Source organism: Pseudomonas sp. MWU12-2319, assembly GCF_023242525.1.
Taxonomy (GTDB): domain Bacteria; phylum Pseudomonadota; class Gammaproteobacteria; order Pseudomonadales; family Pseudomonadaceae; genus Aquipseudomonas; species Aquipseudomonas gingeri_D.
Window position 1 is genome coordinate 1 of the sequence record NZ_JALJES010000015.1, and the last position, 55,933, is coordinate 55,933.

Consider the following 55,933-nt stretch of genomic DNA (forward strand, 5'->3'; position numbering starts at 1 on the left):
TTGACCGAGCAGGGCCGCAAGGTTCGTGTGGTGTCGATGCCGTGCACCAGCATTTTCGATGCCCAGGATGCCAGCTACAAGCAGAAGGTGCTGCCGCTGCAGATCGGTGCGCGTATCGCCATCGAAGCCGCCCATGCCGACTACTGGTACAAGTACGTGGGCCTGGAAGGTCGTGTGATCGGCATGACCACCTACGGTGAGTCGGCACCTGCGCCAGCCTTGTTCGAAGAGTTCGGCTTCACCCTGGAAAATATCCTGGGTCAGGCTGAAGAGCTGCTGGAAGACTAAGTTCGAGAGTGGGGTTGTCTGCTCCGGCCTCTTCGCGGGCAAGCCCTGCTCCTACAGTTCGCCGTCGAACACAACATCTGTGTACGACACAACACTGTAGGAGCAGGGCTTGCCCGCGAAAGCGTCCTCACAGACACCGCCTCACCCTCTGACCCACAGGCAAGCCCGTTCCCACAAAACCCCTGCTTCGGCACGGGTTGCTTGATATTCAAGCCTCGGCGAGATCCCCATGCCCCAACCGCGTCCTTACAGAGTTGCACTCAACGGCTATGGCCGTATCGGTCGTTGTGTCCTGCGTGCGCTGTTCGAGCGAGGGGATCGGGCCGGTTTTGAAATCGTTGCCCTCAACGATCTGGCCGATATGGCCAGCCTCGAATACCTGACACGTTTCGACTCCACCCACGGCCGCTTTCCTGGCGAAGTGCGGGTCGAGGACGATTGTCTGCATATCAATGGTCACTGCGTGAAAGTTTTCCGCTGTGCCACCCCCGAACACATCGACTGGGCCGCGCTCGACGTCGACCTGGTGCTGGAATGCTCCGGCGCCTACCATACCCGCGAGGACGGCGAGCGCTTCCTCGCCGCCGGCGCGCCCCGGGTGTTGTTCTCCCAGCCGATGGCCAGCGAGACCGATGTCGACGCCACCATCGTCTACGGCGTCAACCAGGACTGCCTGACCGGCGGCGAGCGTCTGGTCTCCAACGCCTCCTGCACCACCAACTGCGGCGTGCCGCTGCTGCGCCTGCTGGACCAGGCCATCGGCCTGGAATACGTGTCCATCACCACCATTCACTCGGCGATGAACGACCAGCCGGTGATCGATGCCTACCACGCCGAAGACCTGCGCCGGACGCGCTCGGCGTTCCAGTCGGTGATCCCGGTGTCCACCGGTCTGGCGCGGGGCATCGAACGCCTGCTGCCGGAACTTGCCGGGCGAATCCAGGCCAAAGCCGTACGGGTGCCGACGGTGAACGTGTCCTGCCTCGACATCACGATGCAGACCGTCAGCGACACCGATGCCGTGGAGGTCAACCGGATCCTGCGCGAGGCCGCCACCAGTGGCCCGCTCAAGGGGCTTCTGGCCTATACCGAGCTGCCCCACGCCAGCTGTGATTTCAACCATGACCCTCATTCGGCGATTGTCGATGCGAGTCAGACCCGCGTTTCCGGCCCGAGGCTGGTCAACGTGCTGGCCTGGTTCGACAACGAATGGGGTTTTGCCAACCGAATGATCGACGTTGCAGAACATTACCTGCACGTTGTCCACCAACAACCGTAAACCAGAGATTGCGACCATGACCGTGTTGAAGATGACCGACCTCGATCTGCAAGGTAAGCGCGTACTGATCCGCGAAGACCTCAACGTCCCCGTCAAGGACGGTGTTGTCACCAGCGATGCGCGTATCCTGGCTTCGCTGCCGACCATCAAGCTGGCCCTGGAAAAAGGCGCGGCGGTCATGATCTGCTCGCACCTGGGCCGTCCGACCGAAGGCGAGTTCTCGGCCGAGAACAGCCTCAAGCCGGTCGCCGACTACCTGAGCAAGGCCCTGGGCCGTGATGTGCCGCTGCTGGCCGATTACCTGAACGGTGTCGAGATCAAGGCCGGCGATATCGTGCTGTTCGAAAACGTGCGCTTCAACAAGGGCGAGAAAAAGAACAGCGACGAGTTGGCCAAGCAATACGCCGCCCTGTGCGACGTGTTTGTGATGGACGCCTTTGGCACCGCGCACCGCGCCGAGGGTTCGACCCACGGCGTGGCCAAGTTCGCCAAGGTGGCCGCTGCTGGTCCGCTGCTGGCCGCCGAACTGGATGCACTGGGCAAGGCCCTGGGCGCCCCGGCCCAGCCGATGGCTGCCATCGTCGCCGGTTCCAAGGTCTCGACCAAACTCGACGTGCTCAACAGCCTGAGCCAGATCTGTAACCAGCTGATTGTCGGTGGCGGCATCGCCAACACTTTCCTGGCCGCAGCCGGTCATCCAGTGGGTAAGTCCCTCTACGAGCCGGACCTGCTCGACACCGCCCGCGCCATCGCCGCCAAGGTCAGCGTGCCGCTGCCGGTGGACGTGGTCGTGGCCAAGGAGTTCGCCGAGAGCGCCGTGGCGACCGTGAAACTGATCGCCGACGTGGCTGCTGACGACATGATCCTGGATATCGGCCCGCAAACCGCCGCGCACTTCGCCGAACTGCTGAAGTCGTCGAAGACCATCCTCTGGAACGGTCCGGTCGGTGTGTTCGAATTCGACCAGTTCGGCAACGGCACCAAGGTCCTGGCCCAGGCCATCGCCGACAGCTCGGCGTTTTCCATTGCCGGTGGTGGCGACACCCTGGCGGCCATCGACAAATACGGTGTTGCCAAGGATATCTCCTACATCTCCACTGGTGGTGGTGCGTTCCTCGAGTTCGTCGAGGGCAAGGTACTGCCGACCGTGGAAGTGCTGGAAGCGCGCGCCAAGGCCTGAGCCCCGAATACGACGCATCGTCCGGGACCCGGGAACGGGGTTGTCCCTGACGGGTCAGATTCACTACGTGCAGTGCTGGCGGCCAGGGGTCGCCAGTCGAGGAATCGGCATGAAAGGCTTTATCGCCCTTGTTTCACTGGCAGCACTGAGTGGTTGCGCGGCTTTCAATGCCACCTTCAACCAGGCGTCGGCTCCGGCGGACAACTGGACGCACTGGACCTGTGACAGTCACGCCGAAGTGCTCTGGCGTTATGTCGACACGACGCAGCAGGCGGTGGATGTGCGCTTGGCCAGCGGTGACCAGGTGTACCGTCTCAAACCCGAGATCGGTGCCGTCGACAGCGGTGTGCTTTACAGCGATAACGTTTTGGCGTTTCACAAAAAAGGTGAGGAAGGCCTGGTTTACTGGGTTGCCACCAACGATTTGATCGGCCGGGCCTGCAAGGCGCAATAACGGCCGAGCGCGGTCCCCTGTAGGAGCGAGCTTGCTCGCGATGGACGTTAATGATAACTCGGGGTACCTGATACCCCGCGGTGCCTGAACCACCATCGCGAGCAAGCTCGCTCCTACAAGGAGCCGGCGTTTGACACTGAATCCGCAGGCCGGGCTGACCCCTGATCTGCAATGACTTGAATAGCAGCCGCCGCTCCGGCAGGCTTGCACGATTAACGACCCTCGACCGGGAGAGACACACACAATGGCACTTATCAGCATGCGCCAGATGTTGGACCACGCAGCCGAATACGGCTACGGCGTTCCAGCCTTCAACGTCAACAACCTTGAGCAGATGCGCGCCATCATGGAAGCCGCTGACAAGACTGACTCCCCGGTGATCGTCCAGGCTTCGGCCGGTGCCCGCAAATACGCCGGTGCCCCGTTCCTGCGTCACCTGATCCTGGCCGCCATCGAAGAATTCCCGCATATCCCGGTGTGCATGCACCAGGACCACGGCACCAGCCCGGACGTCTGCCAGCGCTCCATCCAACTGGGCTTCAGCTCGGTGATGATGGACGGTTCCCTGGGCGAAGACGGCAAGACCCCGACCGACTACGACTACAACGTCCGCGTGACCCAACAGACCGTGGCCATGGCTCACGCCTGTGGTGTTTCGGTTGAAGGCGAGCTGGGTTGCCTGGGTTCGCTGGAAACCGGCATGGCCGGTGAAGAAGACGGTATCGGCGCCGAAGGCGTGCTCGATCACAGCCAGATGCTGACCGATCCGGAAGAAGCCGCAGACTTCGTCAAGAAGACCCAGGTCGACGCCCTGGCCATCGCCATCGGCACCAGCCACGGCGCCTACAAGTTCACCAAGCCGCCTACCGGTGACGTGCTGGCGATCGACCGCATCAAGGAAATCCACAAGCGCATCCCCAACACCCACCTGGTGATGCACGGTTCCTCTTCGGTGCCGCAAGAGTGGCTGGCGATCATCAACCAGTACGGTGGCGACATCAAGGAAACCTACGGCGTACCGGTTGAAGAAATCGTCGAGGGTATCAAGCACGGCGTGCGCAAGGTCAATATCGACACCGACCTGCGCCTGGCGTCCACCGGCGCGATGCGTCGCCTGATGGCCACCAACCCGAGCGAGTTCGACCCGCGCAAATTCTTCGGTGCCACCGTGACCGCCATGCGTGACGTGTGTATCGCCCGTTACGAAGCCTTTGGGACTGCCGGCAACGCTTCGAAGATCAAGCCGATCTCCCTGGAAGCGATGTTCCAGCGCTACCTGAAAGGTGAGTTGAACGCCAAGGTCAACTAAGGTCACTTGGGGTTATAAAAAACCGTCGAAAGACGGTTTTTTATTGTTCGGGTTTTAATCGATTTGATGGGGGATCGGACATAAGGTGTTGTCCGTTGCGACGAACCTATTTCAGACTGCTGTGATCCTTCTCCTGTCCGACCTCCGGGGGGTGGAAAGACTGGCCATGCCAGATGTCTCCCACGCGTACCTCTTCAGCCTGATTGATGGCGATCCAGCGCCAGCCCCGAAGGTGAGTGGGGTGATAGTCTGGCTTGCCTTCCGACTCCATTATTTCACTCACGTAAAAGCCGTGAACACTGGACTCCATGACCAAGGCCCATTTCATATCCACCTCTACATGTCGCTGATAGTCGGTATTGGGAAGTGTTACCTACGGTTTGCTAATCGGTCTACTGTCAATAATGACAGTTTTATAGATGACTTTCGAATGGTGGGTGGTGCTTAAATAATGAAATAGACTTTGCTGTTTGGCAGTTGCTGGGTTGTTGGTTTTGTAAGTGAATGTCTTTATGGAGGATTGCAGAGTATGAAGAAATCAAAAATAGTATAAAAACGGTCAGCTCTGTCTCTTGTGGAACGAGTCGAGCGACTGGAAGTGGTTGTGCCTCAGGGGCTTCCCGGGGCGTTGTTTTACGGGCGTCGAACTCGACAGACTCAGGGGCCCTGACGTAATTCCCTATTGCGCTCGACGATGGCCTGGAGGAGCGTACTGCCGACACCGATGGACTCGCAGTATGTGATCAATGCACTGATGTCCTTTGGAAAGCATTTTCCGTCAAAGCCGGGAGCGTCACGGAACGCGGCCGTATGCATGGGACCTACGCGCGGATCGTCCAACCAGCCTTCGCGTACCGAGTGGTAGCTGACATCTGCGGCGTTGCAAATCGCGCGTAACTCGTTGGCGAATGTTACCTTCAATGCGAAGAAAGCGTTCTCCGCATACTTCACTATCTCTGCTTCCGTGCTGGTCATGAAACGGAAGCGAGTGGCGGGACCCAGACGTGGAAGAAAGAGGTCAGCGATGTCAGCACAGTCCTGTGGCGAGCCACCCAGGATCATGAAACCATGTGTAACCGGATTGAAAGGTGATGGATAAGCAGCGGGCGTCCAATATTCCGACTCACCCATGTATTCAGGTGAAAACACGATGCGTTTATGGGTTGTTTTTCGGAGTCGCTCCGTCGTGCCGGGAGACACCGTTGACTTGATCAGGATCAACGGTGTCTCCGCCTGGGCAACGGCGTACTCAACCTGCGAGACATCACATGAGCCGTTGAAACTCTGCGGCGTTGGAACGCAGATGATCGACAGTTCACACTGACTGATTTTGCAATTGTCCTGGCCAAGCCCTTTGGGTGGGTCATAGATCACGGCATCAGGAAAAATCTTCTGCATGCCCTGGCCAACCGTTCCGTATCCAACGATGACGACATTCTCCATTTGGCCCACCTCCGGGAATTGTGCTTGTACAGTGACGTCTGTTGTATAGCGTTGCCCTGTAGAGTATGTCTTTGCCGGCGCCAGCCCCGAAGGTTTCATATCCGTTTCTACATATCGCCGATGAAGTGTTGCCTGTGGTTTGCAAATCGGTCTACTGTCAATAATGACAGTGTTGTAGATGATTTTCGAATAGTGAGTGGTGCTTTAAATAATAAAATGGAATTTTAACAGGTAGGGGGGCAATCTGTTGTTTGGCAGTGACTGGGTCTTTGGTTTTGTAAGGGGATGGCTTTATGGAAGATTGCAGAATATGAGAAGTCGAAAATAATATAAAAAACTGTCAGTTCTGACAGTAGCCAGAGATGTTCGAACAGGGCACCTTCAGGGCTCATTTACTGTAAGGGAGTGTACGGTCATGAGCTCAAAAGGCAAGAAGGTAAAAAAAGCAGAGGTGGGTTTTAAAGGTCCGGCTAAGGCTACGCTCGCGCCGGAGGTGAAACCCGGTTTCAAGGGCGCGGCTGAGGCCACGCTCAAGCCGGAGGTGGCACCAAAAGGTCAGGCCAAGCCTTAGTCGCCATACTGGGCAAGGCTGCGAGCGATAAGCTCAAGCCTGATATAAAAGGGCGGCGGAATGATTGATTATCCGCCGCCTTCCCCATGGCTATCCGCGTTTACGCCGGCCGTATGGCCGCGCCTTCCAGCAGCGCATCCACCACCGCCCGGGCCATTTCCACGGAGCGGACCATAGAGCCGATCAGGCCGCGCTCAATACCACTGGCGTCAGTGATTTCATCGGATATTTCTTCCGCTCCAATCAGCAATAGCGAAACATGCCGCAATGCTTCTTCGGCAGTGATACCGGGGCGGACGGCAAACAGTGGGTGATTTTCTCCGTCGAGACAGCCGAAAGTTTTCAGGCCGGTGGAGGGCAGGCTTTCCAGCAGGGGACGCTTGCTGTCGCGCATCACTTGCAGCAAGGCTTCGTTGGTTTCCTTGAGGATCGCGGTGATGCGCTGGCGGGTGTAGTTGATGGGTGGATCGGGGACGAGCTTTTTCATGATTCGTGACTTCCTGTGGATAACAAGAAGCTGCCGGCTCTCACTTCCACGCAAGAAGGTGGCAGCTGTACGCAGGTGTGGAAGACCGGGCCACAGAAAACCCCGGCGCACCCGAAGGTACCCCGCGCACAGCCGCCATGACACGAATGAACAGTCGAATTCGTATTTGAGCGCCTGTGCACTTTTCTGGGCTTCGGACTTCCACATCCGACCACTGATAAGCAGTGGTGAACGAAGACTAGACGCGAAGAATTCAAAGGCGCAAGCCGCTCAGGGGCGATTACGATTTTCCAGGAAATGGCCTGCAAATGACAGTGTAAAATTCTGACAGGCCATCCCAGGTTATGTATCGCGCTGGTATGGGCCTCAACAGCAGGACACTAACCGTCGTGGCGGTCCTCAAACACGGCTACACCAGCCGAGATCGAATCGTTGAGTAGGGGAGGTGCAAAGCCATCGGAAACTGGCGCATTTTTCTCGACAACGATGCGTTGATTGCCAGCTAATTGGTGGCCTTGCACTATGCATGCTGCACCACGATAGTTTTAAGGATTCCCTATACTTTTACCAGTTTAAATTTCTGATTTGCCGATGCCTTATAGGGCCACTGGAGAATTCTGGTCCTGTCCGCCATGCCAGAGCCTTCCACATCCAACACGTGGCCGGTAGATATACTTTCGATGAAGTATACGTCAGTAGTGCCCGAGCTCTTAAAAAGCCAGTAATATGACGATTTTAACGTGGCTGACCGTTGTGTAGCGTATACGTCTGAATAGTCTATCGCTTCGATCTCGAGGACGGGATAATATTGATTAATAATTAGGTGCGCGTCGACACGGGACTCATAGCGAATACGCCATTTTGATTGGGGTTCGTTATTGTCATGATATAGATTGACACGGTGGGGGGTTGCGCTACCTGAACCTGGTTCTGGTTCCATGTTGACAACATTGATGTTAGTTAAGTGTGTGTAAATTTTATAGACGCCTTCTGGAATTATTACCTTCGCACCAGGGACGTCGCTGAGTACTTGTTTAGGGGCTTCACCGTCAGCGGGGTTGGTTTTATCTTGCATGATAAATCTCCTTGGTATGTCGCTTAGCATGGCTTGGCGCGCTCTGGATGAGCGCACCGTCCGAAGGGGCGCACGTAGACTCAAATGCCAGGGAAAACACACTCCTGAGGGGGCGTTGCTGAATATTTTGAGCAGGCTTTGCACGCCGGTCTACTGTCAGAACTGACAGGTTTATAGACGGTTTTCGAATAGTGAGTAGCCTCTTAAAACATAAAGCAGCGTTTTAATTAATCTGTGAGTTGTGAATGTGGTAAGCAGACAATCTCCAATGCCGTTCAGTTAAGGACGTGGGGTATTGAAAACGCCACGGTCCTGTAGGAGCAGGGCTTGCCCGCGAAGCTTTTTGCGCTCTCAAAAACGCCTTCGCTGGCAAGCCAGGCTCTTACAGGATCGTGCCGGTCTCACAGTTTAACTGGCTGACATTGTTCCTTCCGCCGCTGTATCGACGCTCGTCGGCCGTATGGCCGCGCCTTCCAGCAGCGCATCCACTACCGCCCGGGCCATTTCCACGGAGCGGACCATGGAGCCGATCAGGCCGCGCTCAATACCACTGGCGTCAGTGATTTCATCGGATATTTCTTCCGCTCCAATCAGCAATAGCGAAACATGCCGCAATGCTTCTTCGGCAGTGATACCGGGGCGGACGGCAAACAGTGGGTGATTTTCTCCGTCGAGACAGCCGAAAGTTTTCAGGCCGGTGGAGGGCAGGCTTTCCAGCAGGGGACGCTTGCTGTCGCGCATCACTTGCAGCAAGGCCTCGTTGGTTTCCTTGAGGATTGCGGTGATGCGTTGGCGGGTGTAGTTGATGGGTGGATCGGGGACGAGCTTTTTCATGGTCGTTATCCGTTGAGATACCAAGATTGAAAAAGCTGCCAGTCTCGCTTCCACACGAGAGGGTGGCAGCTGTGCGCAGGTGTGGAAGACCGGGGGATCTCAACGGAAAAGACCCGGCGCACCCGAAGGCGCCCCGCGCACAGCCACCATTAAAGAGGGGCATTTGTGCGCCATTGAAATCACTTCCGGACTTCCACATCCGACCACTGATAAGCAGTGGTGAACGAAGACTAGACGCGAAGAATTCAAGGGTGCAAGCCCCTCAGGGGCGATTACGATTTTCTAGGAAGTGGCCTGCAAATGACAGCGTAAAGTTCTGACAGGCCAACCCTGTTGTTTACTTGAGTGCGTTCAATTTGTGAGGGCTCAGAGCTTGTCGGATCACCGCCCCGCCGCGAAGAGGCCCTGAGATCGCTAAAAGCTTCGCGGGCAAGTTCCGCTCCCACAGTTAGAAGGCGTTCGGCTCAAGTAAGCGGCATGACTGACGGGCGCCAATCCATGTGCTCTGGGCGAAAAGCAGGAGGCTATTATCGGAAGGCACTGGGCGTTACTGGGAATTTGTACCAGCGAGAAAAAGCCCGGACTGGTCGGGCTTGAAGGTTATGCGTGAGCTGCTTCGCGCTCAGGGACCAGGCGGACCTCTACACGTTGACCAAGTGCACGGGCAGCGCTGGCCAGGGTTGCCAATGTCATACCTGCGTCATTCTGATCAAGTGCGCGATCAACAGCCGTACGGCTGGTGTGCATCCTCTCAGCAAGAGATTTCTTGCTGACGCGTTGCAGTTTCATGATCTCTGCAATCTGCCAGGAAATGACGCGCTTGAGGGCGGCAGCGGAGACTTCTTCTGCAAGGCCTTGCTCGGCGAGAAAGTCGTCAAAGTCAGATCCGATGTGTTTGTTCATATGCGGTGCCTCATAGTCTTGCTTTGCGTTGTTTGGCGGTTGCCATATCCGACGCCGGTGTTTTTTGGCTTTTCTTGATGAAGCCATGCAGTAGGACCATATCCGATCCTACGACTGTAAAGAGAACCCTTGCGTTGGTGTCGCCGAGGTCTATCCTGACTTCCCAGAGATCCTTATCTAGCTTGCGAACCACCGGCATGCCGATTGGCCAGCCAAGCTGGACAGTCTTGATATCTGTACCTATCAGTCGGCGGTGCTCTCTGGGAAGATCGGTCAACCATTCGCGCACGGGTTCGTTACCAGCTTCCGTGCGGAAGAAACGTACGTTGAGTACGGGTGCGATATCTGTCATGGAGGTAGTGTACCTAAATAGGTGCATAGCGCAAGGCTTCACAAGAATTTGGTTGTGCCTGCATCACTGGCATTCCATCCACACTGGATGCCTGATGAGGTGAGCAGCATGACTGACGAACCTCAGCCCTTCACATGATCAATATCCAACTTGTAGAAAGTCACCATCCCGCCCTCGCTGGTGTAGCCGGTATTGTCCTGCACATAGACCCCGGCCTTGAAATACAGCGGCTTTTCACGCCAGGTGCTGCTGATCTGGGTGTACCAGGACGCATCGGCGGCCTGCACGCTCAGGTAGCCGCCACGACTCAGGTGAATCACATAAGTGAAGGCTTTATCCAACGGCACATTGTCGGCAATCTCGATCACCCGGCTTTTCTTGTCGTCGGGGTGGTTGCGGATCTTGACCACGATGATCCCGCTCTTGCGGCTGTCCTTGTACTGGTACTCGACCTTGAGCATCGGCTGGGTGCTGTTGTACGCATGGATCTGGCCGATGACGATCTTGCCCGACGAGGGCACCTGGTTCACCGCCAGGGTTGCGCGCAGGTAGTTGTTGGACTCGCTGTACAACCAGTTGCGCAGCCGGCCGTCGGGCCAGGTCTCGCGCAATTCGCTGCGCGGGTAGATGGCGTTTTCGGTCTTGGAACCGGTGACCGGCGACCAGAAGAACAAGGTGCCGCTGTCGGAGTGAAAGTACTGATCCTTGAAGCCCTGCACCAGCTTGGGCGTATCGATCGTCGCCGGCGGGGTACCGACGGGAACGCTGAGGTTCCAGGTGGTCAGGTCGATCATGTCTGTTCCTTCCTTGTAAGCCGTTTACGCGCGGACCGCGATTCAGCCTGGGAAAATTCAGACAAACCGCTTGGGGCCGCGCTTTCGGCGTCCTTTATAACGGCTGAAGAATAGTTTGTTAACGCCGAACCGGCGAACGGTTGACGCCAATCCGTCGACGAAACCCGCCAGCGCGGCCCGCTATAGAAGGATCGTGTTGGGCTTTTATTAAGAAGCGATATAAACACCTGTTATTTATGACAGTTGTTTTTCACAGGGCGACTTCCCACGATGAACGTTCCATCGCTAACAAAAAAAGGGTCTCACTATGGACGAAGAGGAAGCACAGAACGAGCCTGAATATCTGAAGTACTTCAAGCGCAAACAAAAGATCAACCTGCGCGGCAGGCTGCACGGCGGGACGGTGGAGTCCGAGCGCGGCGAGCTGTGCAGCATCGACTGGACGCACCGAACACTGACCTATCACGGCGAATTCGGCTTATACAATACGGTGCGTTTCGACGAAATCTACGAAATTGAACCAATTGCGGAATATAGGACCTCATAACACTGACCGGCCGTATTAACGGTCGTCACCGTGGTATGACGCGGTCTTGCAGGCCCGAGGCGTTTTCCGGGCCGCGTCCTGAAGGTGATAAACGACCGTTAGTCGGGAGATTGTGGCCATGTCTGGATGATGGCCTATTGCTCACTACGCTTTGCACAATCCCGGTCTAGAGTAGTCCTTAGGTTTAGCCCGGTTTCCTAGATTTCCGGTGGAGTTCCCCGAACAAGAGAAGCAGCATGGATTGCGTGCAACAGATACCCGGTGATGGTAGTTCCGTCCTTCTGGTCGTCGATGATTACCCTGAAAATCTGATCAGCATGCGTGCCTTGCTGGAACGTCAGGATTGGCAGGTGGTCACTGCCGCCTCAGGCATTGAGGCACTGACGTTGCTGCTTGAGCATGAGATTGACCTGGTGCTGCTGGATGTACAGATGCCCGGGATGGACGGTTTTGAAGTGGCCCGCCTGATGCGCGGCAGCCAGCGCACCCGTCTGACCCCGATTATTTTCCTCACCGCCAACGAGCAGTCCCCGGACGCTGTGATCAAGGGCTATGCCAGTGGCGCGGTGGATTACCTGTTCAAGCCCTTCAACCCCGATATCCTCAGGCCCAAGGTCCAGGCGTTGCTGGAGCAGCAGCGCAACCGCCGGGCCCTGCAATGCCTGAGCCGCGACCTGGAAGCGGCCCGGGCGTTCAATGCCTCGGTGCTGGAGAATGCCGCCGAAGGCATTCTGGTGGTCAACGAAGACGGCACGATCCGCTTCGCCAACCCGGCCATTTCGCGCTTGCTCAATCTGTCGCTGGACGCCCTGGCCGGCCAGCCGTTCCTGGATTTCCTGCAGAACCCGCACTTTCCCAACTGGCACAGCTCATTGCTGTACGAGGAGTACCGCAAGGGCGAAACCTATCGCCTGCATGATGCGTATTTGCGCACCAGCCAGGACCAGATGCTGCCGGTGGCCTTGTCCTGCGCGCCGCTGCCCGCCGACCAGAAGGCCATGGTGGTGACGGTGCTGGACATGTCGGTGGTGCGGCACTTGCACCAGCAACTGGAGTTCCAGGCGGTCACCGACCCGTTGACCGGCTTGCTCAACCGCCGGGGGTTCTACCAGACGGCGGAAAATACCCTGCGCCGCAGCGACAGCGCGGAAAAGTCCCTGGTGCTGATGTACCTGGATCTCGACGGCTTCAAACGGGTCAACGATTCCCTGGGGCACGAAGCCGGCGACCGAGTGCTGCGCTGGGTCTCGGAACAGTTGAAGTCCTGCCTCAATCCCTTCGATATTCTTGCGCGCATGGGCGGTGATGAGTTCACCACCCTGCTCAATCTGGAGCACCCGGAGCAGGCGGCGAAAATCGCCGAGCGGTTGATCGAGCGGGTTTCCATTCGCCAGCAAATCGACGGCATGGAAATGACGCTCGGCGTCAGCATCGGCATTGCCACTTACCCCGATTGCGGGGCCAATCTCGATGGCCTGCTGCGGGCGGCGGACATCGCCATGTATGAGGCCAAGCGCGCCGGCCGCCAGCAGTATCGCTACTACGACCACGAGATGAATGGGCGGGCCCGCTCGCGCCTGATGCTCGAGGAAAGTGTCCGTTCGGCGATCGAGGGCAAGGAATTCAAGATGGTCTACCAGCCCCAGGTGTCCCTGGAAGATGGCCGCCTGCGGGGGTTCGAGGCGTTGCTGCGCTGGCACCATCCGAGTGTCGGTGATGTGCCGCCGGGGTTGTTCCTGCCTTTATTGGAAGAAGTACGGCTGATCAGCCGGCTGGGCAGTTGGATCTATCGCCAGGCGGCCACTCAGCGGCATGCCTGGAGTGGCGTGTTTGCCGATGACCTGGTGCTGAGCGTCAGCCTGAGCGCCACGCAGTTCTGTATGCCGAACCTGGCGGACGAGTTGCAGGAGGTGCTGGAGCGCCATGACCTGCGGGCGCACCAGCTGGAAGTCGAGGTGACGGAGGCGGCGCTGATGCAGGACTACGAGGCTTCGCGCAAGCAACTGCGGCGGATCCGCGCCCAGGGTGTGCGCGTGGCCCTGGACGATTTCGGTTCGGGACACTGTTCGCTGAACCACCTGCGTGACCTTGAGTTGGACACGCTCAAGCTCGACCGACAGTTGATCGCCAAGATCCTCGACTCACCACGGGATGCGGCCCTGGCCCGCACCGTGATCGACCTGTGCAAGGAATTTGGTCTGCTGGTGATCGCCGAGGGCGTGGAAACCGTGGAGCAATGGCAGTGGCTCAAGGCCAATGGTTGCCCGATGGTCCAGGGCTTCCTGGTGGCCCGGCCGCTGACGGCCAAGGACGCCACCGGCTTCGGCTCGGCGTTTGACTGGAGCGCGTTGTCCGCCTGAATTCGCTACACTGGTTTCTTTTTCGGTGTACGTAAGGCCTGTCATGACTGTGCTGAAATACCTTCAGGCTTATCCCACGTCCTTGCAGGAACAGGTCCGCCAGATGATCGCCCGGGATGCCCTGGGCGACTACCTGAGCCAGCGTTATCCGGAGCGGCATGCGGTGCAGAGCGACAAGGCGTTGTACAGCTATGCCCTGGCGTTGAAGCAGGAACATCTGCGCAATGCGCCGGCCATCGACAAGGTGCTCTTCGATAACCGCCTCGACCTGACCCATCGCGCCCTCGGCCTGCACACGGCGATTTCGCGGGTCCAGGGCGGCAAGCTCAATGCCAAGAAGGAAATCCGCATCGCCTCGCTGTTCAAGGAGGCGGCGCCGCAGTTTCTGAAGATGATCGTGGTGCACGAGTTGGCGCACCTGAAGGAATCCGATCACAACAAGGCCTTCTACCAGCTGTGCGAATACATGCAGCCCGGTTATCACCAGTTGGAGTTCGACCTGCGGGTGTACCTGACCTGGCGCGATCTGCAGGGCAAATCTGCAACTCCGTAGGCGCCGAGTGTGCGCTTGAGTCGAAGCATTGGAAGGTCAACCCTAAGGATTACCGGATGGACGTCAGCAAGACCAAGAGCAGTTTCTACCGCCGTCTGTACGTGGCATGGTTGATCGACAGCGAGATTGCCAGCAGCGTTCCGGCCCTGACCGAAGCCACGGGCATGCCACGGCGCACGGCGCAGGATACGATCGTGGCCCTGGCGGACCTGGACATTGTTTGTGAGTTTGAGCAGGAAGACGGCGCGCGCAATCACGCCGGGCAATACCGGATTCGTAGTTGGGGGGCGATCGACAAGAGTTGGATTGGTCGCAACCTGGTTTCGATCAAGCAGGTGCTGGGTTATCCCTGAGTTTGTGGCGCCTGTGCCGGCCTCTTCGCGGGCAAGCCCTGCTCCTACAAAGTTGGGCCGTACACAAAAGGTGTGTTCGACACATAACTGTAGGAGCAGGGCTTGCCCGCGAAGAGGCCCTGGAGAACACCAAAAACCTCAGCTTTTGCGCATACCGATATGCGGAATATCGTCTTCCAGATACACCTCGCCCACCACCTCGAACCCATAGCTCCCGTAATAATTCTGCAGGTGCGCCTGGGCCGACAGATAGATCGGCACTTGCGGCCAAAGCTTCCCGGCCTGCTTCAACGCCTGGGCCATCAGCTCATGCCCCAACCCCTGGCCGCGAGCCTCGGGGGCGATCACCACCCGCCCGATCACCACGTCACCCCCCTGGGATTCCGGGTCGAGCAGACGCAGGTAAGCCACCAGTCGATCATCGCGCCAGCCCATCAGATGGCAGGTGTCGCCCTCCAGGTCACGCCCATCGACTTCCTGGTAGGGACATTTTTGCTCGACCACGAAGACTTCGGTCCGCAGTTGCAGGATGCTGTACAACTGTTCCTTGCTCAGGTCGCCATGGTATTTGCAGAGCCAGTCGATGGTCATGCTCGCCTCTGGATTCAATAACTTGATAGCGATACTAAGCGCGTTATCCGAGGTCGCCAACCGCGGATTTCTATTGCCCGAGAGGGCCGGAGCTGGAAAGCTCCTTGCAGGGAATCCTGAACCGGTATTTCGGTTCACTGGCGGCTACTTGATATCATTGGCTTTGCTCGCCATCGTCATCTTTGTGTAATCTGCCAAGCCGTGCTTTTGCTCTGGCTCGGATGAGCTAATGTTAGGACCAGGGAGGTAGCCGGTTGCTTTTGGATGTGCTCCTCCGGCTTCGGCTAACTCTGTTGGGCTAAGTGCCCGCTAAGGATCTTTAGCATGCCGCGATTGCATCGAGCTTTTGTTTTGCTTGGATTGCTGCTGCTTTCACAGGGCGCCGCCGCGGACAAGTTACGGTTGGTGGCCGATGGCTGGCCGCCGTTTACCGACGCGACGCTGGTCAACGGTGGCCTGGCCACCGATATCGTCATCACGGCGCTGGCGCGGGCCGGCTATGCCAGCGACTTCGAGCAGGTGCCCTGGGCGCGTGCGCTCAAGGGCGTGGGCGAAGGGCGCTATGACGTGCTGATCAATGCCTGGTACAGCGACGAACGCACCTTGCTGGGGCAGTTCTCGGCCGAGTACCTGGTCAACCGTGTGCTGTTTCTCAAGCGCAAGGAGTCGGCCATCGAGTTCGATAACCTGGGCCAGTTGCATGACCTGCCGATTGCGGTGGTGCGTGACTACGCCTATAGCGCCGATTTTGACGGTGACACCCAGTTGCAGAAGATCCCGGTGCACAACTTTGCCATGGCCGTGCGCATGCTCGCGGCGGACCGCGTGAAGCTGACCCTGGAAGACGAGTATGTGGCGCGTTATTACCTCAAGAGCGAGGCGCCACGGGTGCGCAACGCCGTGGAGTTCCTGCCCAAGCCGCTGAGCGAGAACAGCCTGCATATCCTGGTCAGCCTGAAGAACCCGCAGCATGAGCAGATTGTCGCCGGCTTCGACCGCGAGATCGCGGCGATGAAGGCCGACGGCAGCTATGATCGGCTGCTCAAGCTGCACGGGATGTGACAGGCCTCAGCTTTCTTCCGGATCCTTGATCAGGTGCGCCGCCAAGGTACGCAACGGTCCTAGCTGGCGGCAGATCAACGCCAGCTGGGTCTGCACCAGCCGCTGGATCTCGTCGATCTCGTCCGGCATCTGTTCCAACTCATTGGCCAAGGCTTCCTCGGCATCGCTTTGAATGGCGATGGGGGTCTTGTTCGCCAGGCCCGTGGCGACTTCTTCGATACTCGCCGCCAGCGTCGCGCCGACACCCTCGAGCAGATGATCGCGCACCGCCTCCGGCAACTGATTGTCGCGGTGCGCGCCGAGTCCCGACAGGTAGCTGAGCAAGGTGTGCGAGAGCACCAGGAAGCGGAATCCCACGTCGGCTTCCTTACGGAAGTGCCCCGGCTCCATCAACATGTTGGCCAGGGTGGTCGACAGCGCCGCGTCGGCGTTATGGGCGTTGCGTCGGGCCAGGCGGTAGGCGAGGTCGTCGCTCTTGCCCTGGGCGTACTGGCGCATGATCTGGCGCAGGTACAGGCTGTTGCAGCTCAGGGTATTGGCCAGCACCTTGTTCAGGCGCCGACCTTGCCAGTCCGGCAGGAACAGGAACACCGCCAGGCCTGCGATCAGTGCCCCGAGCAGGGTGTCGAGCAGGCGCGGCAGGAACAGGCCGTAGCCGTCGCCCACCTGGTTGAAACAGAACAGCACCGTCAGGGTCATGGCGGCAGTCGCCAGGGTGTAGCGGGTGGTGCGGTTGATAAAGAACACCACCCCGGCGGCGATGGTGAACAAGGCCTGGATCAACGGGCTCGGGAACAGGTCGAACAAGGCCCAGGCGGCGGTCAGGCCAATGGCCGTGCCGAGGATCCGCTGGCCCAGTTTGCGCCGGGTGGCGCCATAGCTCGGCTGGCAGACGAACAGTGTGGTGAGGATGATCCAGTAGCCCTGGGACGGGTGCACCAGGTGCACCATGCCGTAGCCGATGCTCAGCGCCAGCGGCAGGCGCAGGGCGTGGCGGAACAGCAGCGAAGTCGGGGTCAGTTGGGTGCGCAGGCGCGTCCAGACATCCTTGAAATTACGCGGTGAACGGTCCAGCAGGCTGCTGTCGGTGGCGTCGGCGAGGCTGTCGGGGTTGCTGGCGTCGCTCAACAGGCGGTCGAGGGTGCCGAGGTTGGCCGCCAGGGCCCGCAGCGAACGCAGCAGGCCGCGCCAGGCCGGGTTGCTCTGGATGCGCAGGTGTTCCAGGGAGGCGTGCAGGTCGCCCAGGGCTTCGGCGAAGCTGGCGTCGTAGACGAACGGCTGGCGCAGTTGGATCGACACCGCCAGGGCCTGGCAGGCCTTGCCTTGCTCGCGTAGCAGGCGTTGGCAGCGGAACAGCACGTCGCTGTGGAAGAACGCTTCGGCCAGGGCGTTGTACGGGTAGTGCGAGGAACTGGCGCGCTCGTGGATATCCTGGGCGAGGAAGTACAGCTTCAGGTAGCGGCTGACCTTCGACCCCGGCCGACCATTGCCGACCCGGTGCAGGATGATTTCCTTGGCGCTGTTCAGCGCCGCCACCACCTTGCCGTTCTGCTGGGCCAGCTCCAGGCGCCGGGCCTCGACGTCCAGTTGGCGGATCGGTTCGAACAGCGAGGACTTGAGCTTGAGGTAGTAACCCAGTTCGCGGAACAGTCTGGCCAGGCTCTGTTGCACCGGCTGGTTGGAGAACATCGCCTGCCAGAGCACCGAGAGCACGCCGTACCAGGCCGCGCCGGTCACCAGCAGCATCGGCTCGTGCCAGAGGTTGGCGACTTCGCCGCCGCGCTGGTCGACGCCGATCATGGTGTAGACCGAGAGGATCAGGGTTGCCGAGGCTATCGCGCCATAACGTTCGCCCAGGGCGCCGAGCATGGTCAGGGCAAAGGCCGCCAGGGCCATGGCGCAGACGAAGACCAGGGGATAGGGAAACAGCAACTCGACCGAGAACGCCGCGACACTGAAGCACACCAGCGTCACCGCCAGGGCGTTGAGGCGGCCTTGCCAACTGTCGTCGGTCTCGGCCAGGGCGCTGGCGATGACTCCGAGGAACAACGGGATCAGGAGCTTCATCTCGTTCTGGAACCAGCACAGGGTCATGATGCCGGTCAGGGCGATAAACACCCGAACGCTATAGCTGAATTTGTCCAGCGCCCAGAGACGGCGCAGGGACTGGTTGAACGAGGTGGATGCCATGAAGGTGAGAGAGCCTGCCAAGCGATTGATCTGAATGATGGGTAGACGGGCGGCATTACAATGGCGCCACATCGTCTACAGCAAAATTTGTTCCGTGATCAGCGATTGTCCCAAGGATCAGGCGAATTGCGCCGCCGCATAGCCCGAGGCCCAGGCCCACTGGAAATTGAAGCCGCCCAGGTGGCCGCTGACGTCCAGCACTTCACCGATAAAATACAGCCCCGGGCTTTTCAGCGATTCCATGGTTTTCGACGACACTTCCCGGGTGTCGACACCGCCCAGGGTCACTTCGGCGGTGCGATAACCTTCGGTGCCGGCCGGGACCAGTCGCCAGTCGCCGAGCTTCTGCGCGACCTCGGCCAACTCCGCCGGGGTGTACTGCTTCATCGGTTTGGAGACGAACCAGTGGTCCGCCAGCAGATTGGCCATCTTCTTGGTGAACAACTCGCCCAGCAGGGTTTTCAGTTCGCTGTTGGGCCGTTCGGCCTGCTGCTGTTGCAGCCAGTCCAGCGCGTCGTGGTCCGGCAGCAGGTTGATATGCAGCGTATCGCCGGGATTCCAGAATGAGGAAATCTGCAGGATCGCCGGGCCGCTGAGGCCGCGGTGGGTAAACAGGATATTTTCCCGGAAGCTCTGCTCGTTGCAGCTCACCAGGCAATCCACCGAGGTCCCGGACAGCTCGGTGCAGAGGGCCTTGAGTTGATCGGTAATGGTGAACGGCACCAGCCCGGCGCGGGTCGGTAACACCTGGTGACCGAACTGCTTGGCCACCTGATAACCGAAGCCGGTGGCGCCCAGGGTCGGGATTGACAGGCCGCCGGTGGCGATCACCAGGGATTGGCAGGTGATCTGGCCGAGGGTGGTTTGCAGCAGGTAGCCGCTTTCCAGCTTTTCGATGTGCTGGATGGCGGTGTCCAGGTGCAGGCTGACGCCGGCTTGGTCGCACTCGTCGAGGAGCATGCCGAGGATGTCGCTGGACTTGTTGTCGCAGAACAGCTGGCCGAGTTTTTTCTCGTGATAGGGCACGCCGTGCTTGGCCACCATCGCGATGAAATCCCACTGGGTGTAGCGGGCCAGGGCCGACTTGCAGAAGTGCGGGTTCTGCGAGAGAAAGTTGCCGGGTTCGCTGTACATATTGGTGAAATTGCAGCGACCACCGCCGGACATCAGGATTTTCTTGCCGGCCTTGTTGGCGTGGTCGATCAGCATCACCTGGCGCCCGCGGGCGGCGGCGGTAAAGGCGCACATCAAGCCGGCGGCACCGGCGCCGATGATCACAACTTCAGTAACGGGCACAACGATGTCCTTTTTCAGAGAATCCGCACGCGCAGCGAGCGGCCCTTGATCTTGCCGTCGTTCAGGCGCTGCAAGGCCTGCTTGGCGACGCCGCGCTCCACCGCCACGTAGGCCTGGAAGTCGAAAATCGCGATCTTGCCGACCTGGGCACCGGGAATCCCGGCGTCGCCGGTCAGGGCACCGAGGATGTCGCCCGGACGGACCTTGTCCTTGCGCCCGGCAGCGATGCACAGGGTGCTCATGGCCGGCAGCAGCGGGCTGCCGCCCTGGGACTTGAGGTTGTCGAGCTGGTCCCAGTTCAGCGGCGACTTCTGCACTTCCTCGATGGCCCGCGCGCGCAGGCTTTCGGACGGCGCCACCAGGCTGATCGCCAGGCCGGTCTCGCCCGCCCGACCGGTACGGCCGACGCGGTGGATATGCATCTCCGAATCACGGGCCAGCTCGACGTTGATCACCATGTCCAGGGCATCGATATCCAGGCCACGGGCCGCCACATCGGTGGCCACCAGCACCGAGATACTGCGGTTGGCGAACATCGCCAGGACCTGGTCGCGGTCACGCTGTTCCAGGTCACCGTGCAGGGCCACGGCGGACACGCCCTTGGCGGTCAGGTGGTCGACGGTTTCCTGGACCTGCTGCTTGGTGAAGCAGAACGCCACGCAGGACTCAGGCCGGAAATGGTTGAGCACCTTGACCACGGCTTCCATGCGCTCTTCCGGGGAAATCTCGTAGAAGCGCTGCTCGATCTGGCTGTCGGCATGCATCGCCTCGGCCTTGACCTGCTGCGGGTTGCGCATGAACTTGGAGGCCAGCTGCTTGATGCTCACCGGATAGGTGGCGGAGAACAGCAGGGTCTGCCGACGTTCCGGGAGCTGCGCAATGATTTCCTCGATGGCGTCGTAGAAACCCATGTCGAGCATGCGATCGGCCTCGTCGAGAACCAGGGTGTTGAGGCCGTGCAGGACCAGCGAGCCCTTGCGCAGGTGCTGCTGGATGCGCCCCGGGGTGCCGACGATGATGTGGGTGCCGTGTTCCAGGGAGGCGATCTGCGGCCCGAGGGACACGCCGCCGCAGAGGGTCAGGACCTTGATGTTGTCTTCGGCGCGGGCCAGGCGGCGGATTTCCTTGGCGACCTGGTCGGCCAGCTCGCGAGTGGGGCAGATCACCAGCGCCTGGCAACCGAAGAAGCGCGGGTTGATCGGGTTCAGCAGGCCGATGCCGAAGGCGGCGGTCTTGCCGCTGCCGGTCTTGGCCTGGGCGATCAGGTCCATGCCCTTGAGGATCACCGGCAAGCTTTGCGCCTGGATCGGCGTCATCTGGGCATAACCGAGGGAGTCGAGGTTAGCCAGCATGGCGGCGGACAGTGGCAAAGAGTTAAACGCGGTGGCGATGGTGGTCACGGGACTGGCCTGCAAAACAAAATGTCGCGCAGTGTATCAGTCCCGACTGGCGGCGCTGCAAATTCTGGACGAAAAGTAGCCAAATACTGCCCGTACATCTTCTTTGCCAGTAGGCGCAGAGCCTATGACCGCCGCAGAACCTGTAGGAGCTGGGCTTGCCCGCGAAGCTTTTAGCGATCTCACGGCCCCTTCACTGCGGTGGGGCGTCCCGACAAGCCCTGCTCCTACAGGATCCGTGGTGTTTTCAATGTCCCATTAGTGCTCGATATGCTGCTCCTGAACCACCCTGGCCCGCCGCCCGTCCTGGGGTGAAAGCTGCAGGAAAATCGTCGCCGCCAGCATCGCCATGATGCCCACGGTGAGGAAGGTCAGCTGGAACGCACCGAGCACCGTCTCCACGCCATCGTTGCCGACCGCGGCGGTAAAGCCGCCGAGCAGGGCGCCGGCGCAGGCCACCCCGAGGCTCAGGGACAATTGCGCCACCACCGACAGCAGGCTGTTGCCGCTGCTGGCGGACTTGTCGTCGAGATCGATCAGGGTCACGGTGTTCATCGCCGTGAACTGCAGCGAGTTGATCGCCCCGGCAATCGCCAGCATGACCAGCAACAAGGGGTAAGGCGTTTGCTCGGTGACCAGGCCCATGACCGCGAGCATGATGCCCAGGGCCAGGGTGTTGCCGGTGAGCACGATGCGATAACCCAGGCGCTCGATCAGCGGCCGTGCGATCGACTTGGCGAACATCGCCGCCGCCGCCAGGGGCAGCATGCTCATCCCGGCCTGGGACGGCGAATAACCCAGGGCCACTTGCAGCAGCAACGGCACCAGGAACGGCAGGGCGCCGCTGCCCAGGCGGGCGAACAGGTTGCCGAGGATGCCCACGGCAAAGGTCCGGGTCTTGAACAAGGACGGCGCGAACAACGGATTATCGATATGCCCGGCCCGCAGCCAATACGCCGCCAGGCAGGCGAGGCCTGCGAACAGCAGCAACATCACCCGCAGGTGCGGCAGTTGCAGCTCGCCCAGGCCCTCCATGGCGATGGTGATCAGCAGCATCGCCGCGCCGAACAGCAGGAAGCCGATGCCGTCGAAGCGCGTGCGCTCGCTGCCGCGCAGGTCCGGGATGAACTTCCACACCGCGTAGCAGCCGAGCAGGCCCACCGGCAGGTTGATCAAAAAAATCCAGTGCCAGGTCAGGTACTGCACCATCCAGCCGCCCATGGTCGGGCCGATCAACGGGCCGAGCAGGCCGGGTATGGTGATGAACCCCATGATCCGCACCAGCTCCGAACGCGGGTAGGCCCGCAGCACCACCAGCCGGCCGACCGGTAGCATCAGCGAACCGCCGAGGCCCTGGATGATCCGCGCGCCCACCAGCATGTTCAGCGAGCTCGACAGGGCGCAGAGCAGGGAGCCGATACTGAACAGCAGGATCGCGCTGAAGAAGATGCGTTTGGTGCCGAAGCGGTCGGAAACCCATCCCGAGGCCGGGATCAGCAGGGCCACGGTGAGCATGTAGGCGATCACCACGCCCTGCATGCGCAGGGGGTTTTCCGCCAGGTCGAGGGCCATGGCGGGCAGTGCGGTGTTGAGGATGGTTCCGTCGAGGGACTGCATGAAGAAGGCAATGGCTACCACCCACGGTAGCCAGCGAGCGGTCGTTACGTCGAGTGGGGCACGATCAGGCATGGGCGGCTCTGTTTGTTAGCTGGCTACGTAGTTGCAGTATGCCTGATCGGTCAGGAACGGTGTAGGCGTGTGCTCGTTGCCGGAGATCTTGAACACACCCGCCACCTGCAGGAGCCGGCTTGCTGGCGATGAACGATGACGCGGTGTGCCTGATGGACCGCGTCGCCTGGATCGCCAGCAAGCCGGCTCCTACAGGACGCGATGCTATCCGTGCGACAGCAGAAACCCCAGCAAAGCCTGATGCACCGCGTTGGCGGCCTGGCGTGATTCCAGGTCGAGCAAATGGCCGGTGTCTTCGGCGACGGAGAAACTGCTGCGGGGGATATATTCCTGGAACACCCGCGCACCTGCGGCCGGGGTGTAGATGTCCTTGGCGCCATTGATGAAATGCACCGGGCTCTGGATCGCGGACAAGGCCCGCAGGTAATTACCGTCGCCGAGCTGCAGCACCTGGTCGATATGAAAGCGCGCCTGGCGGTATTCGGTGCTGGGCATCGAGGACAGGTGCTGGTGGTTGGTGGCCTTGAGGCGTGGTGGCAGGAAGTGGCCGACGGTGTCGTTGAGCAGGTGGCCGATGGCGGATTTGTCGTCCACCGCGATCAGTTCGTGGACGCGCTGCACATACGCCCGCATCGGTGGATTCAGGTCGGGCGCCAGGGCCATCACCACCGAGCTTTCGATGGTCGGCGGGTGCCGGGTGAGGGCCAGCAGGGTGGAAATGCCGCCCCATGAGGCGGACACCAGGTGATTGACCTCGAAGCGCTGCACCAGGGCCAGGAGGATCTCCACCTCGTCGTCCTTGGTCACCAACCCCGGATCGGGATTGTAGGGTTGTGAGCGCCCGGCAAAGGGCAGGTCGAACAGCACCACGTTGAAGTGGTCGGCCAGGCACTTGCCGGTACGGGTGAAAGAGCTGGTGGTGGCCAGGGCACCGTTGACCAGCAGTACCGTCTTGCGCCGGGGATCGTCGCCGATACGTTCGACATGGATGTTGAAGTGCCGGTACAGGTTGTTGATGACAAAGCTTCCATGATTCATATCAAGCTCCAGCAAAGCACTTTCGGGGGATGAAAGAGGTGCGGCATTGAGTAAGGAAATCGCGGGTCGAGTCTGGTTTCTCTGGGTGTTGCCGTATGAGGGTGGCGTTTTGATAGTGTGAAAAAAACAGAGGGATATATAGCGCGCCGGGCGGCGTCAGGGCAACTGACTGAACGGATAGGTATGCGGGTGTTTCGGTCAGAGATCTTGTGACCGCCGCGGACCTGTAGGAGCAGGGCTTGCCCGCGAATAGGCCCTTGAGAGCGCTAAAAGCTTCGCGGGCAAGCCCTGCTCCTACAGGTTTTGCGGTGTCCGTGAGAGCGGACTCCAGGTTTACAGGGTCAGGGTCAACTTGCTGATCAACGCCCCCGGCAGCAGGTTCGACGCGGTCTGTCGCTGGTCGTAGGTGCTCGCCGACAGCAGCAGCTCGCGTTCCTGGGTCAGGGCTTCCAACTGGCTGCCCAACAGGCTGTAGACACTGTCATCGAAGCGCATGGTGCTGACCGGCGCCTGGATCTCGCCGTTCTCCACCCAGAAGGTGGCGAAGCGGGTCATGCCGGTCATCCGCGCCGCCGGTTGGTCCGAGTAGTTCAGGTACCACAGGTTGCTGATATACAAGCCGGTGCCCAGTCGCTTGAGAATATCGGCCTGGGCCAGTTGCCCGGCGCGCATCTGCAAGGCACCGGGATACTCGCCGCCGCTGGCACCGTTGGTGGTCAGCCCGTACTCGGCGGCACTGCGGGAGTTGATCAACTGCTGGTCCGCCGCGCCCGCGGCCACCAACGACACATCGGCACGCGGATAGCCTTCGTTGGAAAACGCCGGGCTCAACGAACCGCTGATCTGCTCGCTGAGCCAGACGCTGGGACTGAAGCTGGCTTCACCCGCGTAAAGCTTCTGCAGCGGACTGTGCTTGCTACCAATGGCCTGGGCCGAGAAACCGCCCCAACTGAGCATGCCCATGACTTCTTCCAGCGCCGCCGGTGCCAGGTAGGCGCGATACTCGCCCGGCGCCAGGGTGCGCAACGGTCGGCCGAGAAACTCGAGTTGCTCACGGGCCTGCTGGAAGCGCCGGGCAAAGCCGTCGCTGTTCCAGTCATGGCCGGCGTAGCTGGCTTTCACCGCCTGGCCGTTTTCGTGGAACAGGCTCCAGTCGAAGTTGAAACTATTGGCCTGGTGCCAGCCAAAGGCCCCGTCGGAACTGGCAAAGCCCCGGCTGATGGGACCGGCGGCGTAGAACCCGACCAGGTCCAGGCCGACCGAGGCGCGGCTGATTTCCTCCAGTACTCGCGCCGTCTCCGGCAACGGATGGCTCTGCACGTTCTGGCTTTGCCAGGCGTTGTGGTTGAGCAGCAGGTACGGGTCCGCCGGCAACAGCGGGAGGATTTCGCGCAGTTGTTGCAGACCGTCCGCCAGGCGCTGACGGTCCGGCTCAGGTTCGCCGGAGAGGGTGATCTGCAAGTCGGCGTGGCGACCGTCGTCGATCAGCTTGAAGCTCAAGCTGGCCTGTTGCACCTGCCCGGCCTGGCGCACCCGGCCGTGATTGAAACGGATAAAGTCCGACGACTCGGCGGCATAACCCAGGGTGAAACGTTCCGTGGCGTGCAGTTGTTTCTGCAAACCCTCGACCAGCGCGCGGAAGTGTTCGACCTGACTCAGTGAAGTACTCATCAGGCATCTCCTCCAAACACATCGACATTACTGAAGACGCAGGCGGGCGAGGCATGCCCGACGCGGATCACCTGGTTCGGCTCGCCCTTGCCGCAATTCGGCGTGCCCAGGACCTGGAAGGTCTCGGCGTTGCCGACGGCGCTGAGATTGCGCCAGAACTGTGCGGAAATTGCCCGGTAGTTGGGATTCTTCACCACGCCCTTGAGCTCGCCATTTTCGATCAGCTGGCCCCACTCGCAGCCGAACTGGAATTTGTTGCGGGCATCGTCGATGGACCAGGAACGGTTGGTGGACATCAGGATGCCTTTCTCGATACCGCCGACCAGTTGGGCGAAGGACTGGTCGCCCGGTTCGATATTGAGGTTGGCCATGCGGTCGATGGGCGCGCGGTTCCAGCTGCAGGCGCGGCTGTTGGCGACGCCGTCGAGGCCGGAGCGGAACTGCGACAGCGCGCCGCCCAATGGACGCAGCAGGCGGCCTTCGCGAATCAGGAATTCCTTGTGGGCTGGGGTGCCGTCGTCGTCATGGCCGTAGCTGGCCAGTTGTTGCGCGATGGTCGGATCGAAGGTCACGTTGAGCAGCGCCGAGCCATATTGCAGGCTGCCGAAGTCGCTGGCCTTGACGAAGCTGGTGCCGGCGTAATTGCGCTCGTCGCCGAGGATGCGGTCCAGCTCCAGCGGGTGGCCGATGGATTCGTGGATCTGCAGGATCATCTGGTCCGGGGTCAGCAGCAGGTCGCGCGGGCCTTGCGGGGTATTGGGCGCCAGTAGCAATTGCAGGGCCTGGTCGGCTATCCGGGTGCCGGCGCCGATCAGTCCGGAGCGGCCGATGACATCGGCGCTGCCTTGCTGGCCGAAGTTTTCCCGGCCCAGGGTGCGGGTCTGGCTGTCCGCGCCGTCGTAGGCGGTGACGCTCAGGCCCGGGTAGACGAAGCGCAGGGCCTGGCGCAGTTCGGCGCCGGCGTTGTTGAGGTAGATCTGTTCGACCTGGGTCAGGCCGAGACTGACTTCCCAGTTGACCAGCCGCTCATCCTTGGGCACGGCGGCGGATTCGGCGCCGAGCAGGGCGTAGCAGTCGCTCAGGGACGGGAAGGGCTGGTCGAGCTGGGGCGAGCGGTAATCGGCGCGGTCGCTGGACACGGCCTGTTGGCGCAGGTCGAGCAGGGCGTGGGGGGCCATCAGGCGGGCGTAGTTTTCGGCACGTTCGAGGGCGCTTTGCAGGCCGGCCTGGGACAGGTCGTTGGTCGCGGCATAGGCTTCGACGCCGTTGACGCGGACGGTCAGCATCGCGCCTTCGTCGAGGCGCAGGCTTGGGGGTTCCGCGACGTTCTTGCGCACCGACAGGTATTGGCCGGATTCGCGCACGTAACGCAGCGAGAAGAATTCAGCGCCCGTGCGCAAGCCGGCGAACCGTTGCTTGAGCTGGGGGTGGAAGTCGAACATGGGGAACCTCCTTGTGCGGGGTGTTCGGGAGGGCCTCTTCGCGGGCAAGCCCTGCTTCTACAGGGTAGTGTCGTACACAAGTGCCGTGAACGACGAAAAACTGTAGGAGCAGGGCTTGCCCGCGAAGCTCTTGAGGCTGTTGACCTTAGAGCGGGCAGCCCTTGGCGCGCAGGATCGCGTCGAAGCGGTCCGGGTCCAGGGTGCCGGCTTCAATCGCCGCCAGCGTCGCCTTTTCCCGCGCCAGCAGGTCGTGGCAGCGGATCAGCAACTCCGGCAGTTCGGAGCGGGCCGCGGCGACAACGCCGTCACCGTCGCCGATCATCAGGTCGCCCGGGGTCACCAGCATGCCGGCACAGGAAATCGGTACGTTGATCTCGCCACCGCCGTCGGTGCTCGGGCCACGGTGCACGCCGCCGATGGCGTAGGCCGGCAGTTCGCCGGTCTGCCATTCGTCGAGGTCGCGCAGGGCGCCGTTGATCACCACGCCGACGATACCGGCCTTGAGGGCCATGGCGCGCATGATGCCGCCGAACACGGCGCGGGTCAGGTCGGCGCTGCCGTCGATCACCAGCACATCGCCCGGACGGGCCATCTGCATGGCCTTGAGGATCATCAGGTTGTCGCCCGGGCGCACGCGTACGGTCAGGGCATTGCCGAGCATCGGGGTGTTGCCGTGGAACGGTCGCAGGCCCAGCCCACCGACGTTACGACCGAGGCAGTCGCTGACCGCGGCGGCCGGGATTTTGCTGAATTCCGTCAGCCACTTGGGGTCCATGGGCTCGGGGTTGGGATTGATCAGGTAGCCGGTGGGCCATTTGCTCGAAGATACGACATCAAACATGGGAAAGCCTCGTGGCCAGCAATGTGGCGGTGTGTCGAATTGGGGCGGGGGTGAAACGTTTGCGCGCCATTAGATTAGGCCTGCGCGGTGGGTAGGAGCAAGGGTAGGGCGGTGTGGGGATTGTTTACGTTGTGTGGTGGGAGATTGATGTTACCTGAACTGACGCATTCGCGGGCAAGCCCTGCTCCTACAAGGTGGTGGCGTACACAAATTCTGTGAACGACAAAAAACTGTAGGAGCAGGGCTTGCCCGCGAAGCTTTTCAGGGATTACTGCGCAGTGCGGCTCACTTCACGCAGCGGCTTGCCGCGTACCGGCGCCTCACCCGCCACATAGTAGTCGGCCTTGCTGCGCGGCAGTGGCTGGCGGCCACGGATCTTGTCGGCGATTTTCTCGGCGATCATGATCGTCGGCGCGTTCAGGTTGCCGGTGGTGATGATCGGCATGATCGACGCGTCGACCACCCGCAGGCCTTGCATGCCATGCACGCGACCCTGGCTATCGACCACCGCCATCTCGTCGGTGCCCATCTTGCACGAGCAGGACGGGTGGAAGGCGGTCTCGGCGTGCTCGCGGACAAACTGGTCCAGTTGCTCGTCGGTCTGCACCTCGATCCCCGGGCTGATTTCACGCCCACGGTAAATATCCAGGGCCGGCTGTTGCATGATTTCCCGGGTCAGGCGGATGCCGTCGCGGAATTCCTGCCAGTCCTGCTCGGTGGCCATGTAGTTGAACAGGATGCTCGGGTGCTGGCGCGGGTCCTTGGACTTGGCCTGCACCCGACCGCGGCTCGGCGAACGCATGGAACCCATGTGCGCCTGGAAGCCGTGCTCTTTCACGCCGTTGCTGCCGTTGTAGTTAATCGCCACCGGCAGGAAGTGGTACTGGATATTCGGCCACTCGAATTCCGGGCGGGTGCGAATGAAACCGCCGGCTTCGAACTGGTTGCTGGCGCCGATGCCGGTGCCGTTGAACAGCCATTCGGCACCGATGGCCGGCTGGTTCCACCACAGTAGCGACGGGTACAGCGAGACTGGCTGGGTGCAGGCGTATTGCAGGTACAGCTCCAGGTGGTCCTGGAGGTTTTCACCGACGCCGGGCAGGTCGTGGACCACCGGGATATCCAGGCTTTGCAGGAGCTTGGCCGGGCCGACGCCGGAGCGCTGGAGGATCTGCGGCGAGGCGATGGCGCCGCTGCACAGCAGGACTTCCTTGCGGGCGCGGACTTCGACCGGTTCTTCGGCCGAACCCAGCAGGTAACGCACGCCGACCGCACGCTTGTCTTCGAACAGAATCTTGTCGGTCAGGGCGTGGGTGACGATGGTCAGGGTCGAGCGCTGCTTGGCCGTGTCCAGGTAACCACGGGCGGTGCTGGCGCGACGGCCCTTGGGCGTGACGGTGCGGTCCATCGGACCGAAACCTTCCTGCTGGTAGCCGTTGAGGTCGACGGTACGCGGGTAACCGGCCTGCACGCCGGCTTCGACCATGGCGTGGAACAGCGGGTTGTTGCCGGCCTTGGGCGTGGTCACGCTGACCGGGCCTTCGCCGCCGTGATAGTCGTTGGGACCGATGTCACGGGTTTCGGCCTTGCGGAAATACGGCAGGCAGTCGAGGTAGGCCCAGTCTTCCAGGCCGGGCAGCTTGGCCCAGCCGTCGTAGTCCAGGGCGTTGCCACGGATGTAGCACATGCCGTTGATCAGCGAGGAGCCGCCGAGGCCCTTGCCGCGACCGCATTCCATCCGGCGACCGTCCATATGCGGTTCCGGATCGGTTTCGTAGGCCCAGTTGTAGCGCCGGCCTTGCAGCGGGAAGGCCAGGGCGGCGGGCATCTGGGTGCGAAAGTCGAAGCGGTAGTCGGGGCCGCCGGCTTCGAGCAGCAGGACGGTGACACCGGCGTCTTCGGTCAGGCGGGTGGCCAGGGTGTTACCGGCGGAGCCGGCACCGATGATGATGTAATCGAATTCTTGGGACATGAAATGCAGCCCTCGTTGAAGTGGGTCGGGCTTGTCGGGTCGCCGCATCGCCGCGAAGACGGCCTTACGGGCAATACAAGACTCGGGTCTTAGAACACCGAGGCGTAGTCACCCAACTCGACCTGTACCGATTTGATCCGGGTGAAGTTGTTCAGCGAGCTGATGCCGTTTTCACGGCCGACCCCCGACTGCTTGTAGCCGCCGACCGGCATCTTGGCGTCGGACTCGCCCCAGGCGTTGATCCAGCAGATACCGGCTTCCAGTTGATGAATCACGCGGTGGGCGCGGTTCAGGTCGCGGGTCACCACCCCGGCGGCCAGGCCGAAGTCGGTGTCGTTGGCGCGGCGGATCACTTCTTCTTCGGTTTCGTAGCTGAGGATGCTCATCACCGGGCCAAAGATTTCTTCGCGGACGATGGTCATGTCATCGCTGCAATCGGTGAACACGGTCGGCGCGACAAAGGCGCCCTTGGCGAACTCACCGGCGCTCAGGCGTTCGCCGCCGCACAGCAGGCGCGCGCCTTCTTCCTTGCCCTTGGCGATGTAGCCCAGCACGCTTTCCATATGGGCGAAGCTGACCAGCGGGCCGAAGTTGGTGTTCTCGTCTTCCGGGTTACCGACGCGAATCCGCGCCACACGCTCGACGATCTTGGCTTCGAACGCAGCTTTCAGATGGCTCGGCACAAACACGCGGGTGCCGTTGGTGCAGACCTGGCCGGAGCTGTAGAAGTTGGCCATCATCGCGGTGTCGGCGGCGCGATCGAGGTCAGCGTCGTCGAAAATGATCAGCGGCGACTTGCCGCCCAGTTCCATGGTCACGTCCTTGAGCGACGAGCTGGAAGCGCTGGCCATGACTTTCTTGCCGGTGTCGGTGCCGCCGGTGAAGGAGACTTTTTCGATACGCGGGTGCTCGGTCATCCAGGTGCCGACTTCACGGCCGCTGCCGGTCAGTACGTTGAACACGCCGTCCGGTACGCCGGCCGCGGTGTAGATCTCGGCCAGTTTCAGGGTGGTCAGCGAAGTGACTTCACTTGGCTTGAAGATCATTGCGTTGCCGGCGGCCAGGGCCGGGGCGGATTTCCACAGGGCGATCTGGATCGGGTAGTTCCATGCACCGATACCGGCCACCACGCCCAGCGGCTCGCGACGGGTGTAGACGAACGAGGTGGTGCGCAGCGGAATCTGCTCGCCCTCGATGGCGGGCACCAGGCCTGCGTAGTACTCCAGCACATCGGCACCGGTGACGATGTCGACATAACGGGTTTCCGAGTAAGCCTTGCCGGTGTCGAGGGTTTCCAGGGCGGCCAGTTCGTCGTTGCGCTCACGGAGGATGTCGACGGCGCGACGCAGGATGCGCGAACGCTCCATGGCGGTCATCGCGGCCCAGATTTTCTGGCCCTTCTCGGCACTGACCACGGCCCGCTCGACGTCTTCCTTGGTCGCGCGTTGCACTTTGGCGAGAACTTCACCGTTAGCCGGGTTGATGGCATCGAAAGTGGCATCGCCGCTGGCGTCGGAGTAACCGCCGTCGATGTAGAGTTTTTGCAGTTCGAAACGGGCCATAGTGTCCTCGCAAGTGCATAAGTGGTTGGCGTTAACCGCCAGGTACGCCAGTAAGGCTCTGGCAACACCGGTCGGCAGTCGTTCAGGGGCCGAGCGTTTCCCGGTGCTCTAGCGCTCCTGCTTAGCCAGTTGGAAATCCATGTATTCGTAAGCGATCCGTTGCGCCTGCGCGGTGTCGAAAGCGTCTCCCGATAACGCGCCGCGCAACCACAAACCGTCGATCAGCGCGGCCAGCCCGCGTGCGGCGCTGCGGGCTGCGGGCAGCGGCAGGACGCGGCGGAACTGGCAACACAGGTTCGAATACAGACGGTGATCGTTGATCCGCTGCAACCTGTGCAAAGACGGGTGGTGCATGCTGGTGGCCCAGAAGGCCAACCAGGTTTTCATGGCCGGGCCATTGACCTGGCTGGCATCGAAGTTGCCTTCGATAATCACCCGCAGATGGGCCTGCGGGCTGTCGTCTGTCAGTGCCAGGCGACGCGCGGCGACGTTCTCGATCAGGACATTCATCAGGTAGCGCATCGTGGCGGCGATCAGGCCATTCTTGTCCTGAAAATAGTGGCTGATGATGCCATTCGAAACCCCGGCCAAGCGGGCGATCAGCGCAATGCTGGCATCCGCCATCCCGACCTGGTCGACCGCCGTCAACGTCGCGGCGATCAATTGCTGACGGCGTATGGGTTGCATACCGACCTTGGGCATCGTGCACCTCTCCTCAGACCTGTTGGTAGCCAGGAAGCGGCTACCGGCATGGGGACCAGTCTATTTTGTTTTGATTGAACGTTCAATTAACAAAAAACCGAGGTTACGACAAATCACCGTTATCCGGTGGCTCTTCCCCTGCGGTCAGCGGTAAAACGACATTCCGAAAACAAAGACGCCGCGATGCGCTCGCGGCGTTTTTGCATCGGTCTCAACCGAGGTTCTTGCCCAACAGCGCGTGGTACAACTCGCTGTCGCCGAGAATCCCCACCACCTTGTTGTTGTCGTGCAGCACCAGCTTGTGGCCGGTCTGGTAGCGGATCTGCAAGGCATCGCGCATACCGATGTTCGAATCCACCAGGGTCGGCGTACGCCCCAGGCCTTCCACCGCTTGCCCCTGCACCCAGCTTTGCAGGTTCAGGACGGAACCGTTCTGGCGGGCACCCTTGACGGTGTTGCCTTCGGCCAGGTCGATCCACGAATCGCCGCCCGGGTCGAGGCACACCGAACCGTTGACCCGCTTGCAGTTGTCCAGGGTGCGCATCAGGCTGCGCCCGCACAGCACATTGAGCGGATTGGTGTGGGCGACGAAGGTACGCACATATTCGTCCGCCGGGTTGAGCACGATGTCTTCCGGCTTGCTGTACTGGATGATCCGGCCGTCTTTCATGATGGCGATACGGCTGCCCAGCTTCAGGGCTTCATCCAGGTCGTGGCTGACGAACACGATGGTCTTTTGCAGCTTGCGTTGCAGGTCCAGCAGTTCGTCCTGCAAGCCTTGGCGGATCAGCGGGTCGAGGGCCGAAAAGGGTTCGTCCATCAACAGAATATCGGCGTCCATCGCCAGGGCGCGGGCCAGGCCCACGCGTTGTTGCATACCGCCGGACAGTTCGTCGGGCTTCTTGTTGCGCCATTGTTCCAGGCCGACCAGTTGCAGCTTCTCGTCCACCAGTTGGCGGCGTTCCTTTTCAGGACGACCCTGCATTTCCAGGCCGAAGCTGATGTTCTCGCGCACCGTCAGCCAGGGCATCAGGGCGAACTTCTGGAACACCATGGCGATGCGCTTGGTGCGCATCATCTTCAGTTCCGCGTCGGTGCAGTTGGCGATGTCGATCTGCCGGCCTTCATGCTCGACGAACAAGTGGCCACGGCTGACCGTGTTCAAGCCGTTGATGCAGCGCAGCAGGCTGGACTTGCCGGAGCCGGACAGCCCCATCAGCACGCAGATCTCGCCTTTCTCGATTTCCAGGCTGGCGTTTTCCACACCGACGATCTGGCCGGTCTTTTTCAGGATCTCTTCACGCTTGAGGCCTTTGTCCAGCAACGCGAGGGCCTCTCGCGGGTTCTTGGAGAAGATGACGTCTACCTTGTCGAAGCGAATGATGCTCATGCGTCACCCCTTACCTGTGCGTCGGGTTGTTTGCAGATACGGTCGAGCATGATTGCCAGCAATACGATCGCCAGGCCGGCTTCGAAGCCGAGGGCGATATCAGCGGTGTTCAGTGCGTTGACCACGGGTTTGCCCAAGCCATCGGCACCCACCAGCGCGGCGATCACCACCATCGACAACGACAGCATGATGCACTGGGTGACACCGGCGGCGATGCTCGGCATGGCGTGGGGCAGTTCAATCCGTGAGAGCAGTTGACGACGCGAGCAGCCGAAGGCCTTGCCGGCGTCCATCAGTTCTTGCGGTACATCCTGGATACCCAGGTAGGTCAGGCGGATGGGCGCGGCAATCGCGAACACCACCGTGGAGATCAGACCGGGGACGACACCCAGACCGAACAGGGTCAGGGTTGGAATGAGGTACACGAAGGTCGGTACGGTCTGCATCAGGTCGAGGACCGGACGCATCAGGGTGTAGAACATCGGCTTGTGCGCGGCAACAATGCCCAGCGGCACGCCGATCACCACGCAGACCAGGGTGGCGAACATCACCTGGGCCAGGGTTTCCATGGTTTCCTGCCAGTACCCCAGGTTGAGGATCAGCAGGAAGGAGGCGATCACGAAGGCGGTCAGCCCCCATTTGCGCTGGATCAGGTGGGCGATCGCCGCGATCAGCGCGATCAATGCCAGCGGATTGAACCAGGCCAGCGCGAAGGTCACGCCGTGGATCATCGCTTCCAGCGTCGAGGCGATGAAATCGAAGTAGTTGGCACCGTGCTTCGTCAACCATTCGACGAACGCCGCGATGTACTGGCCCAGGGGGATTTTATGTTCAGTCAGCATGGTATTGAACGTCCACATGCGGGGAAATAAATGCCAGTCCAGGCGGGCGAACCCGCCCGGACGTGGCGGTTATTGCGCGAGCTTGGCTTTCACGGCTTCCAGGCCTGGTTTACCGTCAATGGTGGTCACGCCCGCCAGCCAGGTGGTCAACACCTGTGGGTTCTTCTTCAGCCACGCCTTGGCAGCGGCTTCAGGCTTCATCTTGTCGTCGAGGATGTTGCCCATCAGCGAGCTTTCCATGTCGACGGTGAACTCGAGGTTCTTCAGCAGTTGGCCGACGTTGCTGCATTCCTGGGTGTAGCCCTTGCGGGTGTTGGTCAGGACGGTCGCGGCGCCGAAGTCAGGGCCGAAGTACTCATCACCACCGGTGAGGTATTCGATCTTGAAGCGCTTGTTCATCGGGTGCGGCGCCCAGCCCAGGAAGACCACGGCGGTGTCGCGTTTCTGCGCACGGTCGACCTGCGAGAGCATGCCGGCTTCGCTGGACTCGACGACCTTGAAGCCGGCGTCTTTCAGGCCGAAGGCGTTCTTGTCGATCATGCTCTGGATCAGGCGGTTGCCGTCGTTGCCCGGCTCGATGCCGTAGATCTTGCCGTCCAGTTCCTTCTTGAACTTGGCGATATCGGCGAAGTCATGCAGGCCCTTGTCGTACAGCGCTTGAGGGACGGCGAGGGTGTACTTGGCGCCCTTGAGGTTGGTGCGCACGGTTTCCACGGTGCCGGCATCACGGTAGGCCTTGATGTCGTTTTCCATGGTCGGCATCCAGTTGCCGAGGAACACGTCCATGTTCTTGCCGTCGGCCAGGGACTTGTAGGTCACCGGCACGGAAATCATCGTGGTCTTGGTTTTGTAGCCCAGGGCGTCGAGTACCACGCTGGTGGTGGCGGTGGTGGCGGTGATGTCCGTCCAACCGACATCCGAGAAGTTAACGGTACTGCACTGTGCTGGCTCTGCGGCTTGGGCCAGCATCGGCAGACTCAGCATGGCGGCCAACAACAACGACGGGGAACCTTTCATGGGGTGGACTCCTGGATGTTTATTTTTGGCAGTGGTCCGACTGGACGATCGCGCTTAGTTATTTTGTGTTGCGGTTGTAGGCGCTGAGGACGGCTCTACCCCGGTGCCTTGCAATCGAGTCGAGACTGATCATGTACCAGCCTAAATCTGTCGCCTACAGGGTGCGTCGTATCCAGTACAGGGAGGGTCGCTTCCAGTGTCGGTGAGGTCGTTTACAGCTTTTTTCCGGCCTTTTTTCCCCTCTGCGCCGCAAAAAAACGCCGAAAATTACCTGTGCGCGGACGCTGGCGTTGCTGGGCATGGGTGCGTCGGTGTGAGACGTCGTGTGGGCTTTCAAAAGGCTGATGATGCTTTATCCCGGCGGATTGCGATGCTTGAGCGTAGCAGCTTCGCCACCGGACGCTCAGGCGTCTGGAACAGGCACTCAGAGGACTTCGCAACAATGGCAATCAGCGTGTTTGACCTGTTCAAGATCGGCATCGGCCCTTCCAGCTCCCATACCGTGGGGCCTATGCGCGCTGCGGCGTTGTTCGTCCAGGGGCTGCGTGAGCGTGGCGAACTGGAGCAGGTGACGCGGGTTGAAGTGCAGCTTTACGGTTCGCTGTCGGCCACCGGCATCGGTCATGGCAGCGACAACGCGGTGATCATGGGCCTGATGGGCGAATGGCCGGATGCGATCGATCCGTCGCAGATCGGCCTGCGCATCGCCACCTTGCGGGAAACCGACACCTTGCTGCTGGATAACCGCCTGGCGATTCCGTTTGTCTGGGCGCGGGACATGCGCCTGATCGACGAGAACCTGGCCTTTCACCCCAATGCCATGACCCTGGTCGCTTTCGGCGAAGAAGGTAAAGAACTGCATCGCGATACCTACTACTCGGTGGGCGGCGGTTTTGTCGTCGACCAGGCCCAGGCGGAAAGCGGCGTGGCGGACATGGACCGCACGGTGCTGCCGTATGATTTTTCCAGCGCGGTGGAATTGCTCGAGTTGTGTCAGCGACATGGCCTGAGCGTTGCCGAACTGATGCTGGCCAATGAAAAGGTCTGGCGGGGTGAGGACGAGATTCGCAGTGGCCTGATGAAACTCTGGCGGGCGATGCAGGATTGTGTGGAGCAGGGGCTCAAGCACGAAGGCATCCTGCCTGGCGGTTTGAATGTGCGCCGGCGCGCGGCCAAGTTGCACCGCAGCCTGCAGGAACTGAACAAGCCCAATGTGATCGGCTCGACCTTGAGTGCGATGGAGTGGGTGAACCTGTTCGCCCTGGCGGTCAACGAAGAGAACGCGGCGGGCGGGCGCATGGTCACGGCGCCGACCAACGGCGCGGCGGGGATTATCCCGGCGGTGCTGCATTACTTCATGAAGTTCAGCGAGGTGGTGACCGAGGCCAATGTCGTCGACTATTTCCTCGCGGCGGCGGCGGTGGGCATCCTGTGCAAGAAGAACGCCTCGATCTCGGGAGCCGAGGTCGGTTGCCAGGGTGAAGTGGGTTCGGCTTGCGCCATGGCGGCGGCGGGGTTGGCGCAGGTGCTTGGGGCGACGCCGGAGCAGTTGTGCAACGCGGCGGAAATCGGTCTGGAACACAATCTGGGGCTGACTTGCGATCCTGTCGGCGGGTTGGTGCAGGTGCCGTGCATCGAGCGTAATGCGATTGCGGCGGTGAAAGCGATCAATGCGGCGCAGATGGCCTTGCGTGGTGATGGTCAGCACTTTATTTCCCTGGACCGGGTGATCCGCACCATGCGCGATACCGGGGCCGATATGCATGACAAATATAAAGAGACTTCGCGGGGTGGGTTGGCGGTCAGTGCCGTGGAGTGCTGATCCAGGGGATGTAGTGATTGTGCCGGCCCTTTCGCGGCGGTGCGGCGATCCGACAAGCCCTGCTCCTACAGGGTGGTGGCGTACACAAGTTCTGTGAACGACGAAAAACTGTAGGAGCAGGGCTTGCCCGCGAAGACGTCAGCCCAGGCAACATAGAATAAAACCTGTGCACAAATCGCCCATTCACCCCAAGGCGCGCCACCTTTTGGCGCGTCGCAAACAGGTAACTGGTAGCCCTTCGCAACACCCGCTTTTCACCCCGTTACCGCCGGTCGACCGTGCTTGCGGTGACACTCCTTCCCGGCGCCGCTCAGCGCCCGGAACACAAGTGCTACCGAAGTGCTCAAGCCCCTTGAGCCGGGCGCTTACAGACCTTTCCCACGCCTTATAACCCGCACTCGTGGCAAGGGCTATATAGACACACCGCGACGTCGTTTTCAGGAGTTATTGAATACCCATTCAACTTTCGGCATGGCAATTGCTCTGTCATTGCAAAGCCCCTCTCCGCGAGAGATCGAGGGCCATAACAAGAGCCTCCGCCTGAGGCCATCACCCGCTTTGTGTGAGGAGATTTCGCGATGACGTCGTTCCAGCCCGGGGCTCAACCCCAGAACCGTGCGCCTCAATCCATCGGCTTCCTGCTGCTGGACAATTTCACGCTCATTTCCCTGGCTTCCGCCGTAGAACCCCTGCGGATGGCCAACCAATTGTCCGGCCGCGAGCTGTATCGCTGGACGACCCTGAGCGTCGACGGCGGACAGGTCTGGGCCAGCGACGGCCTGCAGATCACCCCTGATGCCTCCATGCACAAAGCGCCGGCCATGGACACCGTGATTGTCTGCGGCGGCATCGGCATTCAACGCACCGTCACCCGTGAACATGTGTCCTGGTTGCAGAGCCAGGCGCGTCAATCGCGCCGCCTCGGCGCCGTGTGCACCGGCAGTTGGGCCCTGGCCTGCGCCGGGTTGCTCGACGGTTTCGATTGCAGCGTGCACTGGGAATGTCTGGCTTCGATGCAGGAAGCCTTCCCACGCGTGGCCATGAGTACCCGCCTGTTCACCCTCGACCGTAACCGCTTCACCAGCTCCGGCGGCACCGCGCCGCTGGACATGATGTTGCACCTGATCAGCCGTGATCATGGTCGTGAGTTGTCGGCGGCGATTTCGGAGATGTTCGTCTACGAGCGTATCCGTAATGAACAGGATCACCAGCGTGTGCCGCTCAAGCACATGCTCGGCACCAACCAGCCGAAGCTGCAGGAAATCGTCGCGCTGATGGAAGCCAACCTGGAAGAGCCGATCGACCTGGACGAGCTGGCGGTGTATGTCGCCGTGTCCCGTCGACAGCTGGAGCGGTTGTTCCAGAAGTACCTGCATTGTTCGCCGTCGCGCTACTACCTGAAACTGCGCTTGATCCGGGCGCGGCAGTTGCTCAAGCAGACGCCGATGTCGATTATCGAAGTGGCGTCGGTGTGCGGGTTTGTTTCGACGCCGCACTTCTCCAAGTGCTACCGCGAGTACTTCGGTATTCCGCCGCGTGACGAGCGTGTGGGTTCCAACACTACGCAGCAGGTGGCGATGATGCCGATTCCGCAGGCGTTGGTATTGGCGCCGTTGTCCGGGCCGATGTCGGCGTTGAGCCAGGCGCGTAATGAGTCGACGTTTGCCAGCGTGAGGCTCTAAGCCCGGGTCGCCTTCATTCGCGGGCAAGCCCTGCTCCTACAGTTTCGCGGCGTGCGCAGCATTGGCGCACGACGCAGGATTGTAGGAGCAGGGCTTGCCCGCGAAGAGGCCTTCAAGATCGCTGAAAGTTTTGCAAACGATGCAGAAAAATCAGCTTGCGGCAGAAAGCTTACAGGGCGGGTCTGTCAGGGCCGCGTCTGCTGATACCGCGCCAGCGCCGGCAACAACTGCTTGTCTATCGCCTGGCGCACGGCCGGCAAGATCGTCGCGCTGCTGGTGTACATATCCTTGACCATCTTGCGCAGCTCATAGGCCCTGGCGTCGTCCAGGCCGCGTACCGCACATTCGCAGGCTTGCTCGGCGGTGGCACCGCTCGGCACTTGCAGGCCGAGGGACTTGAGCTGGCCCAACAGGTCTTCCTGGTCAATCAAATCCGCGTACATCATGGCGCTGGTCCTTGTTCCGATGTGATCGTGCTTCGATTCTGGTAGCCCTGCGCAGTGTCGGCAAGAGCCGATTGCCCGAGTGGCTCTGATACCTATGAACAGGTCGTTTTCGGCTAACTCGCGGGCAGGGCAAGCGAGCACACTGGATACCAGTAGACCTGTCGACGGTTTGGTCACCCTCGGCGCGGGTCTCTGCGGACACACTCTCTCACCCCGATCCTGTCACGGCTTGATCGGGGTTTTTTTTGCCTTGGAAGGTCAGTCTGCTTCCGATGAAAGGCAGCCGCTGTTGGCTGGTGAACTGTTAAGCTATACGTGTATAGCAATTCTTATGAGGGAGTACACAACATGCTCGCCATCCGTCTGCCCGTGGAGATCGAGAGCCGTCTGCAAGCTTTGGCGACCGCGACCGGTCGCACCAAGACATTTTATGCCCGAGAAGCGATCCTCGAACACCTTGATCATCTTGAGGATATCTACCTGGCCGAGCAACGCTTGGCGGATGTTCGGTCTGGCCGAAGTCAAACCGTAACGCTGGAAGAGTTGGAGCGGCAGTATGGCGTGGAAGATTGAGTTTGAATCTTCTGCGGCCAAAGAACTGAGCAAACTCGACCCACAGACGGTACAGCGAATTCTGAAATTTCTCAGAGGGCGCGTGGCGGATCTTGAGGATCCTCGCAGTATTGGCGAGGCCTTGAAGGGTTCCAAGTTGGGAGATTTCTGGAAGTACCGTGTCGGCGACTACCGCATCATCTCGGAGATCCAGGACCAAGTGGTTTGTATCCTGGTCGTGAGGATCGGTAATCGACGTGACGTCTACAAACATTGAAACATTTTCTCAAAAATCCCGGCTCGTACTTGCTTGTACATGGCCGTGTAACGTCTCTATAGTCCCTCCAGTCATTGCCAATTCAATGACTGGACGTCGCGGTCCATTCACGGAGCCATCCAATCACCCTCGCATTGAAGGTGGTTTGTTACCCTTGAAATGGAGCCCTTAATGACGAACTTCCTTGCATTTCAATCCAACACCACCGATACCCCCGTCTTATTCTTCAATCCTGATGCATCCCTGCGCGACCTTTGCGCATTCGCCAGTCGCCGACTGCGTGGTGCCCGCGATCTTTCGCAAACCCTGACCTGTGCCACGATCAATAATCTGGATGAGCAGGATTTCCGGCATGTGCTGGAGGTGATGTATACGTTGCTCGATGAGGGTTGTGATGTGCTGGAAGTGGTGGAGCAGCGGGTGATGAAACAGGCTGATCGGATTCAATAGGTGGATCGCGTTATCGTTCTTCGCGGGCAAGCCCTGCTCCTACAGTCCGGTGTCGTGCGCCAATGCTGCGCACGCCGCGAAACTGTAGGAGCAGGGCTTGCCCGCGAAAGGGCCCTTGAGATCGCCAAAAGATTCGCTGGCAAGCCAGGCTCCTACGGATCGCAACAGGCCTGGGAACGCGATTTTTCAGTTCATCCTGGACTCAGCGCTGCAACACCAATATCCGCGACAACAATTCATCCCTATCGATATAGCAGCCCTGGAAATGCCGGGCCCCTGTGGCCGGGTCGAAGGCATTGCGGGCGTGCAGGGTGCGGCGGTTGTCGAAGCACCACAGTTCACCCGGGTTGAGCCGCCGCATGATCCGAAAGCGCGCTTCACGGGTCATGGCAATAAAGCGCCGATAGGCTGCGTACAGCACCGGCATCTGCTCCACCGACGCCTCGAACGGGCCCCGCAGGAAGTTGGCCATGCGGATCTCGCTGACCTGCCCGGTACTGTCCAGTGCGATAACCGGCGCCCGGCAGCGGTAGTCGCTGTGCCGGTCCTTGTTGCGAAACTCCACCGGGATCTCGCTCAAGGCACGGAACGCCGCCGGGTCTTCCCGGCGCAGCGCGTCGGCAATGGCAAAGCCATCGACGAAAATGCTCTCGCCACCCTCGGCATCATTCACCAGGCAATGCAGAAATTGCAGGCCCGGTTGCAGCTCGCGGGTTGGCAGGTCGCTGTGCAATGGCAGGTTGAAGGCGGTATAGGCGTTGCTGTCGGCGTCGGCCTTGGATTGCACGTTGAACAGCACGCCAAAGTTGGTCTGGCGGATAAACGAGATCAGCTTGGCCACCTCGGTCAGTGAACCAGGCTCGGTCGGTACGCCACGCACCTGGGTCAGGCCGGTGTCGCGCAAGGCCAATAGCCAGTGCAGCAGGGTTTTCGGGTCCTCCTTGAGGGCGGCGAACTCGAATACCGGCAACTCCAGGCTGCTGCTCCACAGCCGGCTTTTCGGCTTGCCGGCCTGGCGCTCGACCCGCGACTCGTCGTCATAGGCGTGCGCCCGCAGCCAGCCCGGGTCGAAGCGGCTGGCATGGCCGTCCTGCCAGTCGATGCACAGGCAGCCAGTGTTGTCGATGCGGATGGTGGCGGGGGCCAGGCCCTCGGGCACATCGACGATTTCCAGCACCTGTTCGCGGGTCACCGTGTACACGCACTGCGGGCACGGGCAGTTGTCCCGTAGCCACACGTGATGGTACGGACTGATACGCCCGTCCGCCCAGTAGACCTCGATACGATCCGGCAGCGGATGCGCGGCGGTCAGGGCACTGATCAGCGGGTAACTGCGGAAATCGGCAAACGCGGCGGCGGTGTTCACGGTGAGCTCCTTTTCGGGGGATTCTTATTTTTTCGCGGGCAATCCAATCACGCGGCCGATGTATTCGGGGGGCGACAGGTCGCTCTGGCCTTCGATGATGGCTTGCAGTTTTTCCAGCACGGCGTCGGTGAAGGGGGCCGAGCGCGGGCCGGCCAGATCGACGTGCAGCAGCATCTGTTCGTTGCCGGCCAGTTCCTTGTCGCCGCCCACCAAGTGCAGGCTGTGGTAGAGGTGCAGGCGCTTGGCGTCGTGGCCGATGATCTGGGTGCGTACTTCGACCTGGGCGCCGAGTTTGACTTCGTGCAGGTAGTTGAGGTGCAGTTCGAGGGTGAACAACGAACTGCCGGTGGCTTCGCGGTTGTCGCTGTCCATGCCCAGGCGCAGCATCAGGGCGTCGGTGGCGTAGCTGAAGATCAGCAGGTAGAAGGCATCGCGCAGATGGCCGTTGTAGTCGACCCAGTCGGGGATGACTTCGGTGGTGTAGGTGGTGAGGGTGGGCATGGTGGGTGTCCGAAGAGGTGAACAGATCACGAATGAGGGGGGGCTGTCAGGCCGTCTTCGCGGGCAAGCCCTGCTCCTACAGTCCAGCGTCGAATGATTTTTTGCGTACGACACAAAACTGTAGGAGCAGGGCTTGCCCGCGAAAGGGTCCGCCCAGACACCGAAAAACTTACTCGCTGAAACTCATGCCATGCTTGGCCTTGGTGGTTTTCACCGCTTCCAGCACCGCCAGCAGGCAGTCGTCACGATAGCGTTCCAGGGCCGAGATGCTGTGTTTGCCCAACTGATCGCTGGTGCCGTCGACCACATCGTCAATCAGCTTCTCGGTCAGTTCCGGTGCAGGCAGGTAGGTCCACGGCAACTGCAACGCCGGGCCGAACTGGGCCATGAAGTGCCGCATACCGGCATCGCCACCGGCCAGGGTGTAGGTCAGGAAGGTGCCCATGAACGACCAGCGCAGACCCGCGCCAAAGCGGATCGCATCGTCGATTTCGCCGGTGGTGGCGACGCCGTCGTTGACCAGATGCAGCGCCTCGCGCCACAGCGCTTCCAGCAGGCGATCGGCGATAAAGCCCGGGACTTCCTTGCGCACGTGCAGTGGGCGCATGCCGAGGGATTCATAGACTTTCATCGCGGCTTGCACGGCTTCGGGGGCGGTGTTCTTGCCGCCGACCACTTCCACCAGCGGCAGCAGGTACACCGGGTTGAACGGGTGACCGACCACGCAGCGCTCCGGATGGGTGGCGCCTTCATAGAATTCGCTGGGCAACAGGCCCGAGGTGCTGGAGCCGATCAAGGCGTTGGGCTTGGCCGCGGCGCTGATCTTGCCGTGCAGTTCGAGTTTCAGCTCAAGACGTTCCGGGGCACTTTCCTGAATGAAGTCGGCGTCTTTCACGCACTCTTCGATAGTGGCGACAAAACGCAGGCGGTCTTGCGAAGCGCCTGGAGCCAGGCCTTGTTTCTCCAAGGCTCCCCAGGCGTTGGCGACGCGCTTGCGCAGGGCCGTTTCGGCACCGGGCGCCGGGTCCCAGGCGATCACATCGAGGCCGTGGGCGAGGGCGCGGGAGACCCAGCCGCTGCCGATGACACCGCTGCCCAGGGCGGCGAAGGTTTTGATTTCGGTGATAAAGCTCATGGCAACTTCCTGCGCAATAGGGTTTTGGCAATACGATCACTTGTAGGAGCAGAGGTGTGTCAGTGGATCAACCGCGCTTGGTCAGCCCCATCTTCACCCGCCCTTCGGCCGGGGTCAGGACGCGGGCGCCCAGGCGGCTGAGGATTTCCGAGGCGCGCTCGACCAACTGGCCGTTGGTCGCCAGCACGCCCTTGTCCAGCCACAGGTTGTCTTCCAGGCCGACCCGCACGTTGCCGCCCAGCAGCACCGCTTGCGCCGCCATCGGCATTTGCATGCGGCCGATGCCGAAACCGGCCCACACCGCGCCCGCCGGCAGGTTGTCGACCATGGCTTTCATGGTGGTGGTGTCCGCCGGAGCGCCCCACGGAATGCCCAGGCACAGTTGGAACAATGGGTCGTCCAGCAGGCCTTCCTTGATCAGTTGCTTGGCAAACCACAGGTGGCCGGTGTCGAAGATTTCCAGCTCGGCTTTCACGCCCAGCTCTTGAATACGTTTGGCGCCAGCGCGCAGTTGCGCCGGGGTGGAGACGTAGATGGTGTCGCCGTCGCCGAAATTCAGGGTGCCGCAGTCCAGGGTGCAGATTTCCGGCAGCAGCGCCTCGACATGGGCCAGGCGGGTCAGCGGACCGACCAGGTCGGTGTTCGGACCGAACTCCATCGGGTTCTCGCCGGCACCGATTTCCAGGTCGCCGCCCATGCCGGCGGTGAGGTTGACGATGATGTCCACGTCCGCCTCGCGGATACGCTCCATCACTTCGCGATACAGGGCCACGTCGCGGCTGAACTTGCCGGTTTCGGGGTTGCGCACGTGGCAATGGACCACGGTGGCACCGGCCTTGGCCGCTTCCACGGCAGCCGCCGCGATCTGTTTGGGCGTGACCGGAACGTGAGGGCTTCTGCCGGTCGTGTCGCCAGCACCGGTGAGTGCGCAGGTGATGATGACGTCGTGGTTCATGGTGCGGGTTCCTTACAGGCGTGGTGGTTCACACCGCAGCCATCAAGGGCTGCGGGTGCGATTTTCGGTGATTTACTTGCTGGTCAATTGCAGGTTTTCAGCGGCCGGCTTGCCATCGAAGGTGGTCACACCCTCCAGCCAGCGGGCCTTGTCCTGTGGGTGATCCTTGAGCCACTGCTTGGCTGACTCCAGCGCGTCCTTGTGGTCGAGCAGCGGTTGCATCATGCGGCTCTCGTCGGCGGCGCTGAAGGTCAGGTTGCTCAGCAGCTTGTTCACGTTCGGGCATTGTTCGGCGTAGGTCGGCGCGGTGACGGTCCAGACGGTGGCCATGCCTTCGTTCGGACCCAGGGCGTTTTCGCTGCCGGTGAGGTAGGTCATCTGCACGTTGACGTTCATCGGGTGCGGCGCCCAGCCGAAGAACACCACGGCTTCCTTGCGCCGCACGGCGCGATCCACCGCCGAGAGCATGGCCGCTTCACTGGACTCCACCAGTTGGAACTTGCCCAGGCCGAACTGGTTCTTGGCGATCATTTCCTTGATCTGGGTGTTGGCGCCCGAGCCGGGCTCGATGCCGTAGATCTTGCCGCCCAGCTCTTTCTCGAACTTGGCGATGTCGGCGAAGGTCTTCAGGCCCTTGTCGGCCAGGTAAGTGGGCACGGCCAGGGTGGCGCGGGCGTCCTTGAGGCTCGGTTCGGCCAGGACCTTGACCTGCTTGGCGTCGACGAACGGGGTGATGGTCTGGGTCATCAGCGGGTTCCAGTAGCCCAGGAACATGTCCAGGCGCTGGTCGCGGATGCCGGCGAAGATGATTTGCTGGGAGGCGCTGGTCTGCTTGACCTGGTAGCCCAGGCCATCGAGCAGCACCTGGGTCATGGCACTGGTGGCCATGACATCGGTCCAGTTGACCACGCCGAGGCGAACGTTCTGGCAGGAGGCTTGGTCCGCGGCCATGACCCCTGTGCTCAGGAGCGCGGTACCGGTGAGTGCGAGCGCACAGCGGCTGATCAGTCGTTTCATGATGGTTTCCTCGGCAGGACGTTATTGTGGGGCCCGGTGTCTTTGTGCGCCGGTGATGCCACGTTACGCAGCCCGGCCTTGCTGAAAACGCACAGCGGCGACCGACTCTTGCACAGCAGCGACCTGTGCTCTTGTGGCCGTCGTGCAACTGGCGTATCACGTCGGGAACGCTACCCGTCTTGCGAGCGCGTTCCATGTCCCAGGATTTCTATTTCTTGTTGATGCCGGGTTTTTCGGCGATGGGTTTTATCTCGGCGATCGAGCCCCTGCGGGTGGCCAATCGCTTTCGCGGCGAGCTGTATCGTTGGCATGTATTGAGTGCCGATGGTGGGGCGGTGCTGGCGAGCAATGGCATGTCGGTCAACGCCGATGCGGCGCTGGAGCCGTTGAAGAAGGGGGCGACGTTATTGGTGGTGGCGGGTTTCGAGCCGCTGAAGTTCGCCACTTCGACGTTGGCGCACTGGTTGCGGCGCCTGGACCATGAAGGCGTGACGTTGGGCGGTATCGACACCGGCAGCGTGGTGCTGGCCGAAGCCGGTCTGCTGGAAGGGCACCGGGTGACCCTGCACTGGGAGGCGCTGGAGGCCTTCAAGGAATCTTATCCACAGCTGGAAGTGACCCAGGAACTGTTCGAGATCGATCGCCGGAGGATCACCTGTGCCGGGGGGACTGCGTCCATCGACATGATGCTCGACCTGATCGGCCAGGCCCACGGCCCGGAACTGGCGATCCAGGTGTCCGAGCAGTTCGTGCTGGGGCGTATCCGCCCGCGCAAGGACCACCAGCGCATGCAGATCGCAACGCGCTACGGCATCAGCAACAAGAAGCTGGTGCATGTGGTCGGGGAGATGGAACAGCATATGGAGCCGCCGTTGAGCACGCTGGAGCTGGCGGAGTCGATCAAGGTCACGCGGCGCCAGTTGGAGCGTTTGTTTCGGCTGTATCTGAAGGACACGCCGAGCAATTTCTACCTGGGCTTGCGGTTGGAGAAGGCGCGGCAGTTGTTGCGCCAGACGGACATGAGCGTGTTGGAGGTGAGCATCGCCAGTGGGTTCGAGTCGCCATCATATTTCACCCGCAGCTACCGGGCGCGATTTGCCCAGTGCCCGCGGGAGGATCGGCGCGGGATCAAGGTGTAGGTGGTGTTGCGCGCAGCACCGGGCATGAAGGCCGAACACCACCCTTGTAGGAACCGGCTTGCTGGCGATGGCGGCCGATAAGGCGATGCAAGACTCCCTGGCCTCATCGCCAGCAAGCCGGCTCCTACAGGGTGGCGGTGTTGAAAGACCCGGCTTACTTTTTCATCAGCGCCGCACAGGCCGTCTTATAGGCTTCATGCTGATATTTGTTCAGCGTGGCCGGCAGGGCGAAGTCGAACTTCTTGTTCTGCGCGTTGATGGTCTGCGGTGACAGCAGCGTCACCTCGCAGTTTTCCAGCAACTGGAAAATCCCTTCGATCTTGAAAGTGGTCGGCCCACCGGCAAACTCACCTTTCTTGCTGCGCTTCTTGATAGCAATCCGCTCGATGCCCGCGTCCTGGACGAACGCCTTGACTTGGGCGGCGAAGGCTTTGACGTTGGCGGCCTCGTCATCCTCGTCCAGGGCGATTTTCTTGATGGCGACGGCCACGTGCGCGAGGGCGCTGCCCTGCAAGGTGGCGATGGCGAAGATGGCTTCGCTGCCTTTGATTTCGATGCCGCAGAGGGTCATTGGAGTCCTTGGAGCGTTGGGGGAGGCGCCATGTTACCCCTTGTAGGAGCGAGCTTGCTCGCGATGGTGGTCAACGATAACGCGGGAAGTCTGATACCCCGTGGTGTCTGGCCATCCATCGCGAGCAAGCTCGCTCCTACAGTGGGGCAGCGGCGATTAGCCGGAGGCGCTCAGTAGTAGACACCCTCCTCACGAAACCTGGCCATCTGCCGGTAATTCCAGCACAGCAGGCAAAGGCACAGCGCAATCAGGCTCACACTGGCGCTGAAGATATAGAAGTCCGCGCGTTTGAAGCTGAATTCGGTCTTCAGGCTGTGAAAGCTCGGAAACCAGTCGGAATAGACGATCTGCACATGATCGCCGATCTGGTACGTCGGGTTCTGTACCCTGGCGTTCAGCGAGTGAATGCCCTGGCCGCGGTGGCCCATTTCGTAGTCGAAGGCGTAGTAGATATCCGCCGGGGAAGCCTCTTTGCGGGTATTGATGACCTGCGTGATGGTGCCGGTCACTTCCCGTGGCGCCGCCTTGATGGCGGCATACAGCAGCCCGCCGCTCTTGGACAGCGCCGCCATGCCAAAGGCCAGGAAAATCAGGAAAAGCAGCAGGACACCTCGGGTAAAGAGGTAGTCATGTTCGGTTTCTCGGGGCGCGTACATTCAAGTTCCTTTTGAATGAGTGGGTTCACTGCCCAGTCTAGTCGCTGTCCGTGGCCCGTGCAGGGCGCGTTAATCCATGGTTTTGCGCAGGTCGAGCATGATCTGGTCGAAGTAGTCGACGCGGATAAGGCCGATCCGCGGGTACTCGAAATCCAGGATCACATACAGCACACAGACCATCACCAGCGCATAACCCAGGCTGTACAGCCAGTTGCGCCTGGCCGTGCCGGCCATGTCGTAACCGATGAACAGGGCGCTGACCAGGGTCAGGGCGACCAGCATCAGGTAGATCACCAGTGGCGGGTGGGTGTCCTGGGCCACGCCACGGGTGGTGGTGATGTCGATCATCGAGTTGAGGGCTTGCAGCAGATTGGAGCCCAGCGCCGGCGTGGGCATCTGCGGCAGCGCGGCGACCGACTGTTTCCAGATCTCCAGCTGCAAGGCATTGCCCCGCGCGTTTTCCAGGCTGGAACGGTCGAGTTCGTTGAGGTCGCGGTAGTAGGCGATGCGTGCGTCCACATAGTCGCGAAACGCCTGGCGCAAGGCCGGTTGGTTGGCCGGCGGCAACAGATCCAGGCGTAACCAGGCGGTGCCCATGGCGTTGGTTTCTTCGACAATCAGATTGCGCCGGGCATCCAGCCGGGTGGCCGCGCCGGAAAAGGTGAAGGCGATCAACAGCGCCAACAGGCCAAAAACCGCGCCTTCGATGGCGCTGGTGCCGGTCCGCGCACCCTCGGGGTCGAGGGCCAGATGGCGGTTGCCGATGCGGCGACCGATTTCAATAAACAGCACAATGGCGAGAAAAATCGCCAAGGCATACAGCGGAATGGCTGAAAGTGAGCGCATATGAAGATCCTGTGATGATCGTCAACGACTCGCCTGTACAGCCAATTCAGGACGGGATGCGCTCCAGTGTAGACAGCCGCCCGGGATTATTCCTGGGCAATCGACTCGAGAAACTCCGACCGTTCGTCGCTCTTGCTCGCCAGGCAGTCGTACTGGTCGATGGTGAACGGCTTGCTCCCGGGTTTGGCCGGCAGCGGCGCAATGGCGCAATCGGCATCCCGCGACTTGATCCAGAGCTGTTGGGCCGCCTGCAGCTTGCCGGTGATATCGGCTGCTTGCGCCTTGTCATTGGCGTATTGCGTCTTGACCCGGTCCAGCAGCGCTTCGAAGTTTTCCTTGAGCAATTGCTCGGCGGTGTTCTTGCTGTAGGTGGCGCACTCCAGGGTCTGCTGGTCGTTTTCGACCGCGTCGCAGGGCGAGTTGTCCGCGTCTTCGGCCGCGTGGGCAGCCAGGCTGACAAGCGCCAAAGCCAGGAAAATCGATTTCATTGCGGCGTCCCGATCCTTGATCAAAAGAGGTGGCAGAGCGATGGAGGGCAATTCTGTCTCAAGCCCGGGCCAAAGAATAGTCGTACATGGACAAGTACTTAAACCTACGGGCCGGAAATGCCCATGGCAACGCCCCTTTGTCGCGGATTGACGCTTTCGGCAATTCCCCTGTCGTTTTTGCACCCGGCTCTCCGGTCCCCTGGGCATATGCTGACCCCAAAGCGCCGGCAGACGATTCGGCGCGTGAATCGCTAATAGGGGACAGCCTGATGAGCCCAGCCGAACTGCACGCCGACAGCATCGTTATCGACGGGCTGATCATTGCCAAGTGGAACCGCGAACTGTTCGAGGACATGCGCAAAGGCGGGCTGACCGCCGCCAACTGCACCGTGTCGGTGTGGGAGGGCTTCCAGGCCACCGTCAACAGCATCGCCTCGAGCCAGAAACTGATCCGCGAGAACAGCGACCTGGTGATGCCGGTGCGCACCACCGCCGATATTCGCAAGGCCAAGGAGCTGGGCAAGACCGGCATCCTCTTCGGCTTCCAGAATGCCCACGCTTTCGAAGACCAGATCGGCTATGTCGAGATCTTCAAGCAGCTGGGCGTCGGCATTGTGCAGATGTGCTACAACACCCAGAACCTGGTGGGCACCGGCTGCTACGAGCGTGACGGCGGTCTGTCGGGCTTCGGTCGCGAGATCGTCGCTGAAATGAACCGCGTCGGCATCATGTGCGACCTGTCCCACGTCGGTTCCAAGACCAGCGAAGAAGTCATCCTCGAATCGAAGAAGCCGGTGACCTATTCCCACTGCCTGCCTTCGGGTCTGAAAGAACATCCGCGCAACAAGTCCGACGCCGAACTGAAGTTCATTGCCGACCATGGTGGTTTTGTCGGCGTGACCATGTTCGCGCCGTTCCTCGCCAAGGGCATCGATTCGACCATCGACGACTACGCCGAGGCCATCGAATACGTGATGAATATCGTCGGCGAAGACGCCATCGGCATCGGCACCGACTTCACCCAGGGCCACGGCCAGGACTTCTTCGAATACCTGACCCACGACAAGGGCTACGCCCGTCGTCTGACCAGCTTCGGCAAGATCATCAACCCGCTGGGCATCCGCACCGTGGGCGAGTTCCCCAACCTCACCGAGACCCTGCTCAAGCGCGGTCACCCTGAGCGCGTGGTGCGAAAAATCATGGGCGAAAACTGGGTCACCGTCCTCAAGGACGTCTGGGGCGAATAACGCCGCGGTCTTTTCCCAACTGACACACACCCTGCGCGCCGGTCGCGCAGGGCGTAAGCGGCCAGCCGCGATCAACGAATTCTGGAGTGTTACCCATGGCTAAAATCGCCCCGCAACTGCCTATCGAAGTCGACAGCGAAACCGGTGTCTGGACGTCCGACGCCCTGCCGATGCTCTACGTGCCACGGCACTTCTTCGTCAACAATCACATGGGCATCGAAGAAGTCCTGGGCGCCGACGCCTACGCCGAGATCCTCTACAAGGCCGGCTACAAGTCCGCCTGGCACTGGTGTGAAAAAGAAGCCGAATGCCATGGCCTGGAAGGCGTCGCGGTGTTCGAGCACTACATGAAGCGTTTGTCGCAACGCGGCTGGGGCCTGTTCAAGATCCAGGACATCGACCTGGACAAAGGCACCGCCAGCGTCAAGCTCGAGCATTCGGCGTTCGTCTATGTCTACGGCAAGGTCGGGCGCAAGGTCGACTATATGTTCACCGGCTGGTTCGCCGGCGCCATGGACCAGATCCTGGCAGCACGCGGCAGCGCGATTCGTACCGTGGCCGAGCAGGTCTACGGTGGCTCCGAAGAAGGTCACGACGACGGCTTGTTCACCGTCAAGCCGTTGTAAGTCGAGGATCGCACCATGGCTTTCGAAGCAATGTTCCAGCCGATCCAGATCGGCAAACTGACCATCCGCAACCGCGTGCTCAGTACCGCCCACGCCGAGGTGTATGCCACCGACGGCGGCATGACCACCGAACGTTATATCCGTTATTACGAAGAGAAGGCCAAGGGCGGCATCGGCCTGGCGATCTGCGGCGGTTCGTCCGTAGTGGCCATCGACAGCCCGCAGGAATGGTGGAGTTCGGTGAACCTGTCCACCGACCGCATCATCCCGCACTTCCAGAACCTGGCCGACGCCATGCACAAGCATGGCGCCAAGATCATGATCCAGATTACCCACATGGGGCGTCGTTCGCGTTGGGACGGCTTCAACTGGCCGACCCTGATGTCGCCCTCGGGCGTGCGTGAGCCGGTGCATCGTGCCACCTGCAAGACCATCGAGCCGGAAGAGATCTGGCGGGTGATCGGCAACTACGCCCAGGCCGCGCGCCGGGCCAAGGAAGGCGGCCTGGATGGCGTCGAACTGTCCGCCGTGCACCAGCATATGATCGACCAGTTCTGGAGCCCGCGGGTCAACAAGCGCACCGACGAATGGGGCGGTACCTTCGAAGGCCGGATGAAGTTCGGCCTGGAAGTGCTCAAGGCCGTGCGCAAGGAAGTCGGCGACGATTTCTGCGTCGGCATGCGTATCTGCGGTGACGAATTCCACCCGGATGGCCTGTCCCACGAGGACATGAAGCAGATCGCCAAGTATTACGATGACACCGGCATGCTCGATTTCCTCGGTGTGGTCGGCTCGGGTTGCGACACCCACAACACCCTGGCCAACGTGATCCCGAACATGAGCTTCCCGCCGGAGCCGTTCCTGCACCTGGCGGCCGGGATCAAGGAAGTGGTCAAGGTTCCGGTGCTGCACGCGCAGAACATCAAGGACCCGAACCAGGCGACCCGCATTCTCGAAGGCGGTTATGTCGATATGGTCGGCATGACCCGCGCGCATATCGCCGACCCGCACCTGATCGCCAAGATCAAGATGGGCCAGATCGACCAGATCAAGCAGTGCGTCGGTGCCAACTACTGCATCGACCGCCAGTACCAGGGCCTGGACGTACTCTGCATCCAGAACGCCGCGACCTCCCGTGAATACATGGGCGTGCCGCATATCATCGAGAAATCCACCGGGGTCAAGCGCAAGGTGGTGATCGTCGGTGCCGGTCCTGCCGGGATGGAAGCCGCTCGTGTGGCCGCCGAACGTGGGCACGATGTGACCCTGTTCGAGAAGAAAGACGCCATCGGCGGGCAGATCACCACGGCTTCGAAAGCGCCGCAGCGTGACCAGATCGCCGGTATCACCCGCTGGTTCCAACTGGAGCTGGCGCGTCTGAAGGTCGACCTGCGTCTGGGTACCGCCGCCGATGCCGCGACTATCCTCGACCTGCGTCCGGATATCGTGGTGCTGGCCGTCGGCGGGCATCCGAACCTGGAACAGAACGAACACTGGGGCGCCGCCGAAGGGCTGGTGGTCAGCAGCTGGGACGTGCTCGATGGCAAGGTCGCACCGGGCAAGAACGTGCTGGTCTACGACACCATCTGCGAGTTCACCGGTATGTCGGTGGCCGACTTCCTCGCCGACAAGGGCAGCCAGGTGGAAATCGTCACCGACGATATCAAGCCGGGCGTGGCGATTGGCGGTACGTCGTTCCCAACCTACTACCGCAGCATGTACCCGAAAGAAGTGATCATGACCGGCGACATGATGCTGGAAAAGGTCTATCGCGAGGGCGACAAGCTGGTGGCGGTGCTGGAGAACGAATACACCGGCGCCAAGGAAGAGCGGGTGGTGGACCAGGTGGTGGTGGAGAACGGCGTGCGTCCGGACGAGGAAATCTACTACGGGCTCAAGGAAGGTTCGCGCAACAAGGGCCAGATCGATGTCGAAGCCCTGTTCGCGATCAAGCCGCAGCCTTCGCTGAGCGAGTCGGGCGACGGTTACTTGCTGTTCCGCATCGGCGACTGTGTGGCCCAGCGCAACACGCACGCGGCGATCTATGACGCGTTGCGTCTGTGCAAGGATTTCTAAGCCAACCTCCTGTAGGAGCCGGCTTGCTGGCGATGAACGATAACGCGGACTGCCTGATGCACCGCGTCACCTGAATCGCCAGCCAGCCGGCTGTTACCAAGCCCCGAGGTCTTTGGGAGCTGCACCATGTTGAACACCCTTCTTCCCATCCTGTTGTTTGCCGCCCTGGGCCTTGCCGTCCTCGGCGCGCTGCGGCGGGTAGCCATGTGGCGTCGCGGTCGACCGTCGAAAGTCGATCTGCTCGGCGGCCTTTTCGCCATGCCCAAGCGCTATATGGTCGACCTGCACCACGTGGTGGCGCGGGACAAATACATTGCCAACACCCACGTTGCCACGGCCGGTGGTGCAGTGGCATCCATCGTCCTGGCGATCCTGGTGCACGGTTTCGGCCTGCATAACCGCATCCTCGGCTATGCCTTGCTGCTGATGTCGGCGGTGATGTTTGTCGGTGCGATCTTTGTTTACCTGCGTCGCCGCAACCCGCCTTCCCGTCTGTCGAAAGGCCCGTGGATGCGCCTGCCGAAAAGCCTGCTGGCGTTCTCGGCGTCGTTCTTCCTGGTGACCCTGCCGGTGGCCGGGATCCTTCCGGAAGATTTCGGCGGCTGGGTACTGGCGCTGATCCTCGGCCTCGGTGTGCTGTGGGGCGTGTCGGAGCTGTTTTTCGGCATGACCTGGGGCGGCCCGATGAAACACGCCTTCGCCGGTGCCCTGCACCTGGCCTGGCACCGCCGCGCCGAACGCTTCGGCGGCGGCCGTTCCACCGGCCTCAAGCCGCTGGACCTGAGCGACCCGAAGGCGCCGCTGGGCGTGGAGAAACCCAAGGACTTCACCTGGAACCAACTGCTGGGCTTCGACGCCTGCGTGCAGTGCGGTAAATGTGAAGCCGCCTGCCCGGCATTCGCCGCCGGCCAGCCGTTGAACCCGAAAAAGCTGATTCAGGACATGGTGGTCGGCCTGGCCGGCGGCACCGACGCGAACTTCGCCGGCAGCCCGTATCCGGGCAAAGCCATCGGCGAGCATTCGGGCAACCCGCACCAGCCGATCGTCAACGGCCTGGTGGACGCCGAGACCCTGTGGTCCTGCACCACCTGCCGCGCCTGCGTCGAGGAATGCCCGATGATGATCGAGCACGTCGATGCCATCGTCGACATGCGCCGTCACCTGACCCTGGAAAAAGGCGCGACCCCGAACAAGGGCGCCGAAGTCCTGGAAAACCTGATCGCCACCGACAACCCCGGCGGTTTCGCCCCGGGCGGTCGGATGAACTGGGCGGCGGACCTGAACCTCAACCTGCTCGGCGAGAAGAAAACCACCGACGTGCTGTTCTGGGTCGGCGACGGTGCCTTCGACATGCGCAACCAGCGCACCCTGCGTGCTTTCGTCAAAGTGCTGAAGGCGGCCAAGGTCGACTTCGCGGTACTCGGCCTGGAAGAGCGCGACAGCGGTGACGTGGCCCGGCGCCTGGGCGACGAGGCAACCTTCCAGCTGTTGGCCAAACGCAATATCCAGACTCTGGCCAAATACAGCTTCAAGCGCATCGTCACCTGCGACCCCCACAGTTTCCATGTGCTGAAAAACGAATACGGTGCTTTCGGCGGCGAGTACCTGGTGCAGCATCACAGCACCTATATGGCCGAACTGATCGGCGCCGGTGCCCTGAACCTCGGGCAGCACAAAGGCAACAGCGTGACCTATCACGATCCGTGCTACCTCGGCCGCTACAACGGCGAGTATGAAGCGCCGCGCGATGTACTGCGGGCCCTGGGGATCGAGGTCAAGGAAATGCAGCGCTCCGGCTTCCGTTCCCGTTGCTGCGGCGGCGGTGGTGGCGCGCCGATCACCGATATTCCCGGCAAGCAGCGGATTCCCGATATGCGCATGGACGACATCCGCGAAACCGGTGCCGAACTGGTGGCGGTCGGTTGCCCGCAATGCACGGCGATGCTCGAAGGCGTGGTCGAACCGCGTCCGCTGATCAAGGATCTGGCCGAGTTGGTGGCCGACGCCCTGCTTGAAGAAGCGGCGCCGAGCAAACCGGCCCCCAAGCGTGAACCCGCGGAGGTGCACTGATGAGCGATATTATCCGCCGCGACCCTCGCGCCGAGTGGATCGCCCGTAACCGCCTGCACCCGTTGCACGCGGCCATGCAACCGCAGCAACAGAGCTGGATGGGGCCTAACGGCCTGGTCCGCAAGAATGTCCATGGCGTCGGCTTTATCGGCCCCAACGGTATCAAGCGCATCGACCGCAGCGGCGCCCAGCAGGGCGGCGCCACCAAGCGTTCGGCCAGCGTCGAAGTGCTGCTGCCACTGCATCAGGTGCCGCAACCGGCGTTTTATATCAGCGTGGTACCGGATATGGTCGGCGGTCGCCTGAGCAGTCACGACCGCGACCTGCTGGGCCTGGCCCATCAGATGGCCGGCAAGGACGGCGCGGTATTGGCCGTGGTCTTTGGCGAGCACAAGGAATCCGCTTTCGAAACCGCCGGCGTCGACCGCCTGCTGGTGCTCGACGGCAATGAGTTCAGCGGTTATTCACCGGAACAACGGGTCCAGGGCCTGCGTGCTGTGGATAACCAGTTCAATCCCCGTCACTGG

The 55,933-nt window shown here is 61.1% G+C and carries 55 protein-coding genes (1 of these 55 cut by a window edge); 22 read left to right on the forward strand and 33 right to left on the reverse strand.

Annotation, left to right across the window (positions count from 1 at the left end):
• The 5 genes from M5C01_RS22795 to fba form a co-directional block, all read left to right on the forward strand.
• A partial coding sequence (locus M5C01_RS22795; protein WP_283094127.1) for a transketolase C-terminal domain-containing protein occupies positions 1-288 on the forward strand: 288 nt, incomplete at its 5' end.
• Positions 289-517: 229 nt separating this feature from the next.
• Positions 518-1,567, forward strand: coding sequence for an erythrose-4-phosphate dehydrogenase (epd, locus tag M5C01_RS22800; RefSeq protein ID WP_152742414.1), 1,050 nt, complete (start codon positions 518-520; stop codon positions 1,565-1,567).
• A 16-nt stretch (positions 1,568-1,583) separates the two neighbouring features.
• Entirely contained in the window at positions 1,584-2,747 is a 1,164-nt protein-coding gene (locus M5C01_RS22805; RefSeq protein ID WP_152742413.1) for a phosphoglycerate kinase, read from the forward strand.
• 109 nt (positions 2,748-2,856) lie between these two features.
• Positions 2,857-3,201, forward strand: coding sequence for an MliC family protein (locus M5C01_RS22810; RefSeq protein ID WP_103499132.1), 345 nt, complete (start codon positions 2,857-2,859; stop codon positions 3,199-3,201).
• Positions 3,202-3,445: 244 nt separating this feature from the next.
• On the forward strand, positions 3,446-4,510 hold the full coding sequence (fba, locus tag M5C01_RS22815; protein ID WP_100942561.1) for a class II fructose-bisphosphate aldolase: 1,065 nt from the start codon (positions 3,446-3,448) through the stop codon (positions 4,508-4,510).
• Between the two features lie 106 nt (positions 4,511-4,616).
• On the opposite strand, the gene M5C01_RS22820 is transcribed toward fba, so the two are convergent.
• A complete protein-coding gene (locus tag M5C01_RS22820; protein ID WP_152742412.1) occupies positions 4,617-4,838 on the reverse strand; it encodes a hypothetical protein in 222 nt (73 codons plus the stop codon).
• Between the two features lie 329 nt (positions 4,839-5,167).
• Entirely contained in the window at positions 5,168-5,953 is a 786-nt protein-coding gene (locus tag M5C01_RS22825; RefSeq protein ID WP_178130060.1) for a UDP-glucose/GDP-mannose dehydrogenase family protein, read from the reverse strand.
• A 415-nt stretch (positions 5,954-6,368) separates the two neighbouring features.
• On the opposite strand from M5C01_RS22825, the gene M5C01_RS22830 reads away from it, so the two are divergent.
• Complete coding sequence (locus tag M5C01_RS22830; protein ID WP_177100708.1) at positions 6,369-6,524, forward strand: hypothetical protein; 156 nt, start codon at positions 6,369-6,371, stop codon at positions 6,522-6,524.
• A 100-nt stretch (positions 6,525-6,624) separates the two neighbouring features.
• On the opposite strand, the gene M5C01_RS22835 is transcribed toward M5C01_RS22830, so the two are convergent.
• The 6 genes from M5C01_RS22835 to M5C01_RS22860 form a co-directional block, all read right to left on the reverse strand.
• The gene (locus M5C01_RS22835; protein ID WP_248764401.1) at positions 6,625-7,011 is read right to left on the reverse strand and encodes a DUF3077 domain-containing protein; all 387 of its coding nucleotides are present in this window, start codon (positions 7,009-7,011) and stop codon (positions 6,625-6,627) included.
• A gap of 556 nt (positions 7,012-7,567) precedes the next feature.
• Positions 7,568-8,086 (reverse strand): RICIN domain-containing protein, encoded by a 519-nt coding sequence (locus M5C01_RS22840; protein ID WP_178129959.1) that lies wholly within the window; start codon positions 8,084-8,086, stop codon positions 7,568-7,570.
• A gap of 408 nt (positions 8,087-8,494) precedes the next feature.
• Complete coding sequence (locus M5C01_RS22845) at positions 8,495-8,920, reverse strand: DUF3077 domain-containing protein (protein WP_152741139.1); 426 nt, start codon at positions 8,918-8,920, stop codon at positions 8,495-8,497.
• 600 nt (positions 8,921-9,520) lie between these two features.
• The gene (locus M5C01_RS22850) at positions 9,521-9,823 is read right to left on the reverse strand and encodes an XRE family transcriptional regulator (RefSeq protein ID WP_152741138.1); all 303 of its coding nucleotides are present in this window, start codon (positions 9,821-9,823) and stop codon (positions 9,521-9,523) included.
• A 10-nt stretch (positions 9,824-9,833) separates the two neighbouring features.
• A complete protein-coding gene (locus tag M5C01_RS22855; protein ID WP_178129958.1) occupies positions 9,834-10,175 on the reverse strand; it encodes a type II toxin-antitoxin system RelE/ParE family toxin in 342 nt (113 codons plus the stop codon).
• A gap of 122 nt (positions 10,176-10,297) precedes the next feature.
• Entirely contained in the window at positions 10,298-10,969 is a 672-nt protein-coding gene (locus M5C01_RS22860; RefSeq protein ID WP_152741136.1) for a polysaccharide lyase family 7 protein, read from the reverse strand.
• 307 nt (positions 10,970-11,276) lie between these two features.
• Between M5C01_RS22860 and M5C01_RS22865 the strand changes: the two genes are divergently transcribed.
• From M5C01_RS22865 to M5C01_RS22880, 4 genes are all read left to right on the forward strand, one after another.
• Complete coding sequence (locus M5C01_RS22865) at positions 11,277-11,516, forward strand: hypothetical protein (protein ID WP_103499125.1); 240 nt, start codon at positions 11,277-11,279, stop codon at positions 11,514-11,516.
• 236 nt (positions 11,517-11,752) lie between these two features.
• Positions 11,753-13,876 (forward strand): EAL domain-containing protein, encoded by a 2,124-nt coding sequence (locus M5C01_RS22870; RefSeq protein ID WP_152741135.1) that lies wholly within the window; start codon positions 11,753-11,755, stop codon positions 13,874-13,876.
• Positions 13,877-13,919: 43 nt separating this feature from the next.
• Entirely contained in the window at positions 13,920-14,429 is a 510-nt protein-coding gene (locus M5C01_RS22875) for a M48 family metallopeptidase (protein ID WP_152741134.1), read from the forward strand.
• 56 nt (positions 14,430-14,485) lie between these two features.
• Positions 14,486-14,782: a winged helix-turn-helix domain-containing protein gene (locus M5C01_RS22880; protein WP_152741133.1), complete on the forward strand. Its 297-nt coding sequence runs from the start codon at positions 14,486-14,488 to the stop codon at positions 14,780-14,782.
• A 138-nt stretch (positions 14,783-14,920) separates the two neighbouring features.
• On the opposite strand, the gene M5C01_RS22885 is transcribed toward M5C01_RS22880, so the two are convergent.
• Entirely contained in the window at positions 14,921-15,373 is a 453-nt protein-coding gene (locus M5C01_RS22885) for a GNAT family N-acetyltransferase (protein WP_152741132.1), read from the reverse strand.
• 324 nt (positions 15,374-15,697) lie between these two features.
• Here M5C01_RS22885 and M5C01_RS22890 point away from each other — a divergent pair, with 324 nt between their 5' ends.
• Entirely contained in the window at positions 15,698-16,435 is a 738-nt protein-coding gene (locus M5C01_RS22890; protein ID WP_152741131.1) for a transporter substrate-binding domain-containing protein, read from the forward strand.
• A 6-nt stretch (positions 16,436-16,441) separates the two neighbouring features.
• On the opposite strand, the gene yccS is transcribed toward M5C01_RS22890, so the two are convergent.
• The 14 genes from yccS to M5C01_RS22960 all read right to left on the reverse strand — a co-directional run bounded on the left by yccS (position 16,442) and on the right by M5C01_RS22960 (position 35,484).
• Entirely contained in the window at positions 16,442-18,625 is a 2,184-nt protein-coding gene (yccS, locus tag M5C01_RS22895; protein WP_152741130.1) for a YccS family putative transporter, read from the reverse strand.
• Positions 18,626-18,742: 117 nt separating this feature from the next.
• Positions 18,743-19,921: an NAD(P)/FAD-dependent oxidoreductase gene (locus M5C01_RS22900; protein WP_177100724.1), complete on the reverse strand. Its 1,179-nt coding sequence runs from the start codon at positions 19,919-19,921 to the stop codon at positions 18,743-18,745.
• A gap of 14 nt (positions 19,922-19,935) precedes the next feature.
• Entirely contained in the window at positions 19,936-21,273 is a 1,338-nt protein-coding gene (gene dbpA, locus M5C01_RS22905; RefSeq protein ID WP_247263367.1) for an ATP-dependent RNA helicase DbpA, read from the reverse strand.
• A 303-nt stretch (positions 21,274-21,576) separates the two neighbouring features.
• Positions 21,577-23,007: a multidrug transporter subunit MdtD gene (mdtD, locus tag M5C01_RS22910; protein WP_152741128.1), complete on the reverse strand. Its 1,431-nt coding sequence runs from the start codon at positions 23,005-23,007 to the stop codon at positions 21,577-21,579.
• A gap of 204 nt (positions 23,008-23,211) precedes the next feature.
• Positions 23,212-24,045 (reverse strand): alpha/beta hydrolase, encoded by an 834-nt coding sequence (locus M5C01_RS22915; protein ID WP_152741127.1) that lies wholly within the window; start codon positions 24,043-24,045, stop codon positions 23,212-23,214.
• A 333-nt stretch (positions 24,046-24,378) separates the two neighbouring features.
• Positions 24,379-25,716 carry a metallopeptidase TldD-related protein gene (locus M5C01_RS22920; RefSeq protein WP_152741126.1) on the reverse strand — a complete coding sequence of 446 codons (1,338 nt, stop codon included), beginning with the start codon at positions 25,714-25,716 and terminating at the stop codon, positions 24,379-24,381.
• Entirely contained in the window at positions 25,716-27,158 is a 1,443-nt protein-coding gene (locus tag M5C01_RS22925; RefSeq protein WP_152741125.1) for a TldD/PmbA family protein, read from the reverse strand. Before M5C01_RS22925 ends, M5C01_RS22920 begins: the two co-directional genes overlap by 1 nt.
• A gap of 145 nt (positions 27,159-27,303) precedes the next feature.
• Positions 27,304-27,999 carry an RraA family protein gene (locus M5C01_RS22930; RefSeq protein ID WP_103498132.1) on the reverse strand — a complete coding sequence of 232 codons (696 nt, stop codon included), beginning with the start codon at positions 27,997-27,999 and terminating at the stop codon, positions 27,304-27,306.
• A 268-nt stretch (positions 28,000-28,267) separates the two neighbouring features.
• Positions 28,268-29,971, reverse strand: coding sequence for a choline dehydrogenase (gene betA, locus M5C01_RS22935; protein ID WP_152741124.1), 1,704 nt, complete (start codon positions 29,969-29,971; stop codon positions 28,268-28,270).
• A gap of 89 nt (positions 29,972-30,060) precedes the next feature.
• Positions 30,061-31,533, reverse strand: coding sequence for a betaine-aldehyde dehydrogenase (gene betB, locus M5C01_RS22940; protein WP_152741123.1), 1,473 nt, complete (start codon positions 31,531-31,533; stop codon positions 30,061-30,063).
• Between the two features lie 108 nt (positions 31,534-31,641).
• A complete protein-coding gene (gene betI / locus M5C01_RS22945) occupies positions 31,642-32,235 on the reverse strand; it encodes a transcriptional regulator BetI (RefSeq protein WP_152741122.1) in 594 nt (197 codons plus the stop codon).
• A gap of 211 nt (positions 32,236-32,446) precedes the next feature.
• Positions 32,447-33,625, reverse strand: coding sequence for a choline ABC transporter ATP-binding protein (gene choV, locus M5C01_RS22950; RefSeq protein WP_152741121.1), 1,179 nt, complete (start codon positions 33,623-33,625; stop codon positions 32,447-32,449).
• Positions 33,622-34,467 carry a choline ABC transporter permease subunit gene (gene choW, locus M5C01_RS22955; RefSeq protein ID WP_103498304.1) on the reverse strand — a complete coding sequence of 282 codons (846 nt, stop codon included), beginning with the start codon at positions 34,465-34,467 and terminating at the stop codon, positions 33,622-33,624. Before choW ends, choV begins: the two co-directional genes overlap by 4 nt.
• 69 nt (positions 34,468-34,536) lie before the next feature.
• Positions 34,537-35,484, reverse strand: coding sequence for a choline ABC transporter substrate-binding protein (locus M5C01_RS22960; protein ID WP_103498301.1), 948 nt, complete (start codon positions 35,482-35,484; stop codon positions 34,537-34,539).
• Positions 35,485-35,926: 442 nt separating this feature from the next.
• Between M5C01_RS22960 and M5C01_RS22965 the strand changes: the two genes are divergently transcribed.
• Together M5C01_RS22965 and M5C01_RS22970 are read left to right on the forward strand one after the other, a co-directional pair.
• Complete coding sequence (locus tag M5C01_RS22965; RefSeq protein WP_152741120.1) at positions 35,927-37,306, forward strand: L-serine ammonia-lyase; 1,380 nt, start codon at positions 35,927-35,929, stop codon at positions 37,304-37,306.
• Between the two features lie 578 nt (positions 37,307-37,884).
• Entirely contained in the window at positions 37,885-38,988 is a 1,104-nt protein-coding gene (locus M5C01_RS22970) for a GlxA family transcriptional regulator (RefSeq protein ID WP_103499851.1), read from the forward strand.
• Positions 38,989-39,173: 185 nt separating this feature from the next.
• Here the strand turns inward: M5C01_RS22970 and M5C01_RS22975 are convergent, their stop codons facing one another.
• Positions 39,174-39,434 (reverse strand): hypothetical protein, encoded by a 261-nt coding sequence (locus M5C01_RS22975; RefSeq protein WP_103499517.1) that lies wholly within the window; start codon positions 39,432-39,434, stop codon positions 39,174-39,176.
• Between the two features lie 348 nt (positions 39,435-39,782).
• Between M5C01_RS22975 and M5C01_RS22980 the strand changes: the two genes are divergently transcribed.
• From M5C01_RS22980 to M5C01_RS22990, 3 genes are all read left to right on the forward strand, one after another.
• On the forward strand, positions 39,783-40,007 hold the full coding sequence (locus M5C01_RS22980; protein WP_103499516.1) for a TraY domain-containing protein: 225 nt from the start codon (positions 39,783-39,785) through the stop codon (positions 40,005-40,007).
• Entirely contained in the window at positions 39,991-40,263 is a 273-nt protein-coding gene (locus M5C01_RS22985; RefSeq protein WP_152741119.1) for a type II toxin-antitoxin system RelE/ParE family toxin, read from the forward strand. The genes M5C01_RS22980 and M5C01_RS22985 overlap by 17 nt, the downstream gene beginning before the upstream one ends.
• A 171-nt stretch (positions 40,264-40,434) precedes the next feature.
• A complete protein-coding gene (locus M5C01_RS22990) occupies positions 40,435-40,713 on the forward strand; it encodes a hypothetical protein (protein ID WP_152741118.1) in 279 nt (92 codons plus the stop codon).
• A 202-nt stretch (positions 40,714-40,915) separates the two neighbouring features.
• Here M5C01_RS22990 and M5C01_RS22995 read toward each other — a convergent pair whose 3' ends face one another.
• The 5 genes from M5C01_RS22995 to choX form a co-directional block, all read right to left on the reverse strand.
• Entirely contained in the window at positions 40,916-42,079 is a 1,164-nt protein-coding gene (locus tag M5C01_RS22995) for a gamma-butyrobetaine dioxygenase (RefSeq protein ID WP_178129957.1), read from the reverse strand.
• Positions 42,080-42,103: 24 nt separating this feature from the next.
• Complete coding sequence (locus tag M5C01_RS23000; RefSeq protein ID WP_152741117.1) at positions 42,104-42,580, reverse strand: thioesterase family protein; 477 nt, start codon at positions 42,578-42,580, stop codon at positions 42,104-42,106.
• 169 nt (positions 42,581-42,749) lie between these two features.
• Positions 42,750-43,715: an L-carnitine dehydrogenase gene (locus tag M5C01_RS23005; protein ID WP_152741116.1), complete on the reverse strand. Its 966-nt coding sequence runs from the start codon at positions 43,713-43,715 to the stop codon at positions 42,750-42,752.
• A 67-nt stretch (positions 43,716-43,782) separates the two neighbouring features.
• The gene (locus M5C01_RS23010; protein ID WP_100942531.1) at positions 43,783-44,670 is read right to left on the reverse strand and encodes a 3-keto-5-aminohexanoate cleavage protein; all 888 of its coding nucleotides are present in this window, start codon (positions 44,668-44,670) and stop codon (positions 43,783-43,785) included.
• 72 nt (positions 44,671-44,742) lie between these two features.
• Entirely contained in the window at positions 44,743-45,687 is a 945-nt protein-coding gene (gene choX, locus M5C01_RS23015) for a choline ABC transporter substrate-binding protein (protein WP_103495254.1), read from the reverse strand.
• A 194-nt stretch (positions 45,688-45,881) separates the two neighbouring features.
• On the opposite strand from choX, the gene M5C01_RS23020 reads away from it, so the two are divergent.
• Positions 45,882-46,826 carry a GlxA family transcriptional regulator gene (locus M5C01_RS23020; protein ID WP_152741115.1) on the forward strand — a complete coding sequence of 315 codons (945 nt, stop codon included), beginning with the start codon at positions 45,882-45,884 and terminating at the stop codon, positions 46,824-46,826.
• A 154-nt stretch (positions 46,827-46,980) separates the two neighbouring features.
• Here M5C01_RS23020 and M5C01_RS23025 read toward each other — a convergent pair whose 3' ends face one another.
• From M5C01_RS23025 to M5C01_RS23040, 4 genes are all read right to left on the reverse strand, one after another.
• Complete coding sequence (locus M5C01_RS23025) at positions 46,981-47,397, reverse strand: DUF3010 family protein (RefSeq protein WP_100942527.1); 417 nt, start codon at positions 47,395-47,397, stop codon at positions 46,981-46,983.
• 170 nt (positions 47,398-47,567) lie between these two features.
• On the reverse strand, positions 47,568-48,053 hold the full coding sequence (locus M5C01_RS23030) for a DUF3592 domain-containing protein (protein WP_152741114.1): 486 nt from the start codon (positions 48,051-48,053) through the stop codon (positions 47,568-47,570).
• Between the two features lie 69 nt (positions 48,054-48,122).
• Positions 48,123-48,899 carry a DUF4239 domain-containing protein gene (locus tag M5C01_RS23035; protein ID WP_152741113.1) on the reverse strand — a complete coding sequence of 259 codons (777 nt, stop codon included), beginning with the start codon at positions 48,897-48,899 and terminating at the stop codon, positions 48,123-48,125.
• An 86-nt stretch (positions 48,900-48,985) separates the two neighbouring features.
• The gene (locus M5C01_RS23040; protein WP_152741112.1) at positions 48,986-49,387 is read right to left on the reverse strand and encodes a lysozyme inhibitor LprI family protein; all 402 of its coding nucleotides are present in this window, start codon (positions 49,385-49,387) and stop codon (positions 48,986-48,988) included.
• 269 nt (positions 49,388-49,656) lie between these two features.
• Here M5C01_RS23040 and M5C01_RS23045 point away from each other — a divergent pair, with 269 nt between their 5' ends.
• From M5C01_RS23045 to M5C01_RS23065, 5 genes are all read left to right on the forward strand, one after another.
• Positions 49,657-50,634, forward strand: coding sequence for a dipeptidase (locus tag M5C01_RS23045; RefSeq protein ID WP_100942521.1), 978 nt, complete (start codon positions 49,657-49,659; stop codon positions 50,632-50,634).
• Positions 50,635-50,729: 95 nt separating this feature from the next.
• Positions 50,730-51,260, forward strand: a complete 531-nt coding sequence (locus tag M5C01_RS23050; protein WP_100942520.1) for a DUF5943 domain-containing protein — start codon at positions 50,730-50,732, stop codon at positions 51,258-51,260.
• A 15-nt stretch (positions 51,261-51,275) separates the two neighbouring features.
• On the forward strand, positions 51,276-53,336 hold the full coding sequence (gene dgcA / locus M5C01_RS23055; protein ID WP_152741111.1) for a dimethylglycine demethylation protein DgcA: 2,061 nt from the start codon (positions 51,276-51,278) through the stop codon (positions 53,334-53,336).
• Between the two features lie 126 nt (positions 53,337-53,462).
• Positions 53,463-55,406 (forward strand): dimethylglycine demethylation protein DgcB, encoded by a 1,944-nt coding sequence (dgcB, locus tag M5C01_RS23060; protein WP_152741110.1) that lies wholly within the window; start codon positions 53,463-53,465, stop codon positions 55,404-55,406.
• A protein-coding gene (locus tag M5C01_RS23065) for an electron transfer flavoprotein subunit alpha/FixB family protein (RefSeq protein WP_152741109.1) crosses the window boundary here: on the forward strand, positions 55,406-55,933 show its beginning. 693 nt of this gene lie beyond the right edge of the window; the window shows 528 of its 1,221 coding nt (coding positions 1-528); its start codon is at positions 55,406-55,408; the stop codon falls past the right edge of the window. The genes dgcB and M5C01_RS23065 overlap by 1 nt, the downstream gene beginning before the upstream one ends.

Coding starts and splice junctions, on each gene's coding strand:
- M5C01_RS22830 (WP_177100708.1), top strand. CDS start 6,369: ATGAGCTCAAAAGGCAAGAAGGTAAAAAAAGCAGAGGTGGGTTTTAAA.
- M5C01_RS22855 (WP_178129958.1), bottom strand. CDS start 10,175: ATGACAGATATCGCACCCGTACTCAACGTACGTTTCTTCCGCACGGAA.
- M5C01_RS22850 (WP_152741138.1), bottom strand. CDS start 9,823: ATGAACAAACACATCGGATCTGACTTTGACGACTTTCTCGCCGAGCAA.
- M5C01_RS23005 (WP_152741116.1), bottom strand. CDS start 43,715: ATGAGCTTTATCACCGAAATCAAAACCTTCGCCGCCCTGGGCAGCGGT.
- M5C01_RS22930 (WP_103498132.1), bottom strand. CDS start 27,999: ATGTTTGATGTCGTATCTTCGAGCAAATGGCCCACCGGCTACCTGATC.
- betI (WP_152741122.1), bottom strand. CDS start 32,235: ATGCCCAAGGTCGGTATGCAACCCATACGCCGTCAGCAATTGATCGCC.
- choX (WP_103495254.1), bottom strand. CDS start 45,687: ATGAAACGACTGATCAGCCGCTGTGCGCTCGCACTCACCGGTACCGCG.
- yccS (WP_152741130.1), bottom strand. CDS start 18,625: ATGGCATCCACCTCGTTCAACCAGTCCCTGCGCCGTCTCTGGGCGCTG.
- M5C01_RS22865 (WP_103499125.1), top strand. CDS start 11,277: ATGGACGAAGAGGAAGCACAGAACGAGCCTGAATATCTGAAGTACTTC.
- M5C01_RS22835 (WP_248764401.1), bottom strand. CDS start 7,011: ATGAAAAAGCTCGTCCCCGATCCACCCATCAACTACACCCGCCAGCGC.
- M5C01_RS22825 (WP_178130060.1), bottom strand. CDS start 5,953: ATGGAGAATGTCGTCATCGTTGGATACGGAACGGTTGGCCAGGGCATG.
- betB (WP_152741123.1), bottom strand. CDS start 31,533: ATGGCCCGTTTCGAACTGCAAAAACTCTACATCGACGGCGGTTACTCC.
- M5C01_RS22970 (WP_103499851.1), top strand. CDS start 37,885: ATGACGTCGTTCCAGCCCGGGGCTCAACCCCAGAACCGTGCGCCTCAA.
- M5C01_RS23035 (WP_152741113.1), bottom strand. CDS start 48,899: ATGCGCTCACTTTCAGCCATTCCGCTGTATGCCTTGGCGATTTTTCTC.
- M5C01_RS22880 (WP_152741133.1), top strand. CDS start 14,486: ATGGACGTCAGCAAGACCAAGAGCAGTTTCTACCGCCGTCTGTACGTG.
- dgcA (WP_152741111.1), top strand. CDS start 51,276: ATGGCTTTCGAAGCAATGTTCCAGCCGATCCAGATCGGCAAACTGACC.
- M5C01_RS23050 (WP_100942520.1), top strand. CDS start 50,730: ATGGCTAAAATCGCCCCGCAACTGCCTATCGAAGTCGACAGCGAAACC.
- M5C01_RS23025 (WP_100942527.1), bottom strand. CDS start 47,397: ATGACCCTCTGCGGCATCGAAATCAAAGGCAGCGAAGCCATCTTCGCC.
- M5C01_RS22890 (WP_152741131.1), top strand. CDS start 15,698: ATGCCGCGATTGCATCGAGCTTTTGTTTTGCTTGGATTGCTGCTGCTT.
- dgcB (WP_152741110.1), top strand. CDS start 53,463: ATGTTGAACACCCTTCTTCCCATCCTGTTGTTTGCCGCCCTGGGCCTT.
- choV (WP_152741121.1), bottom strand. CDS start 33,625: ATGAGCATCATTCGCTTCGACAAGGTAGACGTCATCTTCTCCAAGAAC.
- epd (WP_152742414.1), top strand. CDS start 518: ATGCCCCAACCGCGTCCTTACAGAGTTGCACTCAACGGCTATGGCCGT.
- M5C01_RS22965 (WP_152741120.1), top strand. CDS start 35,927: ATGGCAATCAGCGTGTTTGACCTGTTCAAGATCGGCATCGGCCCTTCC.
- M5C01_RS22925 (WP_152741125.1), bottom strand. CDS start 27,158: ATGTTCGACTTCCACCCCCAGCTCAAGCAACGGTTCGCCGGCTTGCGC.
- M5C01_RS22960 (WP_103498301.1), bottom strand. CDS start 35,484: ATGAAAGGTTCCCCGTCGTTGTTGTTGGCCGCCATGCTGAGTCTGCCG.
- M5C01_RS22980 (WP_103499516.1), top strand. CDS start 39,783: ATGCTCGCCATCCGTCTGCCCGTGGAGATCGAGAGCCGTCTGCAAGCT.
- M5C01_RS22820 (WP_152742412.1), bottom strand. CDS start 4,838: ATGAAATGGGCCTTGGTCATGGAGTCCAGTGTTCACGGCTTTTACGTG.
- mdtD (WP_152741128.1), bottom strand. CDS start 23,007: ATGCCTGATCGTGCCCCACTCGACGTAACGACCGCTCGCTGGCTACCG.
- M5C01_RS22885 (WP_152741132.1), bottom strand. CDS start 15,373: ATGACCATCGACTGGCTCTGCAAATACCATGGCGACCTGAGCAAGGAA.
- M5C01_RS22810 (WP_103499132.1), top strand. CDS start 2,857: ATGAAAGGCTTTATCGCCCTTGTTTCACTGGCAGCACTGAGTGGTTGC.
- M5C01_RS23045 (WP_100942521.1), top strand. CDS start 49,657: ATGAGCCCAGCCGAACTGCACGCCGACAGCATCGTTATCGACGGGCTG.
- fba (WP_100942561.1), top strand. CDS start 3,446: ATGGCACTTATCAGCATGCGCCAGATGTTGGACCACGCAGCCGAATAC.
- M5C01_RS22990 (WP_152741118.1), top strand. CDS start 40,435: ATGACGAACTTCCTTGCATTTCAATCCAACACCACCGATACCCCCGTC.
- M5C01_RS23000 (WP_152741117.1), bottom strand. CDS start 42,580: ATGCCCACCCTCACCACCTACACCACCGAAGTCATCCCCGACTGGGTC.
- M5C01_RS22805 (WP_152742413.1), top strand. CDS start 1,584: ATGACCGTGTTGAAGATGACCGACCTCGATCTGCAAGGTAAGCGCGTA.
- M5C01_RS23020 (WP_152741115.1), top strand. CDS start 45,882: ATGTCCCAGGATTTCTATTTCTTGTTGATGCCGGGTTTTTCGGCGATG.
- M5C01_RS22985 (WP_152741119.1), top strand. CDS start 39,991: ATGGCGTGGAAGATTGAGTTTGAATCTTCTGCGGCCAAAGAACTGAGC.
- M5C01_RS22975 (WP_103499517.1), bottom strand. CDS start 39,434: ATGATGTACGCGGATTTGATTGACCAGGAAGACCTGTTGGGCCAGCTC.
- M5C01_RS22915 (WP_152741127.1), bottom strand. CDS start 24,045: ATGAATCATGGAAGCTTTGTCATCAACAACCTGTACCGGCACTTCAAC.
- M5C01_RS22860 (WP_152741136.1), bottom strand. CDS start 10,969: ATGATCGACCTGACCACCTGGAACCTCAGCGTTCCCGTCGGTACCCCG.
- M5C01_RS22845 (WP_152741139.1), bottom strand. CDS start 8,920: ATGAAAAAGCTCGTCCCCGATCCACCCATCAACTACACCCGCCAACGC.
- M5C01_RS22875 (WP_152741134.1), top strand. CDS start 13,920: ATGACTGTGCTGAAATACCTTCAGGCTTATCCCACGTCCTTGCAGGAA.
- M5C01_RS22840 (WP_178129959.1), bottom strand. CDS start 8,086: ATGCAAGATAAAACCAACCCCGCTGACGGTGAAGCCCCTAAACAAGTA.
- dbpA (WP_247263367.1), bottom strand. CDS start 21,273: ATGCTGGCTAACCTCGACTCCCTCGGTTATGCCCAGATGACGCCGATC.
- betA (WP_152741124.1), bottom strand. CDS start 29,971: ATGTCCCAAGAATTCGATTACATCATCATCGGTGCCGGCTCCGCCGGT.
- M5C01_RS23030 (WP_152741114.1), bottom strand. CDS start 48,053: ATGTACGCGCCCCGAGAAACCGAACATGACTACCTCTTTACCCGAGGT.
- M5C01_RS22870 (WP_152741135.1), top strand. CDS start 11,753: ATGGATTGCGTGCAACAGATACCCGGTGATGGTAGTTCCGTCCTTCTG.
- M5C01_RS23040 (WP_152741112.1), bottom strand. CDS start 49,387: ATGAAATCGATTTTCCTGGCTTTGGCGCTTGTCAGCCTGGCTGCCCAC.
- M5C01_RS23010 (WP_100942531.1), bottom strand. CDS start 44,670: ATGAACCACGACGTCATCATCACCTGCGCACTCACCGGTGCTGGCGAC.
- M5C01_RS22920 (WP_152741126.1), bottom strand. CDS start 25,716: ATGAGTACTTCACTGAGTCAGGTCGAACACTTCCGCGCGCTGGTCGAG.
- choW (WP_103498304.1), bottom strand. CDS start 34,467: ATGCTGACTGAACATAAAATCCCCCTGGGCCAGTACATCGCGGCGTTC.